The 57,671-nt window shown below is 59.0% G+C and carries 52 protein-coding genes and 1 tRNA gene (2 of these 53 running past the window's edge); 14 read left to right on the forward strand and 39 right to left on the reverse strand.

From position 1 onward, the window contains the following. The 6 genes from RMV17_RS23860 to treP form a co-directional block, all read right to left on the reverse strand. Window positions 1-529 carry the 5' portion of a multicopper oxidase family protein gene (locus tag RMV17_RS23860; RefSeq protein ID WP_311883011.1) on the reverse strand. Its footprint begins 848 nt before the window's first position, so only the first 529 of its 1,377 coding nucleotides appear in the window; the start codon lies at window positions 527-529; the stop codon falls past the left edge of the window. A gap of 116 nt (window positions 530-645) precedes the next feature. Further along, window positions 646-936 (reverse strand): PTS transporter subunit EIIB, encoded by a 291-nt coding sequence (locus RMV17_RS23865; RefSeq protein ID WP_311883013.1) that lies wholly within the window; start codon window positions 934-936, stop codon window positions 646-648. A gap of 2 nt (window positions 937-938) precedes the next feature. Beyond that, complete coding sequence (ptsP, locus tag RMV17_RS23870) at window positions 939-3,467, reverse strand: phosphoenolpyruvate--protein phosphotransferase (protein ID WP_311883015.1); 2,529 nt, start codon at window positions 3,465-3,467, stop codon at window positions 939-941. Between the two features lie 62 nt (window positions 3,468-3,529). Continuing rightward, complete coding sequence (locus RMV17_RS23875; protein WP_034156278.1) at window positions 3,530-4,753, reverse strand: maltoporin; 1,224 nt, start codon at window positions 4,751-4,753, stop codon at window positions 3,530-3,532. 107 nt (window positions 4,754-4,860) lie between these two features. Continuing rightward, the gene (gene treC / locus RMV17_RS23880) at window positions 4,861-6,510 is read right to left on the reverse strand and encodes an alpha,alpha-phosphotrehalase (RefSeq protein WP_311883018.1); all 1,650 of its coding nucleotides are present in this window, start codon (window positions 6,508-6,510) and stop codon (window positions 4,861-4,863) included. 117 nt (window positions 6,511-6,627) lie between these two features. Next, a complete protein-coding gene (gene treP, locus RMV17_RS23885) occupies window positions 6,628-8,070 on the reverse strand; it encodes a PTS system trehalose-specific EIIBC component (protein ID WP_311883020.1) in 1,443 nt (480 codons plus the stop codon). A gap of 235 nt (window positions 8,071-8,305) precedes the next feature. On the opposite strand from treP, the gene treR reads away from it, so the two are divergent. The 3 genes from treR to RMV17_RS23900 all read left to right on the forward strand — a co-directional run bounded on the left by treR (window position 8,306) and on the right by RMV17_RS23900 (window position 15,585). Continuing rightward, window positions 8,306-9,010: a trehalose operon repressor gene (gene treR, locus RMV17_RS23890; RefSeq protein ID WP_034156275.1), complete on the forward strand. Its 705-nt coding sequence runs from the start codon at window positions 8,306-8,308 to the stop codon at window positions 9,008-9,010. A gap of 101 nt (window positions 9,011-9,111) precedes the next feature. Beyond that, window positions 9,112-12,198, forward strand: coding sequence for a membrane-targeted effector domain-containing toxin (locus RMV17_RS23895; RefSeq protein ID WP_311883022.1), 3,087 nt, complete (start codon window positions 9,112-9,114; stop codon window positions 12,196-12,198). Between the two features lie 240 nt (window positions 12,199-12,438). Continuing rightward, a complete protein-coding gene (locus RMV17_RS23900; protein WP_311883024.1) occupies window positions 12,439-15,585 on the forward strand; it encodes a membrane-targeted effector domain-containing toxin in 3,147 nt (1,048 codons plus the stop codon). Window positions 15,586-15,660: 75 nt separating this feature from the next. Here RMV17_RS23900 and guaA read toward each other — a convergent pair whose 3' ends face one another. From guaA to RMV17_RS23920, 4 genes are all read right to left on the reverse strand, one after another. Further along, window positions 15,661-17,238: a glutamine-hydrolyzing GMP synthase gene (guaA, locus tag RMV17_RS23905; protein WP_034156271.1), complete on the reverse strand. Its 1,578-nt coding sequence runs from the start codon at window positions 17,236-17,238 to the stop codon at window positions 15,661-15,663. 99 nt (window positions 17,239-17,337) lie between these two features. Then, window positions 17,338-18,807 (reverse strand): IMP dehydrogenase, encoded by a 1,470-nt coding sequence (guaB, locus tag RMV17_RS23910; protein ID WP_007916845.1) that lies wholly within the window; start codon window positions 18,805-18,807, stop codon window positions 17,338-17,340. A gap of 116 nt (window positions 18,808-18,923) precedes the next feature. Continuing rightward, on the reverse strand, window positions 18,924-19,472 hold the full coding sequence (locus RMV17_RS23915) for a sugar ABC transporter ATPase (protein WP_034156269.1): 549 nt from the start codon (window positions 19,470-19,472) through the stop codon (window positions 18,924-18,926). 184 nt (window positions 19,473-19,656) lie between these two features. After that, window positions 19,657-20,424, reverse strand: coding sequence for a sulfite exporter TauE/SafE family protein (locus RMV17_RS23920; RefSeq protein WP_034156268.1), 768 nt, complete (start codon window positions 20,422-20,424; stop codon window positions 19,657-19,659). Window positions 20,425-20,524: 100 nt separating this feature from the next. Here RMV17_RS23920 and RMV17_RS23925 point away from each other — a divergent pair, with 100 nt between their 5' ends. The 4 genes from RMV17_RS23925 to leuA all read left to right on the forward strand — a co-directional run bounded on the left by RMV17_RS23925 (window position 20,525) and on the right by leuA (window position 25,904). Further along, window positions 20,525-21,469, forward strand: a complete 945-nt coding sequence (locus RMV17_RS23925) for a LysR family transcriptional regulator (protein ID WP_311883029.1) — start codon at window positions 20,525-20,527, stop codon at window positions 21,467-21,469. Between the two features lie 86 nt (window positions 21,470-21,555). After that, the gene (gene xseA / locus RMV17_RS23930) at window positions 21,556-22,935 is read left to right on the forward strand and encodes an exodeoxyribonuclease VII large subunit (protein WP_016984362.1); all 1,380 of its coding nucleotides are present in this window, start codon (window positions 21,556-21,558) and stop codon (window positions 22,933-22,935) included. A gap of 3 nt (window positions 22,936-22,938) precedes the next feature. Further along, a complete protein-coding gene (locus tag RMV17_RS23935; protein WP_311883034.1) occupies window positions 22,939-23,760 on the forward strand; it encodes a peptidoglycan DD-metalloendopeptidase family protein in 822 nt (273 codons plus the stop codon). A gap of 464 nt (window positions 23,761-24,224) precedes the next feature. Further along, window positions 24,225-25,904: a 2-isopropylmalate synthase gene (gene leuA / locus RMV17_RS23940; protein WP_236430759.1), complete on the forward strand. Its 1,680-nt coding sequence runs from the start codon at window positions 24,225-24,227 to the stop codon at window positions 25,902-25,904. A 190-nt stretch (window positions 25,905-26,094) separates the two neighbouring features. Here leuA and RMV17_RS23945 read toward each other — a convergent pair whose 3' ends face one another. The 21 genes from RMV17_RS23945 to trmJ all read right to left on the reverse strand — a co-directional run bounded on the left by RMV17_RS23945 (window position 26,095) and on the right by trmJ (window position 44,949). After that, window positions 26,095-26,886, reverse strand: coding sequence for an amidohydrolase (locus tag RMV17_RS23945; RefSeq protein WP_108226541.1), 792 nt, complete (start codon window positions 26,884-26,886; stop codon window positions 26,095-26,097). Next, window positions 26,874-28,022 carry a pyridoxal phosphate-dependent aminotransferase gene (locus tag RMV17_RS23950; RefSeq protein WP_311883041.1) on the reverse strand — a complete coding sequence of 383 codons (1,149 nt, stop codon included), beginning with the start codon at window positions 28,020-28,022 and terminating at the stop codon, window positions 26,874-26,876. The genes RMV17_RS23945 and RMV17_RS23950 overlap by 13 nt, the downstream gene beginning before the upstream one ends. A 170-nt stretch (window positions 28,023-28,192) precedes the next feature. After that, the gene (gene der / locus RMV17_RS23955) at window positions 28,193-29,662 is read right to left on the reverse strand and encodes a ribosome biogenesis GTPase Der (RefSeq protein WP_034156263.1); all 1,470 of its coding nucleotides are present in this window, start codon (window positions 29,660-29,662) and stop codon (window positions 28,193-28,195) included. A 136-nt stretch (window positions 29,663-29,798) separates the two neighbouring features. Then, on the reverse strand, window positions 29,799-30,950 hold the full coding sequence (gene bamB / locus RMV17_RS23960; RefSeq protein ID WP_311883044.1) for an outer membrane protein assembly factor BamB: 1,152 nt from the start codon (window positions 30,948-30,950) through the stop codon (window positions 29,799-29,801). Next, the gene (locus RMV17_RS23965) at window positions 30,943-31,584 is read right to left on the reverse strand and encodes a YfgM family protein (protein WP_007916865.1); all 642 of its coding nucleotides are present in this window, start codon (window positions 31,582-31,584) and stop codon (window positions 30,943-30,945) included. Before RMV17_RS23965 ends, bamB begins: the two co-directional genes overlap by 8 nt. A 41-nt stretch (window positions 31,585-31,625) precedes the next feature. Continuing rightward, window positions 31,626-32,915 (reverse strand): histidine--tRNA ligase, encoded by a 1,290-nt coding sequence (hisS, locus tag RMV17_RS23970; RefSeq protein ID WP_016984369.1) that lies wholly within the window; start codon window positions 32,913-32,915, stop codon window positions 31,626-31,628. 36 nt (window positions 32,916-32,951) lie between these two features. Then, the gene (ispG, locus tag RMV17_RS23975; RefSeq protein WP_311883047.1) at window positions 32,952-34,061 is read right to left on the reverse strand and encodes a flavodoxin-dependent (E)-4-hydroxy-3-methylbut-2-enyl-diphosphate synthase; all 1,110 of its coding nucleotides are present in this window, start codon (window positions 34,059-34,061) and stop codon (window positions 32,952-32,954) included. A gap of 3 nt (window positions 34,062-34,064) precedes the next feature. Next, window positions 34,065-35,090: a helix-turn-helix domain-containing protein gene (locus RMV17_RS23980; RefSeq protein WP_311883049.1), complete on the reverse strand. Its 1,026-nt coding sequence runs from the start codon at window positions 35,088-35,090 to the stop codon at window positions 34,065-34,067. Then, complete coding sequence (gene pilW, locus RMV17_RS23985; protein ID WP_311883051.1) at window positions 35,090-35,848, reverse strand: type IV pilus biogenesis/stability protein PilW; 759 nt, start codon at window positions 35,846-35,848, stop codon at window positions 35,090-35,092. Before pilW ends, RMV17_RS23980 begins: the two co-directional genes overlap by 1 nt. Before the next feature lie 12 nt (window positions 35,849-35,860). After that, a complete protein-coding gene (rlmN, locus tag RMV17_RS23990) occupies window positions 35,861-37,009 on the reverse strand; it encodes a 23S rRNA (adenine(2503)-C(2))-methyltransferase RlmN (protein WP_016984373.1) in 1,149 nt (382 codons plus the stop codon). A 28-nt stretch (window positions 37,010-37,037) separates the two neighbouring features. Further along, on the reverse strand, window positions 37,038-37,463 hold the full coding sequence (ndk, locus tag RMV17_RS23995; RefSeq protein ID WP_007916882.1) for a nucleoside-diphosphate kinase: 426 nt from the start codon (window positions 37,461-37,463) through the stop codon (window positions 37,038-37,040). Between the two features lie 87 nt (window positions 37,464-37,550). After that, complete coding sequence (iscX, locus tag RMV17_RS24000) at window positions 37,551-37,751, reverse strand: Fe-S cluster assembly protein IscX (RefSeq protein ID WP_194936361.1); 201 nt, start codon at window positions 37,749-37,751, stop codon at window positions 37,551-37,553. Window positions 37,752-37,765: 14 nt separating this feature from the next. Beyond that, a complete protein-coding gene (gene fdx, locus RMV17_RS24005; protein ID WP_007916885.1) occupies window positions 37,766-38,107 on the reverse strand; it encodes an ISC system 2Fe-2S type ferredoxin in 342 nt (113 codons plus the stop codon). After that, a complete protein-coding gene (gene hscA, locus RMV17_RS24010) occupies window positions 38,107-39,972 on the reverse strand; it encodes a Fe-S protein assembly chaperone HscA (RefSeq protein WP_311883057.1) in 1,866 nt (621 codons plus the stop codon). Before hscA ends, fdx begins: the two co-directional genes overlap by 1 nt. Window positions 39,973-40,023: 51 nt before the next feature. Beyond that, the gene (gene hscB, locus RMV17_RS24015; RefSeq protein ID WP_007916889.1) at window positions 40,024-40,545 is read right to left on the reverse strand and encodes a co-chaperone HscB; all 522 of its coding nucleotides are present in this window, start codon (window positions 40,543-40,545) and stop codon (window positions 40,024-40,026) included. An 8-nt stretch (window positions 40,546-40,553) separates the two neighbouring features. Further along, window positions 40,554-40,877, reverse strand: coding sequence for an iron-sulfur cluster assembly protein IscA (gene iscA / locus RMV17_RS24020; RefSeq protein WP_003227904.1), 324 nt, complete (start codon window positions 40,875-40,877; stop codon window positions 40,554-40,556). A 34-nt stretch (window positions 40,878-40,911) separates the two neighbouring features. Continuing rightward, window positions 40,912-41,298 carry a Fe-S cluster assembly scaffold IscU gene (iscU, locus tag RMV17_RS24025; RefSeq protein ID WP_007916892.1) on the reverse strand — a complete coding sequence of 129 codons (387 nt, stop codon included), beginning with the start codon at window positions 41,296-41,298 and terminating at the stop codon, window positions 40,912-40,914. Window positions 41,299-41,399: 101 nt separating this feature from the next. After that, the gene (locus RMV17_RS24030; protein WP_034156255.1) at window positions 41,400-42,614 is read right to left on the reverse strand and encodes an IscS subfamily cysteine desulfurase; all 1,215 of its coding nucleotides are present in this window, start codon (window positions 42,612-42,614) and stop codon (window positions 41,400-41,402) included. 47 nt (window positions 42,615-42,661) lie between these two features. After that, window positions 42,662-43,153 (reverse strand): Fe-S cluster assembly transcriptional regulator IscR, encoded by a 492-nt coding sequence (iscR, locus tag RMV17_RS24035; protein WP_003227911.1) that lies wholly within the window; start codon window positions 43,151-43,153, stop codon window positions 42,662-42,664. A 245-nt stretch (window positions 43,154-43,398) separates the two neighbouring features. Continuing rightward, complete coding sequence (cysE, locus tag RMV17_RS24040; protein ID WP_311883062.1) at window positions 43,399-44,175, reverse strand: serine O-acetyltransferase; 777 nt, start codon at window positions 44,173-44,175, stop codon at window positions 43,399-43,401. Between the two features lie 3 nt (window positions 44,176-44,178). Further along, window positions 44,179-44,949 (reverse strand): tRNA (cytosine(32)/uridine(32)-2'-O)-methyltransferase TrmJ, encoded by a 771-nt coding sequence (trmJ, locus tag RMV17_RS24045; RefSeq protein ID WP_008084663.1) that lies wholly within the window; start codon window positions 44,947-44,949, stop codon window positions 44,179-44,181. A gap of 145 nt (window positions 44,950-45,094) precedes the next feature. Between trmJ and suhB the strand changes: the two genes are divergently transcribed. Further along, window positions 45,095-45,913, forward strand: coding sequence for an inositol-phosphate phosphatase (gene suhB, locus RMV17_RS24050; RefSeq protein WP_034156254.1), 819 nt, complete (start codon window positions 45,095-45,097; stop codon window positions 45,911-45,913). Between the two features lie 238 nt (window positions 45,914-46,151). Here suhB and RMV17_RS24055 read toward each other — a convergent pair whose 3' ends face one another. The 6 genes from RMV17_RS24055 to queA form a co-directional block, all read right to left on the reverse strand. Then, the gene (locus RMV17_RS24055; protein WP_007956693.1) at window positions 46,152-46,700 is read right to left on the reverse strand and encodes a glycine zipper 2TM domain-containing protein; all 549 of its coding nucleotides are present in this window, start codon (window positions 46,698-46,700) and stop codon (window positions 46,152-46,154) included. Window positions 46,701-46,821: 121 nt separating this feature from the next. Continuing rightward, complete coding sequence (gene secF / locus RMV17_RS24060) at window positions 46,822-47,736, reverse strand: protein translocase subunit SecF (RefSeq protein ID WP_034156104.1); 915 nt, start codon at window positions 47,734-47,736, stop codon at window positions 46,822-46,824. A gap of 9 nt (window positions 47,737-47,745) precedes the next feature. Next, on the reverse strand, window positions 47,746-49,614 hold the full coding sequence (gene secD / locus RMV17_RS24065) for a protein translocase subunit SecD (protein ID WP_016984381.1): 1,869 nt from the start codon (window positions 49,612-49,614) through the stop codon (window positions 47,746-47,748). A gap of 64 nt (window positions 49,615-49,678) precedes the next feature. After that, window positions 49,679-50,017, reverse strand: a complete 339-nt coding sequence (gene yajC / locus RMV17_RS24070) for a preprotein translocase subunit YajC (protein ID WP_003227923.1) — start codon at window positions 50,015-50,017, stop codon at window positions 49,679-49,681. Window positions 50,018-50,060: 43 nt separating this feature from the next. Further along, window positions 50,061-51,176 (reverse strand): tRNA guanosine(34) transglycosylase Tgt, encoded by a 1,116-nt coding sequence (tgt, locus tag RMV17_RS24075; RefSeq protein ID WP_163004798.1) that lies wholly within the window; start codon window positions 51,174-51,176, stop codon window positions 50,061-50,063. Between the two features lie 14 nt (window positions 51,177-51,190). Further along, window positions 51,191-52,255: a tRNA preQ1(34) S-adenosylmethionine ribosyltransferase-isomerase QueA gene (queA, locus tag RMV17_RS24080; RefSeq protein ID WP_134177631.1), complete on the reverse strand. Its 1,065-nt coding sequence runs from the start codon at window positions 52,253-52,255 to the stop codon at window positions 51,191-51,193. A gap of 107 nt (window positions 52,256-52,362) precedes the next feature. Between queA and RMV17_RS24085 the strand changes: the two genes are divergently transcribed. Both RMV17_RS24085 and RMV17_RS24090 read left to right on the forward strand, forming a co-directional pair. Continuing rightward, window positions 52,363-52,447: transfer RNA gene (locus RMV17_RS24085), tRNA-Leu, on the forward strand. A gap of 92 nt (window positions 52,448-52,539) precedes the next feature. Beyond that, window positions 52,540-52,869, forward strand: coding sequence for a hypothetical protein (locus RMV17_RS24090; RefSeq protein WP_311883072.1), 330 nt, complete (start codon window positions 52,540-52,542; stop codon window positions 52,867-52,869). Between the two features lie 12 nt (window positions 52,870-52,881). Here the strand turns inward: RMV17_RS24090 and RMV17_RS24095 are convergent, their stop codons facing one another. Further along, window positions 52,882-53,250, reverse strand: a complete 369-nt coding sequence (locus tag RMV17_RS24095) for a PH domain-containing protein (protein ID WP_034156100.1) — start codon at window positions 53,248-53,250, stop codon at window positions 52,882-52,884. Window positions 53,251-53,295: 45 nt separating this feature from the next. Beyond that, a complete protein-coding gene (locus RMV17_RS24100; RefSeq protein ID WP_311883075.1) occupies window positions 53,296-54,042 on the reverse strand; it encodes a hypothetical protein in 747 nt (248 codons plus the stop codon). A gap of 25 nt (window positions 54,043-54,067) precedes the next feature. On the opposite strand from RMV17_RS24100, the gene RMV17_RS24105 reads away from it, so the two are divergent. The 4 genes from RMV17_RS24105 to RMV17_RS24120 form a co-directional block, all read left to right on the forward strand. Continuing rightward, the gene (locus RMV17_RS24105; RefSeq protein WP_311883076.1) at window positions 54,068-54,526 is read left to right on the forward strand and encodes a hypothetical protein; all 459 of its coding nucleotides are present in this window, start codon (window positions 54,068-54,070) and stop codon (window positions 54,524-54,526) included. Between the two features lie 116 nt (window positions 54,527-54,642). Beyond that, on the forward strand, window positions 54,643-55,380 hold the full coding sequence (locus tag RMV17_RS24110; RefSeq protein ID WP_311883078.1) for a hypothetical protein: 738 nt from the start codon (window positions 54,643-54,645) through the stop codon (window positions 55,378-55,380). A 72-nt stretch (window positions 55,381-55,452) separates the two neighbouring features. After that, window positions 55,453-57,372: an alkaline phosphatase D family protein gene (locus RMV17_RS24115; protein ID WP_311883080.1), complete on the forward strand. Its 1,920-nt coding sequence runs from the start codon at window positions 55,453-55,455 to the stop codon at window positions 57,370-57,372. Window positions 57,373-57,601: 229 nt separating this feature from the next. Beyond that, window positions 57,602-57,671: the 5' portion of a type II toxin-antitoxin system prevent-host-death family antitoxin gene (locus tag RMV17_RS24120; RefSeq protein ID WP_086791676.1), read on the forward strand. It continues 185 nt past the right edge of the window; only the first 70 of its 255 coding nucleotides appear in the window; its start codon is at window positions 57,602-57,604; its stop codon lies beyond the right edge, outside the window.

Consider the following 57,671-nt stretch of genomic DNA (forward strand, 5'->3'; position numbering starts at 1 on the left):
GCCAGTTTTTCAGGCTCAAGGTTTTTTCGTACTTGAAACCGGTGGGTTCGCGCTCTTCGATGATCAGCGGCCCGACCAGACCGCGCCCGAGTTCTTCGCTGCTGCTGACGTGCGGGTGATACCAATAGCTGCCGGCATCCGGCACGCGGAATTTGTAATCGAAGTATTCACCCGGCAACACCGGCAGCTGCGACACGTACGGCACGCCGTCCATTTCCAGCGGCAGACGAATGCCGTGCCAGTGAATGGTCGTCGCCACCGGCAAGTGGTTGATAAAGCGCACCCGCAGCCATTCACCCTGACGCACGCGCAACTCGGTGCCCGGCGCCGACGGGCCGAATGCCCAAGCCTCGGTCTTGTGCCCCGGCACCAGTTCGACGTCCAGCGGCGCGGCGATCAGTTCATAGTCGTGGCCCGCCTCGGCGTCGGCCATTTTGCCGAGCCAATAACGCGACGCGCCCCCCGCACCAACGCCAACGACAACAAGACCGGCCAGGCCACCGAGGATTTGGCGACGGGTAAAGGACATGAACTCAACTACCTCACGTATCAGCGACAGGCCCTGAGGCCTGCAAAAGGCGAATACGATACACCTGCGGTTGAGAAACAGTAAGGGCGACCTGAGGCCGCACATCACCTGCCGGCTTAAGGCCGCAGCCCGGTAATCAGGTGCACCACACCGTCCGCCAAGGGCATCACGCCCGCGACTCCGGCGGCGCTCAACGCCCGTTGGTCGATGTGCGACAAATCACGCAACACCACCCGCACCCGCGTCAACGCCAGCGGTTGCTGCGACTTCAGGTTATCCACACCGCCCAGCGCCGCAACGATATCGGCGCGCAATCCGTCGCTCGGCTCGGCCGCAGCTGTCGGTGTGTCCGCGACCAGATCCGGGGTCAGGGCTTTCCAGAATGCCTTCTGCAATTGATCGAACATGTTCAGTTCTCCAGAACCCGCAAAGTTTCGACGGTTGCCTCGTGAAACAGCTGTAACGCCTCGCGCACCTGCCCGGCGCTTTCCAGGCCGAGCACCTGTTGGGCGATGATCTGACAATCGGCCAGTTGCAGTTCGCGCACTGTCGCCTTGACCGGCGCAATCATCGGCACGCTCACCGACAGTTCATCCACCCCCAACCCGAGCAACAGCGGCACCGCCAGACGTTCAGAGGCCACCGCCCCGCACACGCCAACCCATTTGCCATGGGCATGCGCGGCCTTCACAGTCATGGCGATCAAGCGCAAGACCGAGGGATGAAAACTGTCCGCCTGACTGGCCAGGCGCGGATGATCGCGATCCATCGCCAAGGTGTATTGCGTCAGGTCATTGGTGCCGATCGAGAAGAAATCCACCAGCGGCGCAAACAGGTCCGCCATCAGTGCCGCGGCCGGCACTTCGATCATGATCCCCAGTTTCGGCCGTTGCGTTAGCCCCAGCGCGAGGATTTCCTCGTCGAGCATCTGCCGCGCCAGACGCAGCTCCGACAGCTGCGTGACCATCGGCAACATGATGTGCAGACGGGTCAGATCGCAGCAGCCGAGCATGGCACGGAACTGCTCACGCAATAATTGCGGGCGCTCCAGGCACAAGCGAATGCCGCGCACGCCAAGGAACGGGTTGGTTTCGCTGTCCATCGGCACATACGCCAGCGGTTTGTCGCCGCCGACATCAAGGGTGCGCACCACCAAATTGTGCGCAGGCCCGACACAGCGAGCGATGGCGCTGTAGGTGGCAACCTGTTCGTCATGGCTCGGCGCGTGGTTACGGCCCAGGTACAGAAACTCCGAACGCAGCAGGCCGACGCCCGCTCCTCCCAAAGCCATGGCCTGCTCGGTTTCAGACAATGAGGCGACGTTGGCCGACACCTCCACGTGATGGCCGTCACGGGTTCGTGCCGCGAGTGTTGCATTGGCCAGCTCATGCTCATGGCGCTGATGCTGTTGCGCGTGCCGTGCCTGCCATTGCTTGATCGCCGCAGGGTCGGGATGCACGTGTAACTCGCCCTTGTCGGCATCGAGCAGTACCTGAGTGCCGTTGCTCAGCGCGAGCATTTGCACCGGCACCCCGCAGATCGACGGCAAGCCACAGGCACGCGCAAGAATCGCCACGTGGCTGGTCGCACCGCCGCCGACCGTGGCGAAGCCGAGTACTTTGCGGGTATCGATGCTGGCAGTCTGCGACGGAGTCAGTTGATCGGCAATCAGAATGCATCCTTGCGGCAGCTCCAGCGCCTGCTCACCCATCCCGAGAAGCAGCTTGAGCACGCGGCGCCCGACATCGGTCAGATCCGCCGCCCGTTCGGCCAGCAGTGCACTGCCGAGTTGGCGAAACATGATCGCGGTTTCTTCAGTGGCGGCGCGCCAGGCGAACGCCGCGCTTTTGCCCTCGTCGATCAACGCTTGCGCCTGATCGAGCAGGCCCGGATCTTCGAGCAGTTCCTGATGGGCTTTGAATATCTCGGCTTCGGCTTCACCAGCAGCGGTATCACGCAAATGCTGCAAGGCCAGATCGGCTTCGATCAGGGCATTGGCGAGGGCTTCGCGCTCGACGTCCGCTCCGCCGCCGAACTCGCCGACGTCGAAGACCGGTTCGCTGATCTGCAGCACTTGGCCTAATGCCGAACCGGGTGACGCGCAGACGCCCCGCAAAAGCGTCAGTGCTTCCGTGACGACGACCTCGGTAGGCGCCACTGCCGTTACCGTTTCACCGCAGCCCTCAGCCAGGAGCCGGGTCAACACCTCGATCGCAGTTGCAGCGTCTTCGCCCACCGCACTGACCTGCACGCTGTCGCCAAACGCGGTCTGTAACGCCATGATCGCCACCAGGGATTTGGCGTTGGCTTGAGCCTGCTGCTTATGCAGGTAAATCTTTGCCGAGAAGCCCTTCGCCGCTTGCGCGAACACTGCCGCCGGGCGCGCGTGCAGACCATTGGGGTTGGGCAGTTTCAATGATTGCGAGAAAACAGCCTGCCCCTCTGACGCCACTGCTTCCTCGCTGAGTGCCTGCGTGCTGGCTATTTCAAGCAACGGCTGAGCGCTTTCGACCTGTCCGCTCGACGCGACCAGCCAGGTAAACGGCTCACCGCTGACCACCAACATCAACGTCATCAAGCTGCGCGCATGCCGAACAATGTAATCGGCATCGAACTCGATCAGCGCCTGCCCGGCGACAACCCGTTGCCCCTCTTCGATCAGAACAGTGAAACCTTGCCCGGCGAGGTTCACCGTATCCAGGCCGATGTGCATCAGTACCTGCACGCCGTTGTCATCGGTGATGCTCACGGCATGCCCGCTGGCCTGCACGTTGCTGACAATTCCGGCCATGGGAGCACACAGGGTCGACGAGGTCGGATCGATGCACAGACCGTCGCCGATCACGCGCCCGGAAAAAACCGGATCGGGCACTTGCTCGAGCGCCATCAGGACACCGGACAAGGGAGCCAGCAGTTGCAATGGTTGGGGTGTGGCCATGTCGTCACCTGCAGTTTTGTTCTTTGAAGTGCCCACGGAGCGCGACGCTCCATCAGCATCGCTTATTTCCACCAGTATTCGACCTGCAATCCGACATTCGCACCGTGGCGAGCGGTGCCGAATGCACCGGTGTCGGAAAGAGCCGAGCCTTTCGCCAATTGGTTGGCCGCACGTTTCGCCGCCTCGTTCCAGGTAGCGTACGTGTAATACAGACGCACCTCGGGACGCGCCCAGAACTCCGGGCCCTTGGGCGACCAGGTCGGGGCAAACGTGAACTTGCTCAGTTTGCGCGTGCCGCCCGGGGCTTCGACTTGATCGTGGCCCAGTTCGGTGACCAGTTTGAAGTGTTCGCTGAGCGCATAGGCGGGACGCACCCCCAGCGAGATCCAGTTCTGATCGACACCGTCTGGGCGAATGTCTTTCTGATACACCGCCTGCACCTGACCACCGAAGCGCGGCGTCACCTGCCAGTCGAAAAACTCGACGATCCGGTAACTTTTATTGCTGTCGTCCAGTTTGACGTTGCCGGTGTAGCCCAGTCCGGTGCCCGGCCCCTCACCGTATTGCAGGGCCAGTTTGTTCTTGCCGCCGAGAAAATCCTTTTGCACATGCTGCGTGGTGATCGCCCAGCCTCGATGGGCATCGCGGCTGTCGGGCTTGTCGATATAGCTCAGGCCGAACTCCAGCTCACCGCCCGGGTTGGTCTTGAACCCGGCAACGTTGAAGTCATGCCGATTGATGTAGTCCTTCTGGTACAGGTTGTCCTTGCGCGAGAAGGCGTAGCTGTATTTCAGATCGCCAATCAATACGTCTTCGACCCCGCCCCCGGTGGCGCTCTGGTTCCAGTAATAGAAGTCGGAAATATGGATGTCATTGCGCTTGTAGTAACGGCGCCCGGCCCACAGTGAACCGCCATTGAGTGCAGGCATCGCCGACCACTGTGCGTAGGCCTGCGGCAAGCGGATCGAGCCATTGTCATCTTTGAAGGTGGGGCGGCGGTCGTAGCGGTTGTACAGCGAAGCCATGCCATCGACACTCAGTACCGAACCGTCGTCGAGGGTGTACAGATCCTGCCGCAACTCCAGCTCACCATACTGCTCGCACTCGTTACCGAGACGATATTTGGTCTGCGCACCGGGTAACTGGAAGCACGACTGACCGCTGCTGTTGACCGACGTGCCGACACCGCTGCGCAAATAGCCGCCAAACTCCAGCGCTTGTGAACTCGGCGGTAAAGCGAGGCAAAACCCTGCGACTGCAAGGCTGCGATTTATTGTTGTTTTCATAAGCCACCCCATTGTTTTTATTGTCTGGTTGCATGATTTCGGCGCGCAGAAATCCCCCGCGCAGTGCTCTGCGTGTTTTTTTGAAAGCTGGTTTTTCTAGTTAAAGGTCAGGGATCGATCAGGTGCAGAACGAAGGACTCGTAAGGCCGCAACGTCACCTGCCGTTTGCGCAACGGCCCGTCCGGATAATTACTGATCAATAGACGCTGACTCATCGACTCGCTGATGACCGTCGATGGCAACTCCACTTCACAGGTTGTTCCGTAGAAGTTGTTCACCACCAGCAAACGTTCGGCATCACCTTCACGCACATACGCCCAGACCTGCGGATGTTCAGGCAGTAATTGTTGGTACAGCCCGTCGGTGATCAACGATTCGCTGCGGCGCAGCGCGATAAGACGGCGGTAGTGATGCAACACCGAGTCCGGGTCGTCGAGTTGATGGGCGACGTTGATCTGCGCGGCATTGGCCGGCACACCGATCCACGGCTCGACGCTGCTGAAACCGGCGTTCGGCCCAGCGTCCCAGTGCATGGGCGTGCGACCGTTATCGCGGGACTTCTGCATGATCGCCGCCATGTTGTCGGCATCGCTGCTGCCGGCTTCGCGCTTGAGGCGAAAGATGTTCAGCGTCTCGACATCGCGATAATGCTCGATCGATTCGAACCCCGGATTGGTCATGCCCAACTCTTCGCCCTGGTACACAAACGGCGTGCCCTGCAGAAAGTGCAGCGCGGTGCCAAGCATCTTCGCCGAGCGTTCGCGGTACTCGCCGTCATGGCCGAAACGCGAGACCACGCGCGGCTGATCGTGGTTACACCAGAACAGCGCGTTCCAGCCGCCACCGGCCTGCATGCCGGTCTGCCAGTCGGACAGAATCCCCTTGAGCTGAAGGAAATCGAAATCGGCGCGCACCCACTTCTGCAGGTTCGGATAATCGACTTTCAGGTGATGAAAGTTGAAGGTCATCGACAGTTCTTTCGACTGCGGATTCGAATAACGAATGCAGTGTTCGAGGCTGGTCGATGACATCTCGCCGACATTGATCAGCTCGTGCCCCTCGAAGACTTCGCGGTGCATCTGCTGCAAGTACGCGTGGACATTCGGCCCGTCGGTATAAAAGCGGCGGCCATCGCTGTTGTCTTCGGGAAAGTCCTCAGGCTTGGAGATCAGATTGATCACGTCCAGACGAAAACCGCCAACGCCCTTGTCCCGCCAGAACTGCATCATCCGGAACACTTCAGCGCGCACTTTGGGGTTATCCCAATTCAGGTCGGCCTGAGTGTGGTCGAACAGGTGCAGGTAGTACTGACCGGTCTGGGCTTCGTACTCCCATGCGGAACCGCCGAACTTGGATTCCCAGTTGTTCGGCTGATCTCGCCAGATGTAGAAGTCACGGTAAGGGTTGTCGAGGCTGCTGCGCGCCTGTTGGAACCATACGTGTTCGATCGAGGTGTGATTGACCACGATGTCGAGCATCAACTTGATTCCACGCTTGCCCGCTTCGGCAATCAGCAATTCGCAGTCGGCCATACTGCCGTAGCTCGGGTCGATGGCGTAGTAATCGCTGATGTCATAGCCGTTATCGCGTTGCGGCGAACGCAGGAATGGCGTGATCCACAAACAGTCGACACCCAGCCACTGCAGGTAGTCGAGCTTGGCGACGATACCAAGCAGGTCACCCGTCGGGTTGCCGGCGTGGCTATGAAAACTCTTCGGATAGACCTGGTAGATCACCGAACGTTGCCAGTCTTGCATGGCGCATTTTCCTCTTGAATTTTACGAGCCCTGTAGGAGCTGCCGCAGGCTGCGATCTTTTGACTTTGAGAGGCAGGATCAAAAGATCGCAGCCTTCGGCAGCTCCTACAGTTCGATTCAGGCAACCCGGTAACCGGGCCGGACAATCTTCATGCTCAGTGCACAGGTCAGAACAAACGGCACGAGCATGGCGATCAGCATCCCGAGCACAAACATCGGGATGTACTGCGGAATGATCGAGATGAATCCCGGCAGCCCACCGACACCGATGGCCGAGGCCTGGACCTTGTTCAGCGACAGGAACACGCAGCCCAGTGCCGAACCCGTCAGCGCGGCGTAAAACGGAAACTTGTAGCGCAGGTTGACGCCGAACATCGCCGGCTCGGTAATACCAAAGTAGGCGGAAATCGCCGAGGTCGACGCCATGCTCTTGTCCCGCGCGTTGCGCGTCATCCAGAACACCGCCAGGGCCGCACTGCCCTGAGCAAGATTGGACATGACGATCATCGGCCAGATGAAGGTGCCGCCCTGGGTCGAGATCAATTGCAGGTCGACCGCGAGAAACATGTGATGCATGCCGGTGATCACCAGCGGTGCGTACAGCAGACCGAAAATCGCGCCCCCGACCATCGGCGCCAGATCAAACAGCATGACCAGCCCTTCGGTGATGAAGATGCCGATGTGGCGGGTCACCGGGCCGATCACTGCCAGCGCCAGCACGCCGGTGACGACGATGGTGGTGATCGGCACCACGAGCAACTGAATGGCGTTGGGCACGCGCGCGCGCAGCCATTTTTCGATGACGCTCATCACGTAGGCGGCCAGCAGAATCGGCAGGATCTGTCCCTGATAACCAACCTTCTCCACCTGGAACAACCCGAGAATGTCGAAGTACGGCAGACGCTGTCCGTCCAGCCCGGCGACAGCCTTGCCGTAGTTCCAGGCGTTGAGCAGATCCGGGTGGACCAGCATCAGGCCGAGGACGATGCCGAGGATCTCGCTGCCGCCGAAGCGTTTGGCTGCCGACCAGCCCACCAGCGCCGGCAGAAATACGAACGAGGTGTTGGCCATCAGATTGATCAGGCTCCACAACCCGTCGAGTTTCGGGTAGGCATCGAGCAGGGTCTGCCCTTCGATGAACATGCCTTTGGCGCCCAGCAGGTTGTTGATGCCCATCAGCAGGCCGGCAATGATCAGCGCCGGGAGGATGGGCATGAACACGTCGGAAAACACCCGGACCAGACGCTGCATGGCGTTGATCTTTTCAGTGCTTTTCTGTTTGACGTCAGCGATGGTCGCCGCCGCGAGGCCGGTCTGACGACGCAGTTCGGCATAGACCTTTTCCACTTCGCCCGGACCTATCACCACCTGATACAGGCCGCCCGTGAAGAACGAGCCTTTGACCAGGTCGATCTGGTTGAGCGTGGCGCTGTCGACCCGTCCCGGGTCTTTCAGGGCCAGCCGCAACCGCGTGACGCAATGGGCGGCCTGTTCGAGGTTGTCACTGCCGCCGAGGCTTTGCAGCAACTGCCTGGCGATGTTCGGATAGTCGTGGCTCATGCTAGTTCTTCCGCTATGGATTGTTGTTATTGGCAGCACGCCGAAGCGAAAAATACTCGTCTGTACGAGTTAATGCAACAACTCGTACAGACGAGTTTGTTTATGTATATTCCCGCCAGACCGAAGACGAATTTTCCTACCCCGCCTTAGGGTGATTTCCATCGTCCACATGGACAAAGCCCTACCCTGGCCTTAAGGTTCGAAGCTTTGAGCACAGTCGGCACCGAGCCTACCCATGAGCAAATACAACCAGATCTATAGCGATCTGCTGGCCAGCATCACGACTGAGCGCCTGGAGCGCGGCGCCCGCCTGCCCTCCGAAACAGAACTGATGGACAGCTATCAGGCCAGCCGCGGCACCGTGCGCAAGGCTATCGAACTGCTTCAGGAACGCGGTTTTGCGCAGAAAATCCACGGCAAAGGCACCTTCGTGCTTTCGACCAACCCGATCGAGTTTCAGCTCGGCGGCATCGTCAGTTTCCAGGAGACCTACCCGCGCCTGGGCAACGACGTCAGCACCGAAGTGGTCGAGCTGAGCCAGATCCCGCTCGAAGGCGCCCTGCTCGAACACATCCATGCCGAACCCGGCAGCCTCATCACGCGGATCAAGCGCGTACGGCGGATCGACGGCAAACGGGTCATCCTCGACATCAACCACTTCGTCAGCGAAGTGATTCCCGGGCTGTCCCTCGATATCGCCGAGCAATCGATCTATGCGCATATCGAACAGACCCTGCAGTTACAGATTGCCTACGCCCAACGCACCATCGAAGCGGTGCCGCGCAGCAAGGACGATCAACTGCACCTGGACCTCGACGGCCAGAGCCATGTGATCGTGGTCAGCAACCAGACCTTCCTTCAGGACGGTCGTCAGTTCGAGTACACCGAATCGCGGCACACCCTCGACAAGTTCTACTTTTCCGACGTGGCACGGCGCTGACCCCGGCACATTTCCAACGATCATGTGCGGTACATATGTAGTGCACTCCCCTTGAGCAAATCGGCCATGCTCGGCCTTCATTTCTCAAGGATGGAGAAAGCATGTACGCCACCCAACCAAGCCCTCTACCGAACGCGGCAGACAAAGCGGCGCTGAAGCGAATCGCTTATACCGTCGTGCAGAACTGTCCCGGCCTGCAGGACGCCGCCTATCAAGCGGCCCGTGATCTGCTGGAAGCAAAAGGCCTGACGAGCCTCGACCCGGACCAGGTTTATTTCCATCGTTTCAAGACGGCCCAGAGCAGCGCCCGCGCGTTTACCGGCTGGGAGCACATCCGCGAAAAGCCCTACGAATCGATGACCCTGACACAACTGGTGATTCATCGTTTTCGCACCACCGACCAGGACAACGCTGATCTTCTCGATCTGTACGGCGGCTTCTACACCGAAGGTCCGCAGGGCGAGAATTTCGACGAAAAAAATCAGGTACGCCTGCACGGCAATGAAGTCTTGAACGCGTTCTGGAGCCTCGATTTCAGTGGTCACTACACCGCGACTCTGACGGACTTCTGGAACAGCCACGCTGACGACTTCCGCACATTGGCCAAGTGCAACTTCCTCAACAGGGCGGTGCAGGCTCTGGATCTTGGGCAACTCACCGGCAGAGACTTTCAATGGCTGGTGGACTCGGTGGTGGGTCCTGTCAGCTGGCCGGTCACCCTGAGCATGCTGCAAGCGAGCCACACTCCAACGGCGAATGTATGCGCCTTCGACATCGACGGTCATGTCGCCACCCAATTGCTGCGGGTCGCAGCTCCCGGTGGCCGGCAGATAATCTATCTGCCCGGTGATGCCGAAGCGTTCGTGGTCAGGGAAACCGCGGCGGACCTGCACTGGTGGGTGCTTGAGCAAATGAACAACGCGAAACGCCGCACGTCCTTCATGGATCATTTTGCCCTCGCCGATCGTCAGGACATGAGCGAGAACCTCACCGATCTGATGAACAGGTTAGTGGGTAGCTGGGGTCGCGCCGACCATCACCTGATCAACCGCACAAACCTGGCGCTGACCGATGATGCATTCAGTTGGCTGCGCGACTCGACCCGCCAGGCAATGTTCGCAGAGGCCCATCTGTCCCTGACGTCCAATGGCGATCTGCGCAAAAAGTTGTGGATCGGCTATCTGAGCGCGGGCCTCAAGGTGTTCGGTCCGATGGCCACTGTTGGCTGGCCGCTGGCGTTGCCGGTGATTGGCGCCACCATTGCCAACATGGGCCTGAATATCGATCAGGCGCAAAACGGCAAGACCAACGCCGAACGCAAGGCCGGCGTGCTTGGCGCGGTCCTGAGTGGCATCAACATGCTTTTCAACCTTCCCTTGCTCATTGGTACCGGCCCGATGCTGGAAATCGGCCCCGAGGTTGACGCTGTTGAGGCCGCAGAAATGGCCGAGTACAGCGAAGCCTTGAATACCTCCGCCGAAGCTGACAACACAGCGCCAATCATGACGCCGGACGATGTCGGCATCGCCCTGCCTGAGCTTGATGAAACGCTGTTGATATCGGCGCAAAAGGCTGCGCCACCGCCGATACCCGAACGCTATCAATGCAACGAGTTGCTCGATGGCACAGCACTCGGTGAGGAGGCCGGGAAATTTCAGGGCATTTACCGTCTCGACGCTGATCCGCCCTACGCCATCCTGATGAATGACAGTCCCTATTATGTGCGTTACTTCACCGATTCTCGCGGCGGTGGCGATTGGGCAATCGTTGACCCGGAGCGCCCCAATCAACTCGTTCACGCCTTGCCGGTCCGCCTCAATGGCGCTGGTGAGTGGGAGCGGATCCCTGCATTGGGCCTTAAGGGTGGAGGTCAATGCATGGGTAAACAATGTGCCCCCGAGATCGAACTCGATACCTTCGAACCCGCAGTGCCAGAGCCGCCCGCTCAACCGGAAGTGGAGCCGCAACCTTCGGCCTCACGTCCCCCGCGCCCCGTGCACAGCGCCTACGATATCGATCCGATGGTGCGCCGCTCGATAAAAGCCTGGGCGTTGAACCTCAACGAAACCCATGCCCAGATGCAGCCCGACGGTGAAGGCGGTTTCGGCATGGACGACCCGTTCGAGTCGTATGCCGTCGGCAAACGCAAACTGCTGCAGAGTTCCGCCAGAAGTTTTTTCAAGAATCTGCCGTGGATTATCCAGCCTGCGCGTCCGCTTGTACCCGAAGTCAATCGCCTGATGTCACTGGCCGATCTTATCGATGGCATTTTCGAAAGCGCTTCAGGCCTGGTGGTGGGAGAAACCCTTGATCGCATCACCACCCTGCGTTTTCTGATCGAGAACATGCCGGCGCTGGCCCGACACGTGAATACGTTATACATGCGCGGGTTGCTCAGCGACTTCGCTCAGGTTGAACTGAACCGCTATTTCATGAGCGGCAACATGAGCGTGGATCTGCGCACTTACCTGAGCAGCCTCGGCACCGATCCTGGCGGTCGATTCACCCCGCTGGAACTGGTCCGGCTCGCACGCGAAAACGGGGTCCGGGTCCAGGCGATCGATTGCGCCGCAAGTTACAAAATGAAAACACCGCTGCCGCCGGTCGATGAGCAAATGATGAGCACTTACCTGACCAACGACATCATGACCGGCGACCTCTACCTCAACAGTCCGAAGAAATGGATCGTGGTGACCGATGCTCAGAACACCAACACCTTCAAAGGACTGTCCGGCATCAGTGAGTTGAAGGGTGGAATCGGCCTGCGAATCGATGAAGTCGCCGCCGGTGAAGAGCTGGGCGTAGATGTCGACCCTGGAGTGGAAGTACTACGCGGCAGCTCGCCCGGTGGCACGGCCAGACAAGGCCATCCAGACCTTCTTCGCGCCGATTTGCGTTTGAAGATGCAGGCGCCCGAGGTGAACTGGACCGAAGAAACTCTGGAGAATCTTCTGTACCGGCGGGGCATGTATCTATTTGAAAAAGCAGGCGACAGCTACACCCTGATCCACCGCAGCAAACAAGGCATGCTCCAGCGCACACTGATCACTCGATTGAATGACGGCAAGTTTTCCATCCACCGTCCTGCCTGGCAGCGAGTGAACGACATCGCGTTCGCCAACCTGAAAGACATGTCGCAACGGCTGTCCGAGACCGGACTGATCATGCGTAGCCGAATACCTGATTGAAGACAACCCTGCCTCGAATTTTCCAGCCCAGCAACAAAATGCCAGTCAGCAAAACTGACTGGCATTTTTCAACAACCTTCCTGCGCCTCTGAAGCCTGTGCCCGGAAGACGCCGGACAAACTGCCCTCCCCCCCACTCCCACTCTATTATCAACAGGGGCAATATGCAGTAGCCGGCTAGTGCACTGCCCTTGAGCGAATCGGTCATGCTCTGTCTTTGTTTCTCAAGGATGAAGAACGCATGACCTCCCCCGAACGACGTCTGCTGCCAAACGCAGCGGACAAAACTGCCCTCAAAGCCATTGCCACGACGATCGTGCAGACCTGCCCGAGTCTGTTCGACGCAGCCCGGCAAGTCGCCAACGAACTCCTGGCGGACAAAGGCCTGTCCGACCTCGATCCCGACCGGATTTACTTCCACCGTTTCAAAACGGCGCAGAGCAGCGCGCTGACCTTCACGGGCTGGGAACATTTGCTCGAAAAGCCTTACGAAACGCTCACCCTCACGCAGTTGGTGATCCACCGCTTTCGTGCGACCGATCAAGACAACGCAGATCTGCTTGGCCTTTACTGCGGCTTCTACTCGGATGGCCCGGAGGTGGAAAACTTCAATCAGAGCAATGAAGTACGGTTGCTTGGCAGCGATGTGCTGAAAGCGTTCTGGGACGTCGACTTCAGCGCGCGCTACACAGGTCAACTGACGACATTCTGGCAAACCTCGTCGGATAACTTCCGCGCCCTGGCCAAGTGCAACTTTCTCAGCCTGGCGGCGCAGGCGCTGCAACAGGGTGACCTTGACGGAACTGATTTTCAGCGCGTCGTCGGCTCGGTTATCGGGCCCGTCACCTGGCCCGTCACCTTGCAAATGCTGCAAGCGTTACACCCGGTCGGTGCTGAAGTGCGGGCGCTGGATCTCGATGGCCACGTAGCCTCCAATGCGCTGCGCCTGGTGGAAGACAGTGGCAGACAGACCCTTTACTTGCCAGGCGAAGCCCAGGCATTCCTCTTGATGGACCATGAAGCAGATCTGCACTGGTGGATGCTTGAGCAGATGAATTCAGAGGACAAGCGCACGGCGTTTCTCCAGCATTTCCCGCTGGCTGACCGCAATCACATGACCGAAAACCTCACCGATCTGATGAACCGACTGGTGAGCACCTGGGGCCACAGCGATCACCGAATGATCAATCACAGCAACGTCGCGATCACCGGTGACGCATTCACCTGGTTGAGCGAGTCGACACGCACGAGCATGGTTGCCGAGGCGCATCTGGCGCTCACGTCCAACAGTGACCTGCGCAAAAAACTCTGGATCGGTTATTTGAGTGCCGGTCTGAAAGTGTTCGGCCCGATGGCAGCTGTGGGCTGGCCTTTGGCGTTGCCTTTGATTGGCGCGAGCATCGCGAACATGGGCTTGAACATCGATCAGGCCATCAACGGCACTACGCCAACCGAACGCAAAGCCGGCGTTACCGGCGCAGTGCTCAACGCGATCGACATTGTGTTCAACATCCCGTTTCTGATCAGCACTGGCCCACACCTGGAAGTGGGCCCGCAGGTGGAGTTTGCTGAAGCGGAAGAAATGCGCGGGTTGATCGAGCTCACTTCGGCCGAAACACCCTTCTTGCCACCTCTGGCTCCACCGACGGTTACGGCGGTCACGGCGGTTGAGCCAGAGGCGGCCGTCGAGCTGACAAACGAAATCCCCATCGAGACGACCATCGCATCCACCCGGGAGCTGGCCACGGCTGCTGCGCGCCAAGGTTCGTCTTTTCCAAAGATTCCTGCCAGTTATCGATGCAACGAGTTACTGGCACAGCGTTCTGTAGAGGCAGCTCCAGGCAAATATGAGGGTATTTACCGCCTGGACAAGGAGCCGGCCTTTGCCATCGAACTGGATGGCGACGCGTACTACGTGCGCTACTTTGGCGACTCCGAAGACACCGGCAACTGGGCCATCGTCAATCCTGAGCGACCCAATCAGTTCGTGTACTCATTGCCAGTACGCTTGGGCAGTAGCGGCAAGTGGGAACGCATGCCCGCGTCGCGTCTCAGGGGCGGCGGCCAATGCATGGGCAAGGCGTGTTTCCTGGACACTGACCTGGCCTCGTCCTCGGCCCCGGCATCAGCAACGCCGTCAGCGGAACTTCCCGTCGTCGAAACGGTTCCACCCGCTGCGCGACCGCTGCGTCTGGTTTCTCCCCTCTCCAACATCGTGGGAATAGACATGGCGAAAATGAAAAGATGGGCAATGAACTTGCCCGAGACTGTCGCCGGGCGCTCCGGTGCAATTCGCGCTAATCCATCAACTATCGATGCGTATGAGGTCTATTGCCGCGACAGGCGCACGTCCATGCTGAACGAGGCCAAAGAGTATTACTCAGAGCTGGACTGGACCAACCTGCCCGTAAGGCCAGTCATCCCGCAAATCGATCCCGAGATGCAGACGGATGAATTGTTTGATCGCATCTTTGCCAATACCGATGGACTGGTCGTCGGCGAAACCCTTGATCGCATCGCCAGCATGCGTTTCATGATCGAAAACATGCCGGCGCTCTCACGGCATATCGACACACTGTACGTACGCGGTTTGCTGGGTGATTTCGCCCAGGCAGACCTCAACGACTTTTACCTGTCGGGAGAGATGTCAGAGGATCTTCGGGGCTACTTGTCCAGCCTGGGTACCGACCCTGACGGCCGATTCAACATGCTAGAACTGATCAAGGCTGCCCGGGCCAATGGCATCCGGACCCATGGTCTTGACGCCGCGTACAGTTACAAGTTGAAGATACCGCTGACTTCGATCGAAGAGCAGATGATCCGCGCCCGGCTCACCACTCAGATCATGTGGGGTGACGGGCTCCTCAACCGACCAGGCAAATGGGCTGCCCTGGTCGATGCAACGAACACCAATACCTTCAGAAATCTGCCAGGCATAAGCGAACTCAGAGGCGGGATTGGTTTACGGATTGAAGAAGTGACGTCCACCGAAGTGGCCGGCGGCAGTATCGACGCGGGACTGGAAATCACTCGGGGCCCGTTCAGTAACGGAGCATCGGCGCGCGACTCATTCGACATTCTATTTGCTGATTTGCGCTGGAAGATCGCGACACCTGTGCCGCAATGGACTGACGCAACGGTGAATACACTGCTGAATCGCAACGGCATGTTCATGTTAGAAAAAACGCAAAATGTATACACGCTCGTGCGTCGCAACAGCTCCGGCAATATTGTTCGAACAACAGTGTATCGCCGAAGGGATGGTCAGGTTTACATCTGGACACTGTCGATGCCCCGGATCAGTGCCATCATGTTCCGTGACATCGCCGCGTTATCCCAGCGCCTGATAGAGATCGGCTTTACCCTGCAAAGTCGCATACCCGCCTGACTCTTTTCAGACCATGAAACGAAAAAACCCTTGGCTTCAGGCCAAGGGTTTTTCGTTAATCAACTTGCAGCGGGATCACTCCCACTCAATGGTCGCCGGCGGCTTGCTCGACACGTCGTAAGTGACGCGAGAGATACCTTCGATTTCATTGATGATGCGGCCGGAGACGGTTTCCAGCAGTTCGTAAGGCAGGTGAGCCCAACGCGCAGTCATGAAGTCGATGGTTTCCACGGCACGCAGGGCCACGACCCAGGCGTAACGACGGCCATCGCCCACCACGCCAACCGATTTCACCGGTTGGAACACGACGAAGGCCTGGCTGACTTTGTGGTACCAGTCGGCTTTGCGCAGTTCTTCGATGAAGATGTGGTCGGCACGTCGCAGCAGGTCGGCGTATTCCTTTTTCACTTCACCGAGGATGCGCACGCCCAGACCCGGGCCCGGGAACGGGTGACGGTAGACCATGTCGTACGGCAGACCCAGTTCCAGGCCCAGACGACGGACTTCGTCCTTGAACAGTTCGCGCAGTGGCTCGACCAGTTTCAGGTTCATCTCTTCCGGCAGGCCGCCCACGTTGTGGTGCGACTTGATCACGTGAGCCTTGCCGCTTTTTGCGCCAGCCGACTCGATCACGTCCGGGTAGATGGTGCCCTGAGCGAGGTACTTGATGTTTTCCAGTTTGTTCGACTGGGCATCGAAGACGTCGATGAAGGTGCGACCGATGATCTTGCGCTTCTTCTCCGGATCGGCTTCGCCGGCCAGGTTGTCGAGGAACTGATCTTCAGCGTTGGCGCGAATGACTTTGACGCCCATGTTCTCGGCGAACATGGCCATCACTTGCTCGCCTTCGTGCAGACGCAGCAGGCCGTTGTCGACGAAGACGCAGGTCAGTTGGTCGCCGATGGCCTTGTGCAGCAGCGCGGCAACCACCGAGGAGTCAACACCGCCGGACAGGCCCAGCAGCACGTTGTCGGTGCCGACCTGTGCGCGGATGTTGGCGATGGCGTCTTCAGCGATCTTCGACGGCGTCCACAGGGCTTCACAGCCGCAGATGTCGAGAACGAAGCGCGAGAGGATGCGGCCGCCCTGCTTGGTGTGGGTCACTTCCGGGTGGAACTGCACGCCGTAGTAGCCACGGTCATCGTTGAACATACCGGCGATCGGGCAGCTCGGGGTGCTGGCCAGAATGTGGAAGTCTTCCGGCATCCTGGTGACCTTGTCACCGTGGCTCATCCATACGTCGAGGCCGAACAGGCCGTCAGCGTCGATGTGGTCTTCGATGCCGTCGAGCAGGCGGCTCTTGCCGACCACGTCAACGCGGGCGTAACCGAACTCACGCAGTTCGGAACCTTCAACCTTGCCGCCCAGTTGCTCGGCCATGGTCTGCATGCCGTAGCAGATACCGAAGACCGGTACGCCCAGATCGAACACTGCCTGTGGGCAGCGCGGGCTGTCGGCGACGTGCACGGACTCGGGGCCGCCGGCGAGGATGACGCCTTTAGGAGCGAATTCGCGGATCGCATCTTCGTCCATGTCGAACGGGTGCAGTTCGCAGTACACACCGATCTCGCGCACGCGGCGGGCGATCAATTGGGTGTATTGCGAGCCGAAGTCGAGGATCAGGATGCGGTGAGCGTGAATATCGAGGGCCATGATTCAGTCTCGTCTAAGTCGTTCAGAAACAGTCGTGATTCAGAAACAACTCGGGGCTGAATCAAACAGCCCCGGTTGCTTACTTTATTGCTTGAAGGCTCAACCTACGCGGTAGTTTGGCGCTTCTTTGGTGATCTGCACGTCGTGAACGTGGGATTCGGCCATGCCAGCGCCGGTGATCCGCACGAACTCAGGCTTGGTGCGCATTTCTTCGATGTTGGCGCTACCGGTGTAGCCCATCGAGGAACGCAGACCGCCCATCAACTGGTGAATGATCGCGCTCAGGGTGCCTTTGTACGGCACACGGCCTTCGATGCCTTCCGGAACGAGTTTCTCGGCGCCTGCCGAGGAGTCCTGGAAGTAACGGTCGGAGGAACCTTGAGCCTGGGACATGGCGCCCAGCGAACCCATGCCGCGATAAGCCTTGTACGAACGGCCCTGGAACAGTTCGATTTCGCCCGGCGCTTCTTCAGTACCGGCGAACATCGAGCCCATCATCACGCAGGAAGCACCGGCTACGATGGCCTTGGACAGGTCACCGGAGAAACGGATGCCGCCGTCGGCGATCAACGGAACGCCGGTGCCTTCAAGGGCAGCGGCAACGTTGGCGATGGCACTGATTTGCGGGACGCCGACACCGGCGACGATACGGGTGGTGCAGATCGAGCCAGGGCCGATACCGACCTTGACTGCGTCAGCGCCTGCTTCGGCCAGGGCCTTGGCAGCGGCGCCGGTGGCGATGTTGCCGCCGATCACCTGCACTTCAGGGAAATTCTCTTTGACCCACCGAACGCGGTCGATCACGCCTTTGGAGTGACCGTGCGCGGTATCGACTACCACGACGTCCACACCGGCGTTGACCAGAGCGGCTACACGGTCACCGGTGTCTTTACCGGTACCGACAGCAGCGCCCACGCGCAGACGACCTTGATCGTCCTTGCTGGCCAGCGGGTAGGCTTTGGCTTTTTCGATATCGTTGACGGTCATCATGCCTTTGAGGGCGAATTTGTCGTCAACGATCAGCACACGCTCGATGCGGTGCTTGTGCAGCAGTTCGCGTGCTTCGTCTTTGCTCGCGCCTTCCTTGATCGTGACCAGACGCTCTTTGGGCGTCATCACTTCACGGACGGTGGCTTCCAGACGGCTTTCGAAACGCACGTCACGGGAAGTGACGATGCCGACCAGGTCGCCATCGTGCAGCACCGGAACGCCGGAAATGTTGTGCATGCGAGTCAATTCGAACAGGTCACGTACCGTGGCATCAGCCTCGATGGTGATCGGATCCTTGACGACGCCGGCTTCGAACTTCTTGACCTTACGCACTTCGGCAGCTTGCTGCTCGATGGTCATGTTCTTGTGGATAATGCCGATGCCACCTTCCTGAGCCATGGCGATTGCCAGACGGGCTTCAGTAACGGTGTCCATGGCGGCAGAAACCAGAGGAATGTTCAGCTCGATGCCACGGGTAAGGCGGGTCTTGAGACTGACTTCGTTAGGAAGTACCTCGGAATAACCGGGCACTAAGAGAATGTCGTCGAATGTCAGAGCTTCTTGGCTGATACGCAGCATCGCGGGGGCTCCCGAGCGGGAAAATGGAAGCGCGCCATTATAGTCAGACACCCCCTGCTGTTCAATGTAAAACTCAGCTTAATATCAATGTTGCTGATGTACGGGAACCGCCGGCCCTACAGCTCCACCTTGACCCAAGAGACAGGTTGATCGAGCCAATCGGCGAACTCATCGATAAAGCTTTGCTTGAAGCCCGCCTCCAGCCAGTTGTTGAAGATGAAACCAAGATTGGAAAACCCGCACTCCTGCAGGTACAGGAAGCCGTTGATGTCGTCTTCGTGACCGCATTCCGGGCAGGTGAAGTTGTCGGTGCGGCCCGGCATCCAGTCTTCGAGACTTTCAAACAGCGCTTCGCCGATCTCGCGACGACACTCGGCACACCCGGCCTCTTCGAGAAAGCCCTTGGCCGGCGTGTAGATGCAGCGTTTGGTGACGATCTCCAAGCCGTTGATCGGCTCACCGAACGGCAAAGCCTGCGGGTGCAGGACCACGGCACGCGCGCCATCGGCAATCGCGTAAGCCATGCGATTGCCGGTGCGACCGCAGGTGCTCAGCTCTTCCTTGATGATGTTCTTGCGCACCAGCCAGCGCACGATCGCCCGGGCCCGGGGTTCGTGGACCGGCAGGGTGGATATTTTCGGGACGATGATGCTTTGCGAATTCATGGTGCAGCCTGCGACGTCAAATGGAAGTTCTGCGGTGCTCACTCCGCCGCCATCACGGGCAAGCCCGCTCCCACAGGGATCTCGGTCGATCACAAATATTGTGTACACCAGAGAAACCTGTGGGAGCGGGCTTGCCCGCGATGGCGTCAGTGCGGCCGGCAGCTTAATCCCTGACAAAATCCGGTCAAGTGCTGAGGTAGCGCCCGATCAACGCAAGCCCGCTCGCCAGCACCAGCCACGTCACCAGCCGCACAAACGCCTCGCGCGACAACTTCATGGTCAAGCGCCGCCCGATCCACAACCCCAGCGCCATGGCCGGCAACAGACACAGCGCCAGCATCAACAAGGGTAGCTCGGCATATACACCGGCGATAGCAAACAGGCTCAAACGCACCACCGTGCTGCAACTGATCAACGCACTTTGCGTGGCCCGCGCTGCGTCTTTCGGCAGCCTGCTGTTGAGATAAATCGCATAGAGAAAGCCGCCACTGCCAAACAGCGCCCCGAACAACCCGCCCACCGTCCCCATCGGCACCGCCCACGCCGCTGACAATTGCGTCGGCCGCGCTTTCACCCACAAGCTGTAAATCGCATAGGCACTGATAAACAGCCCCATCAACAGCAGCAACACATCGGACTTGAGGTTGAGCAGGAAAATCACCCCCAACGTGCAGCCGACCGCCATGCACGGCAAGAGCCGTAACAACTCGGGCTTGGCCACGTCCCGCCGCGACGGCAGCAAATTGCCGAACGCTGCGACAAAATCCAGCAACACCAGCAACGGCACGATCTTCGACAATGGCATGAACAAAATCAGGATCGGCCCCGCCACCAGCGCCGTACCAAACCCGGCAATGCCAAACACGATGTAAGCCAGCGCGATGCCCAACCCGATCACAGCCCAACCACCGGCACCCCAAGACCACTCACTCAACAGCCCCGCCACGCTCATCGATGCGCTTCCTTTAATAAACCCGAGATGACTTTAGCCAGCGTCGAGGCTTGCTACTAATATCTTCAAAGCCACCCACTCATCTCAAAAAGGCATTGCTGTGCTTTCGACCCGTCAATTGCGCTACTTCGTGGAAATCGCCGAATGCGGCAGCTTCAGTGCGGCGGCTGAACGCTTGTTCGTGGCGCAATCGGCGCTGAGCCGGCAGATCAAGGACATGGAAATGCGCCTGCAAACCCCATTGTTCGAACGCACCGCGCGCCAGCCCAGACTCACGGCGGCGGGCGAAGCATTTCTGCCCCGGGCAAGGAACTTGCTCAACGAGCTGAGTAAAGCCAGCGCCATGGCCACCGAAGTCGGCAACGGCCAGCTCGGCACGTTGCGCCTCAGTCATTCCAGCACCGTGTCGATCAGCGGCCGTTTGCTCAGCGACATTAGCGCTTATCTGCAGCAACAACCTGGCGTGTCGCTGGACATCGGCAAGTTGTCTTCCGAGGCGCAACTGGAAGATCTGGCCGAAGGCCGCCTCGACATCGGCCTGCTGCGCCTGCCGGTGTTGCGCCAGCGTGAAGGGATTCAGATTGTGCCGCTGTTTACTGAACGCTTGCTGCTGGCGGTTCCGATGGATCATCGGTTGGCCGCAGCTGTGCGTGTCGATCTGGCCCAACTGAAGGATGAAGCGTTCGTCTCGATTCCGCATCCGCAACGCGGCGGCTTGAGCTATCTGTGTGCCGATCTGTGCATGCGTCAGGGTTTCTTCCCGAAAGCGGCGCGGGTGATGTCGCGCAAAACAACGCAATTGCAGCTGATTCAGGCCGGTTTCGGCATCGCCCTGCTGCCGGAATCGATGCAGGACATCGCCCCGAGCGGCGTACGATTTCTACCGTTGGCCGACGCCGACTGCCAAAGCACCGTCGCCCTCGCCTACCGGCAGAACCCCACCCCGTTGATCCAGCACTTCATCCAGACCTTCACCAATCCCCCTTGTGGGAGCGAGCCTGCTCGCGAAAGCGGACTGTCAGCCACTGAAGATGTCGAAGGATAAGAAGCTTTCGCGAGCAGGCTCGCTCCCACAGGGGTTTTGTGTTGTGTCATGGTGATTGGCAGCCAAATGCCTTTAAACTGCGCCCCATGATTAAAGATCCCTTTGCAAGACTTGGCCTGGACCGTGAAGTCCTGACCGTCAGCCAGCTCAACGGCCGCGCGCGGGTGTTGCTTGAAGACGTGTTCAGCAACATCTGGGTCGAAGGCGAAATCTCCAACCTCGCCCGCCCGGCGTCCGGTCACATCTACTTCACCCTCAAGGACAGCGGCGCGCAGGTGCGTTGCGCGCTGTTCCGGCAGAACGCTGCGCGAGTGCGTCAGGCGTTGAAGGACGGCCTGGCGGTGAAAGTGCGTGGCAAGGTTTCGCTGTTCGAGGGCCGTGGCGACTATCAACTGATTCTCGATACTGTCGAGCCTGCCGGTGACGGCGCGCTGCGCCTGGCCTTCGATGCACTGAAAGAAAAGCTCAGCGCCGAAGGCCTGTTCAGTGCCGAACGCAAAGTGCCGTTGCCGGCGCATCCGCAGCGCATCGGTATCATCAGTTCGCCAACCGGCGCGGTGATTCGCGACATCATCAGTGTGTTCCGCCGCCGGGCGCCGCAAGTGCAACTGACGCTGATTCCGACCGCCGTACAAGGTCGCGAAGCCACCGCGCAAATCGTCCGCGCGCTGAAAATGGCCGATGCCCGTGGCTTCGACGCGTTGATCCTCGCCCGAGGCGGCGGTTCGCTGGAGGACCTCTGGTGCTTCAACGAAGAAGCCGTGGCCCGCGCCGTCGATGCCTGTGTGACGCCGATTGTCAGCGCCGTTGGCCATGAAACCGATGTGTCGATCAGTGACTTTGTCGCTGACGTTCGCGCTCCAACGCCGTCCGCTGCCGCTGAATTGCTCGCCCCGGATTCCAGCCATCTGATCCGTCAGGTCGAAAGCCTGCATCGCCGCTTGGTGATGCGCATGCGCGACCGCTTGATGCGTGATCGTCTGCGCCTGGAAGGCATGGCACGTCGTCTGCGTCATCCCGGCGAACGTCTGCGCCAGCAGGCTCAGCGTCTGGACGATCTGGACATGCGCATGCGCCGGGCGTTCGAGCGTCATCTCAACACTCGCCGCGAACGCTTGATCCGCCTGGAAACCCGCCTCGCCGGGCAACATCCGGGACGGCAACTGGCGATGTTGCGCCAGCGCCTCGACAGCCTCGCCGAACGCTTGCCGCGGGCCATGCGCGAAGGTCTGAAGAATCGTCGACTGCAACTGCACAGCCAGATGCAGACGCTGCATGTGGTCAGCCCGTTGGCAACACTCGGGCGTGGTTACAGCATTCTGCTCGATGAGCGCGGCCATGCGATCCGAAATGCCGCGCAGACCCACACTGGCCAGCGCCTGAAGGCCAAACTCGGCGAAGGCGAACTGCAAGTGCGTGTTGAGGACAATCACCTGACGCCCGTCACCCTCTCTTTACTGGACTGATCCATGCCGCGTTTTCTCGCTCCACTGTTTCTGCTGTGCCTGACCTTCAATGCCCACGCCGACAGTTACATCACCCGACTGCTGAACAAACCGGTGCCGGGCGGCGTCGCGGTGGTTGATCTGGGCGCAGCCGCGCAGGCACCGAAAGCCACGTATCAAGGCAAACCGGTGCTGGTGGTAAAAGAGCAGAACAACTGGCTGGCGATCGTCGGTGTGCCGCTGACGATCAAACCCGGCGCGCAGCAGATCAGCAGTGGCGGGCGTAATCTGCCATTCACAGTGGGCAACAAAAAATACCCGGAACAGCGCATCACCCTGAAGAACAAGCAACAGGTCAATCCGGATCAATCGAACCTTAAACGCATCGAAGGCGAACTGGCCGAACAGATCAAGGCGTATCGCAGCTTCAGCCAGAACACGCCGAGCAATCTGTTGCTGGATAAACCGGTCAACGGGCCGCTGTCGAGCAAGTTTGGTGTGCGTCGTTTCTTCAATGGTGAAGAGCGCAATCCGCACGCCGGCCTCGACTTCGCGGTGCCGGCGGGCACGCCGATCAAGACCCCGGCGGCGGGCAAGGTGATCCTGACCGGCAATTACTTCTTCAATGGCAACACGGTGTTTGTCGACCATGGGCAGGGTTTTATCAGCATGTTCTGCCATATGTCGAAGATTGATGTGAAGGTCGGCGATCAACTGGCGCGGGGCGCGGTGGTCGGCAAGGTTGGCATGACCGGCCGCGCGACCGGCCCGCACATGCACTGGAATGTCAGCCTGAATGATGCGCGGGTGGATCCGGCGATTTTCATTGGTGCGTTTCAACCTTAAATATGTGTTGAGGCGACCGGCCTCTTCGCGAGCAGGCTCGCTCCCACACTGGATCTTATTCACAACAAAGATCCCCTGTGGGAGCGAGCTTGCTCGCGAAGGCGGCCTGTAAAGCACATCAACACTTACTGAATTGCTATAAACCTCAATTGCGCCCCAATCAAACCTCGCGCAAATATCACAACGATCAGCGACCTCCAGCGCAATAAAATCCCGCAAAAACCCGCTTTCCGAGTATTCCTCTCAATTTTTTTCGACTGCTTGCCATCCTCTCCCCTCGCGGTTAGGGTTGAAGGCATGAAAACCTCTCACACCCTCATTCAGCTTCGCCAGCACCGCAGCCTGTGCCTTGTCAGCGCACGACTGCCAGGCTGAATCGCGGCACCTCGTCCCACGCTTTTCCAAGAACATTCGTTCCACCGGCAGGCCGCCTCTTTTCGGCCCAGACAATAAGGAATTTCCCGATGAGCATGCTCAAAGATCCGTCTTCGAAATACCGCGCGTTTCCCGTCATCAACCTGCCGGATCGCACCTGGCCGTCGAAAACCATCGACACCGCGCCGATCTGGTGCAGCTCCGACCTGCGTGACGGCAACCAGTCGCTGATCGAACCGATGGACGCGGTGAAGAAGCTGCGCTTCTGGAAAACCCTGGTGCAGGTCGGTGTGAAAGAAATCGAGGCCTCCTTCCCGGCCGCTTCGCAAACCGACTTCGACTTCGTGCGTACCCTGATCGAAGAAGGCCACATCCCGGACGACACCACCATTCAGGTGCTGACCCAGGGCCGTGAAGACTTGATCGAGCGCACCTTCGAATCCCTCCGTGGTGCGAAGAAAGCCATCGTTCACCTGTACAACGCCACTTCGCCTTCTTTCCGTCGCATTGTCTTCAACCAGGACAAGGACGGCATCAAGGCTATCGCCGTCAACGCGGCCAAGCTGTTCGTCAAATATGCGGCGATGCAGCCGGACACCGAGTGGACTTTCGAATACTCGCCGGAAACCTTCAGCGCCACCGAGCTGGAATTCGCCAAGGAAGTCTGTGACGCGGTGATCGAGGTGTGGAACCCGACGCCTGAGCACAAGATGATTCTCAACCTGCCAGCCACCGTTGAGTGCGCGACCCCGAACATCTACGCCGACCAGATCGAGTGGTTCGGCCGCAATATCAACCGTCGTGACAGCGTGATCATCAGCCTGCACACCCACAACGACCGTGGCACTGGCGTCGCGGCCACCGAGCTGGGCCTGATGGCCGGCGCCGATCGCGTCGAAGGCTGCCTGTTCGGCAACGGCGAACGTACCGGTAACGTCGACCTCGTCACCGTCGCGCTGAACATGTACACCCAGGGTCTCGACCCGCAGCTGGACTTCTCCGACATCGACGGCGTGCGCAAAGTCGTCGAAGAATGCAACCAGATTCAGGTTCACCCGCGTCACCCGTACGTTGGCGACCTGGTCCACACCGCGTTCTCCGGCTCGCACCAGGATGCGATTCGCAAAGGCTTCTCCCAGCAGAAATCAGATGCACTGTGGGAGGTGCCGTACTTGCCGATCGACCCGGCCGACATCGGCCGTAGCTACGAGGCGGTGATTCGCGTCAACAGCCAGTCGGGCAAGGGCGGCATCGCTTACTTGCTGGAGCAGGAATACGGCATCAGCCTGCCACGTCGCATGCAGATCGAGTTCAGCCAGGTGGTGCAGCGTGAAACCGACCGTCTCGGCCTGGAGATGACTGCCAAGCAGATCCACTCGCTGTTGATCAGCGAATACCTGCAAGCCAACACCCCGTACGCGCTGGTAAGCCATCGCCTGCAGGAAGAAAACGGCAACAGCAATGTTGAAGTGGAAGTGGCGAGCAAGGGTCAGGGCGAAACCAATCTGCACTGGCGCGGCAAGGGCAACGGTGCGCTGGAAGCACTGGTCGCCGGCCTGCCGGTTCCGGTGGAGATCATGGACTACAACGAACACGCGATCGGCGCGGGCACCAACGCCAAAGCAGCGGCGTACATCGAGCTGCGTGTGAATGGCGAGCGTGCGGTGCACGGCGTGGGTATCGACGAAAACATCACCACGGCCAGCTTCAAGGCCCTGTTCAGCGCGCTGAACCGCTCGCTGAGCCAGCCTGAGGCGAAAGCGGCGTAAGCCATCGCTGAAATGCAAAAGGCCCCGGAGTGTGAACTCCGGGGCCTTTTTTTGCCTGATGTTTTTTGGCTGACTTTTGGCGATCGTTCCCACGCTCCGCGTGGGAATGAATCAGGGGACGCTCCGCGTCCAGTGACGCGGAGCGTCACGGGCTGCATTCCCACGCAGAGCGTGGGAACGATCAGTTACCTCAGGTGAACTCGAAGGTGTCGGCATCCAGATTCGCCGGGAAACGCTCGCGATACGCCGCGAGCGGAGCCGCTTCCAGCACAGCCTTGAACACACCATCCGCCTCCCCCGCCGCCAGCAAGGTTTCCCCCTGGAAATCCAGCACCTGACTGTCACCGGTATACGCAAAACCTTTACCGTCAGTGCCGACGCGATTCACCGCCGCCACATAACAAAGGTTTTCGATGGCTCGCGCCGGCAACAGACGATTCCAGTGCAAACGCCGCGCACCCGGCCAGTTGGCGGTGTATAGCAGCAGATCAGTGTCCTGCGCATCGCGGCTCCACACCGGAAAACGCAGGTCGTAGCAAATCAGCGGACGCACACGCCAGCCCTTGAGTTCGAACTGCACTTGCCGTTCGCCGGGCGTGTAATGGTTGTGCTCGCCGGCCATGCGGAACAGATGACGCTTGTCGTAATGCAGCACCTCGCCGTCCGGCCGCGCCCACAGCAGGCGGTTGCGATGGCTGCCGTCAGACGCCTGAATAATCACACTGCCGGTGATCACTGCATTGAGTTTGGCCGCCTGAACCCGCAGCCATTTACTGCTCGGGCCGTTCTCGGCTTCGGCGAGGGTCTCCGATTCCATGGAGAACCCGGTAGTGAACATTTCCGGCAGGATGATCAGATCCGCCCCGCGCGCCTGTTCCAGCAACTGCTCGAAATGCTCGAAGTTGGCCTGACGGTCGTGCCAGACCAGACTGGTCTGGATCAGCGCCAGGTTGAGATCGGGTAACGCACTCAGATCACGCATAGTTTTGCCGCCGCTTCACGCAGCGTCTCCTCGCGTTTGGCAAAGCACAGACGCACCAGGCGCTGGCCTTGCGGTGGATTCTGGTAAAACACCGACACCGGGATACTCGCCACACCGTGTTCGCGGGTCATCCACATGGCCATCTCGACGTCATTCAGGTCAGGACGGATCTGCGAGTAATCGACCAGTTGGAAGTAGGTGCCAGTGACTCGGGTAAAGGTGAAGCGCGACGACGCCAGCAGATCGCAGAACAGATCACGTTTGGCCTGATAGAAACCCGGCAGCTCTTCGACGTGTTCCGGGTGCTCGGCCATGTAATCGGCCAGAGCATATTGCAGCGGAGTGACACCGCAGAAACTGACGTACTGGTGCACCTTGCGCAACTCGGCGGTCAGCGCCGGCGGTGCGACGACGTAGCCGGTTTTCCAGCCGGTAACGTGGTAAGTCTTGCCGAACGAGCTGACCACGAATGCGCGCTGATACAGCTCTTCATGAGCGAGCACGCTGACGTGTGGAACGCCGTCGAATACCAGGTGTTCGTAGACTTCGTCGCTGATCAGGTAGATGTCGCGATCACGGATCAGCGCAGCCAGTTGATCCAGTTCGGCACGACTGATCAGGGCACCGCTCGGGTTGTGCGGGGTGTTGATGACGATCATTTTCGTGCGCGGACTCAGGGCCTCGGCGAGCTTGTCGAAATCGATCGAGAAATCGTCCGGGTTCAGCTGCACATGCACGCAACGACCGCCCGCCAGCTCTGTCGCCGGTTCGTAGCTGTCGTAGCACGGATCGAACACGATGACTTCGTCGCCGCTGTGGATAACCGCCTGAATCGCACAGAAGATCGCCTGGGTCGCGCCCGGCGTCACGGTCACTTCGCTGTCGGCATTGACCTGCACGCCATAGCTGCGAGCGATTTTCGCCGCAATCTGCTCGCGCAAGGCCGGCAAGCCGGTCATCGGCGAATACTGATTATGGCCACTGGCGATGTGTCGACCGACTGCATCACGCAGTGACTGCGGGCCGTCAAAATCAGGAAAACCCTGTGACAGGTTGATCGCGCCGGTTTGCGCCGCGAGCTGAGACATCTGCGTGAAAATCGTGATGCCGACATTCGGCAGCTTACTGGTGATCATCGGTAGCCCCTTGCAGGTGAGCTGCAAGTTTCAAGCGCCAAGCCATAAATCTCAAGCGGCAAGTTACTACCTGCAAGCTGCAAGCTAAATCCACCGCCCACAAAAAAGGGCTCTAACTGAGCCCTTTTTGCTTTGACTTGAAGCTTGCAGCTCGAAACTCGCAGCTGCCTTTATTTCTTGTCGCGGCGCTTCTTGTCGGCTTTCTTGTGGTGCGACATCAAGCGACGCTTCTTGTTGACCTGGCGGTCGGTCAGCGTGGTCTTGTTGCCTTCGTACGGGTTCTCGCCGCCCTTGAACTCGATACGGATCGGCGTACCGACCAGCTTGAGTACACGACGGTAGGTGTTTTCGAGATAACGCACATACGACTTCGGCACTTTCTCGATCTGGTTACCGTGGATCACGATGATCGGCGGGTTCGCACCACCCAAGTGGGCATAACGCAGCTTGATCCGGCGGTTGTTGACCATCGGTGGCGCGTGCTCGCCAACCGCGTCTTCCAGAATCTGGGTCAGACGGTTGGTCGGCCAGCGGGTGACCGCCGACTTGAACGAGTTCTGTACGGATGCGTAGAGGTTGCCCACGCCAGTACCGTGCAGTGCCGAGATGAAGTGGATGTCGGCGTAATCAACGAAGAACAGACGACGTTGCAGCTCGACTTTGACGTAGTCGCGCTCGCTCGGCGTCATGCCGTCCCACTTGTTGATCGCGATCACCAGCGCACGACCGGACTCGATGGCGAAGCCGAGCAGGTTGAGGTCGTGATCGACCACGCCTTCGCGGGCGTCCATCACGAAGATCACTACGTTGGCGTCTTTGATCGCCTGCAGGGTTTTCACCACGGAGAATTTTTCTACTTCTTCGTGGATCTTGCCGCGCTTGCGCACACCAGCGGTGTCGATCAGCGTGTACTTCTCTTCATTGCGTTCGAACGGAATGTAGATACTGTCGCGAGTCGTACCGGGCTGGTCATAGACGATTACCCGGTCTTCACCGAGCATGCGGTTGACCAGAGTCGATTTACCGACGTTCGGACGACCGATGATGGCGATCTTGATGCCGTCTTTTTCGCTTGGGCCAGGAATGCGCTTGGCTTCCTCGCCTTCGGCAACGATCTCTTCTTCGCCTTCTTCCGGCTCTTCTGCGTCTTTGGGGAAATCACCCAGGGCGATTTCCAGCATCTGGGTGATGCCACGGCCGTGAGCACCGGCGATCGGGATCGCGTGGCCCATGCCCAGCGGCGCGAATTCAGCGCGGGCCATTTCCGGGTCGATGTTGTCGACCTTGTTGGCAACCACGTAGGAACGCTTGTTACGTTTGCGCAGGTGTTCGGCGATCATCTGGTCGGCGGCGGTAAAACCGGCCTTGGCATCTACCAGGAACAGCACAACATCTGCTTCTTCAATGGCCAGCAGCGACTGCTCGGCCATTTTTTCGTCCATACCGTGCTCGTCACCTGAGATACCACCGGTGTCGACCAGAATGTAGGAACGCCCTTGCCACTTGGCCTCACCGTACTGGCGATCACGGGTCAGACCGGACAAGTCGCCGACGATGGCGTCGCGAGTCCTGGTCAGGCGGTTGAACAAGGTGGACTTGCCGACGTTCGGTCGGCCCACCAGGGCGATTACGGGAACCATGCGGCTCTCCACTTCGTTATTTCAGAAAATACAAAAGCCGCTGCGAGGCAGCGGCTGGTGCTCGGGGCAACGCCTGTTAGCGCTGCAAGCCCCATGAATCCGGGGCCGCCTGGGGGTTTAACCCCAAGCATAGTTGTTACTTGATGGTCAGGGCTTCCAGTTTGCCGCTGTTGCCATATACATAAATCGTGTCACCCACCACCAGCGGACGGGCACGCAGGCCGTCGCTGTCGATGCGCTCACGGCCGACGAAACGACCGTCAACCTGACTCAGCAGGTGCAGATAACCTTCCAGGTCACCCACTGCAACATAGCTGGAGAACACTTCCGGAGCCGACAGTTGACGGCGAGCCAGCGAATCGTTGCTCCACAATGCTGTGGTGGAACGTTCGTCGACGCCTTCAACGGTGCCCGAAGACAGGCTCACGTAAACGCTGCCGAAACCCTGAGCAATACCTGCGTAGCTCGACGCATCGCGCTGCCAGAGTTGACGACCGCTTTCCAGATCCAGTGCCGCAACGCGACCCTGGTAGCTGGCAACGTACAAAGTACCGCCGGACAACAGCAGACCGCCGTCGATGTCGACCACGCGCTCCAGTTCCGAACGACCCTGTGGAATCGCGATCCGTTGTTCCCACACCGGCACGCCGTTGGAAATGTCCAGAGCGACCACTTTACCGGTCGACAGGCCAGCCACCGCGAGGCGGTTGGTGACCAGCGGGGCACTGGTGCCACGCAGGGTCAATACGGCCGGCGTGCTGTCATATACCCAGCGCTGAGTACCGGTAGACGCATCCAGACCGATCAGACGATCGTCCTGAGTCTGCACCACTACGACGTCACCGTTGTTGGCCGGTGGCGCAAGCACTTCGCTGTTGACGCGTGCACGCCACTTTTCTTCACCGTTGCTGGTGTCGAGACCAACGACTTCACCGCGCAGGGTGCCGATCAGAACCAGACCGTAGCCAACGCCGACAGCGCCGGAGACAGGCAGATCAAGATCCTGCTTCCATTTCACGTCGCCGTTGCCGCGATCCATGGCCATCACCACGCCGGTCACATCGGCGGCGTAGATGGTGTCACCGTCGATCGCCGGCACCAGCATGTTGTAGGTTTCGCCCTGACCGTCACCGATCGAACGACTCCACTGCTTGTGCAGAACCACTTCTTCTTTGAAGTCGGTCAGTTCGGCCGGTGGCAATTCTTTCTTGCTGTTGCTGCTGCAACCCGCGGCCAGAAGGGCCAGAGCCAGCAATGCTGCATGCTTCCAACGGATCACGTCACGCATCCCCTTTGGCCAGGTCGTCGAGCTTGATTTGAAGGCCACCGACCGCCGCTTCATCCGACAGTGCCGCCTTGGCTTTTTGATACGCCTTGTTCGCGTCATCGGTACGGCCCAGCTGCACCAGCAGGTCGCCCTTGAGTTCTTCGCGAGTGGCCAGGAACGCCTTGTCGGCGTCGCCGTCGAGCAGTTTCAGGCCGTCTTCAGCCTTGTTCTGCGCACCCAGCACCTGCGCCAGACGCTGACGGGCGATCTCGCCCAGCGCCGGATTGGCCGGTTTGTCGACGATGGCTTTCAGCTCGGTGGCGGCGTCGTCCAGCTTGCCGCTGTCGACCGCTACTTTGGCCACGAACAGGCTGCCGTACTGCGCGTAGGCAGAACCGCCGAATTCGCTGTTGAGCTTGCCGGCCAAGTCCGCAACGCGGGCAGCATCAGGCTTGCCATCAGGCGTCAGCGTGGTTTCCAGCAATTGCTGATAGAGCACCGAGGCGCCTTGCGACTGGTTGCTCTGATACTTGTGATAAGCCTGCCAGCCGAACACGATGACCAGCGCCAACAGGCCGCCGGTGACCAGAGGTTTGCCGTTGCGTGTCCACCAGTCCTTCAAATCCGCCAACTGTTCGTCTTCGGTACTCGACACCCCAATACTCCTTAATCGCTAAATCGGCTGTTTGGACAGCTTCAACCCTGCACGACGCAGGTGGCCAGGTGAGCGGCGAGCGCATCCCAGGCAATGCTTTGTTGTTCGCCCTGGCCACGCAGGGGTTTGAAACCTACCACTTGCTGGGCCATTTCGTCGTCACCGAGGATCAGTGCGTACAGCGCACCGCTCTTGTCGGCCTTCTTGAACTGGCTTTTGAAGCTGCCGGCGCCGGCATTGACTTGCAGGCGCAGGTTTGGAAGTTGATCGCGAACACGTTCAGCCAGGGCCAGACCGGCCAGCTCGGCTTCTTCACCGAAGGCGCAGAGGTAGACATCGACCTGACGGGAGATTTCTTCCGGGATCTGCTCAAGGGTTTCGAGCATCAACACCAGACGCTCGATGCCCATGGCGAAACCAACGCCCGTGGTCGGCTTGCCGCCCATCTGCTCGACCAGACCGTCGTAACGGCCGCCGGCGCAGACAGTGCCTTGGGCGCCGAGCTTGTCGGTGACCCATTCGAAAACGGTTTTGCTGTAGTAATCGAGGCCGCGCACCAGTTTCGGGTTGAGCACGTAAGGAATGCCGACGGCATCCAGACGCGCTTTCAAACCTTCGAAGTGTGCACGCGACTCGTCATCGAGGTAGTCGGCCATCTTCGGCGCATCAACCAGCACCGCTTGAGTGTCGGCATTTTTCGTGTCGAGCACGCGCAACGGGTTGGTTTTCAGGCGACGCTGGCTGTCTTCGTCGAGCTTGTCGTGGTGCGCCGAGAGGTACTCGACCAGCGCTTCACGATAGCGACCACGGGACTCGCTGGTGCCGAGGCTGTTGAGTTCGAGTTTGACCGCATCACGAATGCCCAGCTCGCCCCACAGGCGCCAGGTCATGGTAATCAGCTCGGCGTCGATGTCCGGACCGTCGAGGTTGAACACTTCCAGACCGATCTGGTGGAACTGGCGATAACGGCCTTTCTGCGGACGCTCGTGACGGAACATCGGGCCTATGTACCAGAGTTTCTGCACCTGGCCACCGCCGGTGATGCCGTGCTCGAGCACAGCACGCACACACGCCGCAGTGCCTTCCGGACGCAAGGTCAGGGAGTCGCCGTTGCGGTCTTCGAAGGTGTACATCTCTTTTTCGACGATATCGGTCACTTCACCGATCGAGCGCTTGAACAGCTCGGTGAACTCGACGATCGGCATGCGGATCTGCTTGTAACCGTAGTTATCCAGCAGACGCGCAACAGTGCCCTCGAAATAACGCCACAGGGGGGTCTGTTCGGGCAGGATGTCGTTCATGCCACGAATGGCTTGCAGAGACTTGCTCACTTTAAATCCTTAAATTCGTTCGGCGTTCAGTCAGGCTCAGCCGCGCGCGATAACCGCAGCGTCAGCTTCGACCTTTTCGGCCGCTTTCTGGCGGATCAGCTTTTCCAGCTCGTCCACCAGATTGTCATTCGTCAGTTTCTGCGACGGCTTGCCGTCGATGTAAATCAGGTTTGGCGTGCCGCCGGTCAAGCCGATATGGGCTTCCTTGGCTTCGCCGGGGCCGTTGACCACGCAACCGATCACCGCGACATCCAGCGGCACCAGCAGGTCTTCAAGACGCCCTTCCAGCTCGTTCATGGTTTTCACCACATCGAAGTTCTGCCGCGAGCAGCTCGGGCAGGCGATGAAGTTGATGCCACGGGAACGCAGATGCAAAGACTTGAGAATGTCGTAACCGACCTTCACTTCCTCGACCGGGTCGGCCGCCAGCGAGATGCGGATGGTATCGCCAATCCCCTCGGCGAGCAGCATACCTAGGCCCACGGCGGATTTCACTGTGCCCGAACGCAATCCACCGGCTTCGGTGATGCCCAGGTGCAGCGGCTGAATGATTTCTTTCGCCAGCAAGCGGTAGGCTTCGACGGCCATGAACACGTCCGAGGCCTTAACGCTGACCTTGAAGTTCTGGAAATTCAGGCGTTCGAGGTGTTCAACGTGGCGCAGAGCGGACTCGACCAGCGCGGCTGGGGTTGGCTCGCCGTATTTCTTTTGCAGGTCTTTTTCCAGGGAACCGGCGTTGACGCCGATGCGGATCGGAATCCCGCGATCACGGGCGGCATCGACCACCGCACGAACACGATCTTCGCGACCGATGTTGCCCGGGTTGATACGCAGGCAGTCCACGCCCAGTTCGGCCACGCGCAGAGCGATCTTGTAGTCGAAGTGGATGTCGGCAACCAGCGGCACCTTGACCAGTTGCTTGATCTTGCCGAACGCCTCGGCGGCGTCCATGTCCGGCACCGAAACGCGAACGATGTCGACGCCAGCGGCTTCCAGACGATTGATTTGCGCAACGGTGGCGGCAACGTCATTGGTGTCGCTGTTGGTCATGCTTTGCACAGCGATCGGCGCATCGCCGCCCACCGGTACGTTGCCGACCCAGATCTTGCGCGAAACGCGACGTTTGATTGGAGATTCGCCGTGCATGACTTATTGACCCAACTTCAGGCGAGCAGTCTCGCCACTGGTGAACGGAGCGATATCGACCGGTTGGCCGTTGTAGCTGACCTGCGCGGCGCGGGCAACGCCCAGACGTACGTTAAGCGGCGGCTTGCCGGAAACGGTGACGCTATCGCCTTTATGCTTCAGACCACTGAAAATCACTTTGCCACGGCCATCGGTCACTTGTGCCCAGCAATCGGCACTGAACTGCAGTTGTACCTGACCATCGCCAGCCACCGGAGCGGTTGCTTCTGCGGTCGCTGCCGGTGCAGCAGGAACGACCGGAGCGGTGACGGTCGGCGCTGGAGTGGTTGGCGCGGGGCTAGCCGGGGTAGCGACAACCGGCGCCGGTGTATGAACCGGCGCGGTCGGCGTTGCAGCCGGTGCTGCTGGAGCAGTTGCCGGAGCAGCGCCTTCTGCACCAGTCGATTCAGCCGTGGTTTCCGACTGAGGCAGTGCCAGCGCTGTAGAAGTATCGGCCTGATTTTCTTCGACAGCCTGATCTTCCGGCTCGTCAATCGGGTGAATCTGCGTCGTACCGTCAGCACCTTCGACTTCAACGTGCTCAGGGGCTAGGGACGTCAGGTCCTTGGTGCGCTGGGAGGTCTGATCCTGCCACCAGACGAAACCGCCGCCGATGACCGCGATCAGCAACAGCAGGCTGACAATACGCAAAATGGTGTGGGATACCCGCACAGGCTCTTCGATACGGCCAAGGGCATGCACGTTGCTGCCCTGGGAGTCGGTACCGGTGGACTGGTCGAACTGCTGAACCAGAACGGTCTGGTCCATGCCGAGCAATTTGGCATAAGCGCGAATGTAACCGCGAGCGAAGGTATGCCCCGGCAGCTTGTCGAAAGCGCCGGCTTCAAGATTGCTCAGGGAAGTCACGGTGAGGTTGAGCTTGAGGGCCACTTCGGCCAGCGACCAGCCATTGCTTTCGCGGGCCTGGCGCAGGGTCTCACCGGGGTTAACGCGATTCGCTGCTACAACTTCGGGATGCGCCGCTTTCATCATTGCTCCGACAGGTATTGCTGATATTCCGGCGTACCGGGATAGAGTCGTTTTAATTGCAGGCCATAACTGGCGGCCTTGTCGCGATCTTCAAACACTTTTGCCAGCCGAACGCCGAGCAATAGACTACGTGCATTTTGTTCGGTCAACTGGCTGAAACGGTCGTAATAGTCTCGCGCGGGCACATAATGCCTGTCTTCGAAAGACAACTCAGCCATTTCCAGCAATGCGCGCGGTTGTTGACGATTCAAACGCAGTGCCTTTTCCAGCTGTTGCTGCGCCAGATCACGCTGACCAAGCTTTGCTGCCGTCATGCCGAGATTTTCGAACACACGCGAACGCTCAGGATACAGGGTATCGGCGGCGGCCTGTTCAAAACGCTCGTAGGCTTCTTTAAAACGCTGTTGTTCGTAGAGAAAACTGCCGTAGTTGTTGAGAATGCGCGCATCGGCGGGACGGGAGGACAAAGCCTTGCGGAAGTGTTCGTCGGCCAGCTCAGGCTCCATTTCGGACTGGAACACCAAGCCGAGGGCAGCGTTGGCGTCAGGATCGGAACCGTCGATTTCCAGCGCCTTCTTCAGCGGCACCTTGGCCCGCTCGGTCATGCCTTGCTGCAAGTATCCCAGCCCCAGCTGCACGTAGGCAGCCCGCGCTTCATCGCGGCCCTTGCTGGTCTTCATCGGGTTGTAGTCACCCGACAGGACACAACCAGCACACAGGCTGGCCAACAGCAACAGCAGCGCAAAGCGCAGGGACATAGAGATCCTCTCTTAATTTGTGTTCGCGGCGTTCTGTGCCAGATCGCTGTCGGCGCTCAACTCACGCACGGCGATGTAACGTTCGCTGCGACGGGTGCGATCCAGCACCTGCCCTACCAATTGACCACATGCAGCGTCGATGTCTTCACCACGGGTGGTGCGGACAGTGACGTTGAAACCGGCCTGATGCAACTGATCCTGGAAACGACGGATCGCGTTGTTGCTCGGGCGCTCGTAACCGGAATGCGGGAACGGGTTGAACGGAATCAGGTTGATCTTGCACGGAATGTTCTTCAGCAGCTCGATCATCTCAACGGCGTGTTCAACCTTGTCGTTGATGTCCTTGAGCAAGGTGTACTCGATGGTCAGCACACGTTTCTCGCCAAGGGCGGACATGTAGCGCTGGCACGACTCGAGCAGCATCTTAAGCGGATATTTCTTGTTGATCGGCACCAATTGGTTACGCAATGCGTCATTCGGTGCGTGCAGCGACAACGCCAGGGACACGTCGATGTGCTTGGCCAGCTCATCGATCATCGGCACCACACCCGAGGTGGACAGGGTCACGCGGCGCTTGGAGATCCCGTAGCCGAGGTCATCCATCATCAGATGCATGGCGGCGACGACGTTGTCGAAGTTCAGCAGCGGCTCACCCATGCCCATCATCACCACGTTGGTGATGGCACGGTCGACGGTTGCCGGGACACTGCCGAAAGATTTGTTGGCAATCCACACCTGACCGATGACTTCGGCGGCGGTGAGGTTGCTATTGAAGCCTTGCTTGCCGGTGGAGCAGAAACTGCAATCCAGGGCACAGCCTGCCTGGGACGAAACGCACAGAGTGCCGCGTTTGCCCTGGGGAATGTATACGGTCTCGACGCAGCTGCCGGACGCCACGCGCACCACCCACTTACGGGTGCCGTCGCTGGAGATGTCCTCGCTGACCACTTCCGGACCACGGACCTCAGCAATAGCCTTGAGCTTGTCGCGCAAGGCCTTGCTGACGTTCGTCATGGCGTCGAAATCATCGACACCAAAGTGGTGAATCCATTTCATTACCTGACCGGCACGGAAACGCTTCTCCCCGATTGAGTCGAAGAATTTTTCCATTTCCTGTTGAGTCAGACCCAGCAGGTTGGTTTTTACAGTCGATGTAGTCATGGATTCACCTTCACTCTTAAGCCAATGCTTAGCGAGTGGTTACTTCAGTAGCTGCGAAGAAGTACGAGATTTCACGAGCAGCTGCGGCTTCGGAGTCCGAACCGTGAACAGCGTTGGCGTCGATGGAATCAGCGAAGTCAGCGCGGATGGTGCCGGCAGCAGCTTCTTTAGGGTTGGTAGCGCCCATCAGCTCACGGTTCAGAGCGATAGCGTTTTCGCCTTCCAGAACCTGAACAACAACAGGGCCGGAGATCATGAAAGCAACCAGGTCGCCGAAGAAACCACGAGCGCTGTGCTCAGCGTAGAAGCCTTCAGCTTCAGCTTTGGACAGTTGCTTCAGTTTCGAAGCTACAACGCGCAGGCCGGCTTTTTCGAAACGAGTGGTGATTTCGCCGATGACGTTTTTTGCAACAGCGTCAGGCTTGATGATGGAGAAAGTGCGTTGAACAGCCATGGTGTAACTCCAGAAACAGTAATTTGCGAAAAATTAAACCCGCGAATTATACGCGGGTTCTTGGGTATTGCCTAACCTGCGAGACGATCAGTCCAATTCTTTGGCCCAGAGCTCCTGAACCGCCTCCAGCACCTTCTCGCCGACACGGCCAGAAGTGCTATCGAAGTCAGGCAGTTCCAGGATCATCTGCTGCAAACGGACAAAACCTACAGAATATGGATCGATCCCGTCATGGGCCTCGGCCAGTTCTTCTGCAATACGTTGAACATCATTCCAACCGTAGCTCATGACAGTCTTACCAGTCAGTGCGGCGCTTCGGCCGCATGGTTAAGCGAATATTTCGGAATTTCGACGGTGATGTCTTCTTCACCGACGATCGCCTGGCAAGCCAGACGCGATTGCGCTTCCAGGCCCCAGGCGCGATCGAGGAAGTCTTCTTCCAGCTCATCAGCCTCTTCCATCGAGTCGAAACCCTCGCGGATGATGCAGTGGCAGGTGGTGCAAGCGCAGACGCCGCCGCAGGCGCTTTCCATCTCGATGTGGTGTTCGTGGGCCAGTTCGAGAATCGAGGTGCCGGGCGCAGCCTCGACCACCATGCCTTCAGGGCAGAACTTCTCGTGGGGCAGAAAAATGACCTGCGGCATCAGATATCCTCGATTTCATTCAGATTGCGCCCCGACAGAGCGGCTTTCACCGTCAGATCCATGCGGCGGGCAGCAAAAGCATCGGTCACTTGCGACAGACGCTTGGTCTGCTGCTCGATGGCGTAACCATCGGTACCTTTCATCAGTTCGGCCAGTTCCTGCAGTTGCAGGTCGATAACCATGCGCTCTTCGGCGTCGAGCAGACGCTCGCCATCCACCTCCAGAGCGCCCTGCACCGCTTCGATCAGGCGCTGGGCATCGACTTGCTGCTCGCGAAGAACGCGGGCGACCTTGTCGTCGTTGGCGTGCTGGAACGAATCTTTCAGCATCTTGGCGATTTCGCCGTCGGTCAGACCGTAGGACGGCTTGACCTGAATGCTCGCCTCAACGCCCGAACCCAGTTCACGCGCGGAAACACTGAGCAGACCGTCGGCATCGACCTGGAAGGTCACGCGAATCTTCGCTGCACCGGCCACCATCGCTGGGATGCCACGCAATTCGAAGCGCGCCAGGGAACGGCAGTCGCTGATCAGCTCGCGCTCGCCCTGCAATACGTGGATCGCCATGGCCGACTGGCCATCTTTGTACGTAGTGAAATCCTGCGCGCGAGCGACGGGGATAGTGGTGTTGCGCGGAATCACCTTCTCCATCAGCCCGCCCATGGTTTCCAGCCCCAGGGACAGCGGAATCACGTCGAGCAGCAGCAGTTCACCGCCATCGCGCTTGTTGCCAGCCAGGGTATCGGCCTGGATCGCAGCACCGATGGCCACCACTTGATCCGGGTCGATTTCAGTCAGAGGCTGACGACCGAAGGCTTCAGCAACGGCTTCGCGAACACGCGGAACGCGGGTCGAACCGCCGACCATGACCACGGCGTGCACGTCTTCCAGCTCGACACCGGAATCGCGAACGGCGCGGCGGCAGGCTTTCAGGCTGCGCGCGACCATTGGCTCGATCAGCGCATCGAAAGCTTCGCGGGTCAGCGGCGCTTTCCAGTCGCCGTAGGCCACTTCAACGCTCGCCGCATCGGTCAGGGCTTCTTTGGCCGCGCAAGCGGTTTGCAGCAGATTGCGTTGTGCACCTGGATCGAGATCGGCGGACAGGCCCGCGTTCTCGATGATCCAGCCAGCAATCGCGTGGTCAAAGTCGTCGCCGCCCAGCGCGCTGTCGCCGCCCGTGGCCAGAACTTCGAAAACACCGCCAGTCAGACGCAGAATCGAAATATCGAAAGTACCGCCGCCCAGATCATAAATAGCGACCAGGCCTTCAGCATGCTGATCCAGACCGTACGCCACAGCGGCGGCAGTCGGCTCATTGAGCAGGCGCAGCACGTTCAGTCCGGCCAATTTGGCCGCATCTTTGGTGGCTTGACGCTGAGCATCGTCGAAATACGCCGGAACGGTGATCACCGCACCCACCAGTTCGCCACCCAACGTCGCTTCAGCGCGCTGACGCAGGACCTTGAGGATATCGGCGGAGACTTCGACCGGGCTTTTCGGGCCTTGCACGGTGTCGATGAACGGCATGTGCGACTCGCCACCGACAAAGCGGTATGGCAGTTGCTCGCCCAATTGCTTGACGTCGGACAGACCGCGTCCCATCAAGCGCTTGACCGACAGCACGGTGTTCAACGGATCGGAAGCAGCAGCCAGCTTGGCCGACTCGCCGACTTCAACGCGATCGGCGTGATAACGCACGGCGGACGGCAGGATGACCTGCCCGTTTGCGTCAGCCAACGGCTCGGAAAGACCACTGCGCAACGCAGCGACCAGCGAATTGGTAGTGCCCAAGTCGATCCCCACAGCCAGACGACGCTGGTGCGGTTGAGGACTTTGGCCGGGTTCGGCGATCTGCAGTAGGGCCATCGTGATCAGGACTTATCTGTATATCAGGCGTGCGACCGGAGCGGCACTGGGTTAATCGTCGAGGCGCTCTTCTAACTGGCGCACTTCGTAGGTGAGCTTGTCGAGGAACTGCATGCGCCGCATCAGGCGTTCGGCCTGTTCGCGTTGCGCTGCGTCATCCCAACAGGCTGCGAAGCTTTCATTGAGTTCTTCCTGAGCCACTTTCAAGCGTCGCTTGAACACCGCGACACCGTCGAGGTCGGCACTGTCCTGGAGGTCTTCGAGCTCTTCGCGCCATTGCATCTGCTGCAGAAGAAACTCGGGATCATGGACCGTGACTTCCATCGGCACTTCATGCCCGCTGATGGTCAGCAGGTAGCGTGCGCGCTGGGCCGGACTCTTGAGCGTCTGATAGGCGTCGTTGAGCCGTGCAGACTGCTCGAGTGCCGACCGCTGCTCACGCTCGGAAGCGTCGGCAAAGCGGTCAGGATGAACGCCGCGCGCCAACTCACGATAGCGCGTGGCCAACTGCTCGAGATCCAGACGGAAACCCGGTTGCAGCTCGAATAAAGCGAAATGACAAGGAATACCCACGACAAGCCTCAGATGTTGAAGCTTTCGCCGCAGCCACATTCACCGCGTACGTTGGGGTTGTTGAACTTGAAGCCTTCGTTCAACCCTTCCTTGACGAAATCGAGCTCGGTGCCGTCCAGGTAGGCGAGGCTTTTCGGGTCGATGATCACTTTTTCGCCGTGACTCTCGAACACCTGATCCTCTGCAACCACCTCGTCGACAAACTCCAGCACGTAGGCAAGGCCGGAACAGCCTGTGGTGCGAACACCCAGACGAATCCCTTCACCTTTGCCGCGCCCGTCGAGGGAGCGCCGCACGTGTCGAGCAGCCGCTTCTGTCATGCTGATAGCCATCGGTGACTCCTTACTCGTCGCCAAATCCAGAAAGTCAGATCAAGCCTTTCTTCTGCTTGTAATCGCGAACAGCCGCCTTGATAGCGTCTTCAGCCAGTACCGAGCAGTGAATTTTCACTGGCGGCAGGGCCAGTTCTTCGGCCAACTGAGTGTTCTTGATGGTTTCTGCTTCGTCCAGGGTCTTGCCCTTCATCCACTCGGTGGCGAGGGAGCTGGAAGCGATAGCCGAACCGCAGCCGTAGGTCTTGAACTTGGCATCTTCGATGATGCCAGCGTCGTTGACCTTGATTTGCAGACGCATCACGTCGCCGCACGCCGGTGCGCCGACCATACCGGTGCCGACATCAGGATCTTCCGCGTTCATCTTGCCGACGTTGCGCGGGTTTTCGTAGTGGTCGATGACCTTTTCGCTGTAAGCCATGATTCTCAATCCTCACTCATCAGGGCCGCTCTTGAGACCCTGCAACTGCGCTGCGTAAACCGCCGCGTCGCTACAGGATCTGTATCTGGCGGCTTCTATATTTAGTGTGCCGCCCACTCGATTTTCGAGATATCGACGCCGTCTTTGTACATGTCCCACAGCGGCGACAGAGCGCGCAGCTTGGTAACGGCCTCGCAGACTTTCTGCGCGGCGTAGTCGATTTCTTCTTCGGTGGTGAAACGGCCGAAGGTGAAGCGGATCGAACTGTGTGCCAGTTCGTCGTTGCGGCCCAGGGCGCGCAGTACGTACGAAGGCTCCAGCGACGCCGAGGTGCACGCCGAACCGGACGATACCGCCAGATCCTTGAGCGCCATGATCAGCGACTCGCCTTCAACGTAGTTGAAGCTCAGGTTCAGGTTGTGCGGAACGCGGGCGGTCAGGCTGCCGTTGACGTACAGCTCTTCCAGATGCTCGACCTGCTTGTAGAAACGGTCGCTCAAGGCTTTGATACGGACGTTTTCGGCAGCCATGTCTTCTTTGGCTACACGGAACGCTTCGCCCATGCCGACGATCTGGTGGGTCGCCAGAGTGCCGGAACGCATGCCGCGCTCGTGACCGCCGCCGTGCATGGTCGCTTCGATGCGCACACGCGGCTTGCGGCTGACGTACAGCGCGCCGATGCCTTTAGGGCCGTAGGTTTTGTGGGCGGAGAACGACATCATGTCGACTTTCAGCTTCTGCAGGTCGATGTCGACCTTGCCAGTGGACTGAGCAGCGTCGACGTGGAACAGAACGCCCTTGGCGCGGAGCATTTCGCCAATAGCGGCGATGTCGTTGACGGTGCCGATTTCGTTGTTCACGTGCATCACGGAGACCAGGATGGTGTCTTCGCGCAGTGCAGCTTCAATCATGGCCGGGGTGATCAGACCGTCTTCGGTCGGCTCGAGGTAGGTGACCTCAAAACCTTCACGCTCCAGTTGGCGCATGGTGTCGAGGACAGCCTTGTGCTCAATCTTCGAGGTGATCAGGTGCTTGCCCTTGGAGCCGTAGAAATGCGCCGCACCCTTGATTGCCAGGTTGTCGGATTCGGTAGCGCCTGAGGTCCAGACGATTTCGCGCGGGTCGGCATTGACCAAATCGGCCACCTGACGACGGGCGTTTTCGACGGACTCTTCAGCTTTCCAGCCGAACACGTGGGAACGGGACGCCGGGTTACCGAAGTTTCCGTCAACCAGCAGGCATTCACTCATTTTTTGCGCAACACGCGGATCAACCGGGGTGGTCGCAGAGTAATCAAGGTAAATCGGCAATTTCATGGACTATCTCCTAAATCAGGGCTGGCGTGCCGCTAGCTCTCTGGCTGTCATTCGACGGCGGACGCTTCAATCTTGTCCAGGCGTGGCGCCTTGCTATTGCAACGGCGCTGGTCCTGACGCTGGGCTACTTCTTGCACCTCACGGCGAGTCACAAGATCAGCCAAGCTGATACCACTTAGAAATTCGTGAATCTGCAGGCTCAAATCGCACCACAGATGATGGGTCAGGCAGGTGTCGCCGGAATGGCAATCGCCCTGGCCCTGGCATTTGGTGGCATCAACCGATTCGTTTACCGCATCGATCACCTGAGCAACCTGGATGCCCTGCATGTCGCGGGACAACTGGTAGCCACCACCCGGGCCGCGAACACTGGAAACCAGGTTGCTGCGACGCAGCTTGGCGAACAGCTGTTCGAGGTAGGACAGGGAGATGCCTTGGCGCTCGGAGATATCGGCCAGGGACACGGGCCCGTGCTGCGCGTGCAACGCCAGGTCAAGCATGGCGGTCACGGCGTATCGGCCTTTTGTAGTCAGTCGCATGGACAGTTACCACGGAGTTCAGAATGGGGCGAGTATGCAATTCCCGAGTATTTAAGTCAACTTTAAGACCTAGTACTTTAGTCAGGATTACCCGCAAAAGAGCGCGCGAATGATAGCAGGGTCTGCGGCGTAATGGCACACCGGCCGGCGCAAGCCTCTGTAGGAGCTGCCGAAGGCTGCGATCTTTTGACGTTGCCTTCCATAAGATCAAAAGATCGCAGCCTTCGGCAGCTCCTACAGGGGCGCTAGCTGGCTTTGGATTCGTCTTTGCCTTTGACGCAGGCGAAGTCTTCTTCGCGCAGTTCAGGCAGATCTTTCGCACAATAATTGCTGCCCAGATCCTTCAGCGCGCCGCACATCCCCTCCAGACGCCCGTCCACCGCTTGCAGGTGATCGAGCAACTGACCAATGGCGCGCGCCACCGGGTCGGGCATGTCTTCGCTGACACCGTAGGCGTCGAAACCGATTTTCTCGGCCATAGCCTTGCGCTTGGCGTCCTGCTCCTCATCGGACTTGACGATGATTCGCCCGGGAATACCGACAACAGTGGCGCCCGGTGGCACCTCTTTGGTCACCACGGCGTTGGAACCGATCTTGGCACCGGCGCCGACCGTGAACGGGCCAAGCACCTTGGCGCCCGCACCAACAACCACGCCATCACCCAACGTCGGGTGACGCTTGCCTTTGTTCCAGCTGGTGCCACCCAGGGTCACGCCCTGATAAATGGTCACGTCATCGCCAATCTCGGCGGTTTCACCAATGACGATGCCCATTCCATGGTCAATAAAGAAGCGTCGACCAACCTTGGCGCCCGGATGAATTTCGATCCCGGTCAACCAGCGACCGAAGTTCGACACCAGCCGCGCCAGCCATTTCAGCTCATTGCGCCACAGCATGCCGGCCAATCGATGGATCCAGATCGCATGCATGCCGGGGTAGCAGGTCAGGACTTCAAAAGCGTTACGTGCCGCCGGGTCTCGATGGAACACGCTCTGGATATCTTCACGCAAACGCTCAAACATCATTTAGTCCTTCCGCTTAAGAAGCTCACCACGGGCCGCTTTCTGGGTTTCCGTGAGGATGCCACGCAAAATATTCATTTCCGCCCGGCTGACCGAGCTGCGTCCGTACAACCGGCGCAGGCGCGCCATCAAATGCCGTGGTTTTTCCGGATCGAGGAATTCGATGGCAACCAGCGTCTGCTCCAGATGCTCATAAAAGCGCTCCAGCTCATCCATGGTCGCCAGCTCGGCACTTTTCACCGAGGCCACTTCTTCTTTCTCGATCTTGCTCGGCTGACCTTGGGCGGCCAGCCAGGCCATGCGCACTTCATAGCTCAACACCTGCACCGCCGCGCCTAGGTTCAGCGAGCTGAACTCAGGGTCGGAAGGGATGTGCACATGAAAGTGACATCGCTGCAGTTCGTCATTGGTCAGACCGGAATCTTCACGGCCGAACACCAGCGCTATTTCGGCGCCCTGCCCGGCTTCCTCGACCACTTTGGTACCGCATTCGCGCGGATCCAGCAGCGGCCAAGGGATACGGCGGTCACGGGCGCTGGTGCCGAGCACCAGATTGCAGCCGACCAAGGCATCTTCCAAGGTGGCGACGACCTGGGCGTTTTCAAGGATGTCACCGGCACCGGAGGCGCGAGCATCGGCCTCGTGATGCGGAAACAGGCGCGGTTCGACTAGCACCAGTCGCGACAGACCCATGTTTTTCATGGCGCGCGCGGCCCCGCCGATGTTGCCGGGGTGGCTGGTATTGACCAGGACGACACGAATGTTCTGCAGCAAGGGAGGCGCTCTCGGACACAGGAAAGGGGTGCAAATCTTACAGAACAGCCTACCGTTAAGCTATGAAAGCGAACAGCGTCCTTCACCTGAAGAAAAGTTCTGATAGAATGCGCGGCTTTCTTTAACAACCTTAGGTGACACATCCATGCAGCCCATGCTGAATATCGCGCTGCGCGCCGCCCGCAGCGCCAGTGAACTGATCTTCCGCTCCATCGAGCGCCTGGATACCATCAAGGTCGACGAAAAAGACGCCAAGGATTATGTATCCGAGGTCGATCGCGCCGCCGAACAGAAAATCATCGACGCGTTGCGCAAGGCTTACCCTAACCACTCCATCCGCGGTGAAGAGACAGGCCTGCACGCCGGCACCGGCATCGAAGGCGAAGAGTACCTGTGGATCATCGATCCACTGGACGGCACCACCAACTTCCTGCGCGGCATTCCGCACTTCGCTGTCAGCATCGCCTGCAAATATCGCGGTCGCCTGGAACACGCAGTGGTTCTGGACCCGGTTCGCCAGGAAGAATTCACCGCCAGCCGTGGTCGCGGCGCTCAACTGAACGGTCGTCGCCTGCGCGTCAGCGGTCGCACCAGCCTCGACGGCGCTCTGCTCGGCACTGGCTTCCCGTTCCGTGACGATCAAATGGACAACCTGGAGAACTATCTGGGCATGTTCCGCGCTCTGGTTGGCCAGACTGCCGGCATCCGCCGCGCCGGTTCGGCAAGCCTGGACCTGGCTTACGTAGCTGCCGGTCGTTTCGATGCGTTCTGGGAATCAGGCCTGTCCGAGTGGGACATGGCTGCAGGCGCCCTGCTGATTCAAGAAGCCGGCGGCCTGGTGAGCGACTTCACCGGCGGTCACGACTTCCTTGAAAAAGGCCACATCGTTGCCGGCAACACCAAATGCTTCAAGGCAGTCCTGACGGCGATCCAGCCGCATCTGCCGGCTTCGCTGAAGCGCTAAGCTTCACGCGAAACAAAAAAGCACCCTTAGGGTGCTTTTTTTATGCTTGCATTCAGACCAACACAAATCCTTGTGGGAGCGAGCTTGCTCGCGAAAGCGGTGGATCAGGCTGCATAGATGTTGAATGCCAGACCGCATTCGCGAGCAAGCTCGCTCCCACAGGAGATCCGGGGTTAGCCGAAAATTCCGGGCACAAAAAAGCACCCCGCAGGGTGCTTCTTTTTAAAACAGTCGGTAATTACTGACCCGGCTCATTCTGCGACAGAATCAGCTTGCCTTCCTTGTCGACCGGAATCTGGTTGCCCGGATCGCGATCCATCCGCACTTTGCCTTCCTTGCCATCGAGCGAGTAACGCACGTCGTAACCGACGACCTTGTCACTGATGTCATTGACCGTGTTGCAGCGGGTTTGCGTGGTGGTGTAGGTGTCACGCTCCTGCATGCCTTCCTGCACCTTGTTACCCGCATAACCGCCACCGACCGCACCGGCTACCGTGGCAATTTTCTTGCCGGTGCCGCCGCCAATCTGATTACCCAGCAAACCACCTGCCAGTGCACCGACCACCGTACCGGCAATTTGATGCTGATCCTTTACCGGTGCCTGACGCGTCACTGTCACGTCCTTGCACACTTCACGTGGAGTCTTGATCTGTGTTTTAACCGGTTCGACGGCCAACACTTGCGCATACTCAGGGCCGCTTTTAACCAGGCTGTAGGTGGCAACAGCGCCCCCGGCAGTCACACCGACAGCACCCAATACCGCACCAACCAGCAACGACTTGTTCACATGAACCTCCTGACCATCACATGCGGGACACGCCCGCGCTTCTCCCAGCCTTGGAGCATAAAAAAAGGCGCGAGTTCAAATCGCGCCTTTCTTGGGCTGACAGCCGGGAAAACGATGGCCGTTATGGACGGTCGTCGACTTCCTTCTCGGTGTTTGCCGGAGGAATCAGATCCTCAGTGCTCAGGTTCAGCCAGATCAGCACCACGTTAGCGATGTAGATCGACGAGTAAGTACCCGCCAGAACACCGATGAACAGGGCAATCGAGAAGCCGAACAGGTTGTCGCCACCGAAGAACAGCAGTGCCGCGATCGCGAGCAAAGTGGAGATCGACGTCGCCATGGTCCGCAGCAGGGTCTGGGTGGTCGAGATGTTGATGTTCTCGATCAGCGAAGCCTTGCGCAGGACACGGAAGTTCTCACGAACCCGGTCGAATACCACGATGGTGTCGTTCAGCGAGTAACCGATGATCGCCAGTACCGCCGCCAGCACCGTCAGGTCGAAGGTGATCTGGAAGAACGACAGGATACCGATGGTCACGATCACGTCGTGAATCAGCGAAACGATGGCGCCAACCGCGAACTTCCACTGAAAGCGGAATGCCAGGTAGATCAGGATACCGCCGAGCGCCAGCAGCATGCCGAGGCCGCCCTGGTCACGCAGCTCTTCACCGACCTGCGGGCCAACGAATTCGACACGTTTGACCGTCGCCGGGTTGTCGCCGCCGAGCTTCTGCAACGCTTCCGCGACCTGATGACCCAGCTGCGGGTCTTCACCCGGCATGCGCACCAGCAGATCGGTGGTGGCACCGAAACTCTGCACGATGGCTTCGTGGTAACCGGAAGTTACCAGCTCTTCACGCACCTTGGTGACGTCAGCCGGACGCTCGTAGGTCAGCTCGATGAGCGTACCGCCGGTGAAGTCCAGGCCCCAGTTCATGCCCTTGTGGACAACGCTGAATATAGCCAGCAACGTGAGAAACACTGTGACGCCGAACGCGAAGTTGCGAACGCCCATGAAGTTGATTGTACGTAACATGGCAGCCCCTTAAATCCACAACTTCTTGAAGTCACGTCCGCCAAAGATCAGGTTGACCATTGCGCGGGTCACCATGATGGCCGTGAACATCGAGGTAAAGATCCCGAGGGACATGGTCACTGCGAAACCTTTGACCGGGCCGGTGCCCATGGCAAAGAGAATCCCGCCGACCAACAAGGTAGTCAGGTTGGCGTCGAGAATCGCGGTGAATGCCCGGCCGAAGCCTTCGTTGATTGCACGCTGCACGGTCATGCCGGCGGCGATCTCCTCACGGATCCGCGAGAAGATCAGCACGTTGGCGTCGACCGCCATACCCATGGTCAGCACGATACCGGCGATACCCGGCAGGGTCAGCGTTGCACCCAGCAGCGACATCAAGGCCAGCAGCAACACCATGTTCACCGCCAGCGCGACGGTGGCAATGATGCCGAAGAAGCGGTAGATGGCGATGATGAACAGCGACACGAACAGCATGCCCCACAGCGACGCATCGATACCTTTGGTGATGTTGTCAGCACCCAGGCTCGGGCCGATTGTGCGCTCTTCAGCGAAGTACATCGGTGCGGCCAGACCACCGGCACGCAGCAGCAGCGCCAGCTCGGACGACTCACCCTGACCGTTCAGGCCAGTGATGCGGAACTGAGCACCCAGCGGCGACTGAATGGTCGCCAGGCTGATGATCTTCTTCTCTTCTTTGAACGTTTGAACGGCAACGTCTTTCTCGACGCCATCGACCACTTGCTTGGTGTAAGTGGTGATCGGACGCTGTTCGATGAAGATCACCGCCATGCTGCGACCGACGTTCGAACGGGTTGCGCGGCTCATCAGTTCACCACCGTGACCATCCAGACGGATGTTCACTTCAGGCGTACCGTGTTCGCCGAAACCGGCCTTGGCGTCGGTGACCTGGTCACCGGTGATGATCAGACCACGCTCGATCTGTGCTGGCGGACGCTTGCCTTCACGGAACTCGAAAGTTTCCGAAGTGGCTTTCGAAGCGCCCGGCTCTGCGGCCAGACGGAATTCAAGGTTGGCCGTCTTGCCGAGAATACGCTTGGCTTCGGCAGTGTCCTGCACGCCCGGCAGCTCAACCACGATGCGGTTGGCGCCTTGACGCTGAACGATCGGTTCGGCAACACCCAGCTCGTTGACGCGGTTACGTACCGTGGTCAAGTTCTGCTTGATGGAGTATTCACGGATTTCCGCCAGCTTGGCCGGGGTCATCGCCAGACGCAGCACCGGTTGACCATTGAGGTCGGCCGGAACAATGTCGAAATCGTTGAAGTTCTTGCGGATCAGTGCACGGGCCTGTTCGCGGGAATCTTCATCGCTGAAGCCCAGCTGAATGGCACCGCCCAGTTGCGGCAGGCTGCGATAGCGCAGCTTCTCTTTGCGCAGCAGGCTCTTGACGTCACCTTCGTAGACTTTCAGGCGTGCATCGAGGGCTTTGTCCATGTCCACTTCCAGCAGGAAGTGCACACCACCGGACAAGTCCAGACCCAGCTTCATCGGGTGCGCGCCCAGATTGCGCAGCCATTGCGGGGTGGTCTGTGCCAGGTTCAGCGCGACGACGTAGTCATCACCCAACGCCTTGCGCACAACGTCTTTGGCCGGCAGCTGGTCTTCAGCCTTGCTCAGACGGATCAGACCGCCCTTGCCGTTGGCTGCCAGCGTGGCGGCCTTGACGTTGATCCCGGACTCCTTGAGCGCAGTGCTCACACGATCCAGATCAGCCTGATTGACTTGCAGCGCAGTGCTTGCACCGCTGACCTGAATGGCCGGGTCATCGGGGTATAGATTCGGAGCGGAATAAATCAGACCGATCGCCAGCACCGCCAGGATCAGAATGTATTTCCACAGAGGATATTTGTTCAGCATCACGCCGCCCGTTATGAACGCGGGGCGCCTTGCGCGCCCCGTCGATTGAGTAGAAGTTGTTGCTTCAGATCGCTTTCAGCGTGCCTTTTGGCAGCGTGGCGGCGATGGCGCCTTTCTGGAACTTCATTTCCACGGTGTCCGAAACTTCCAGAACCACGAAGTCATCGGCCACTTTGGTGATCTTGCCGGCGATGCCGCCAGTGGTCACAACTTCGTCGCCTTTCGCAAGGCTGCTCAGCAGGTTCTTCTGCTCTTTGGCGCGCTTGGCCTGTGGACGCCAGATCATCAGGTAGAAGATGACCAGGAAGCCGACCAGGAAAATCCACTCGAAACCGCCGCCCATTGGGCCGGCAGCAGCCGGTGCAGCCGCGTCAGCCATGGCGTTAGAGATAAAAAAGCTCATTTAGCACTCCAGTTGCAAATGTTGAATCTTGGGGTCAGAAAACTCAGTCCAAAGGCGGAACGGGGAGCCCGCGTTTGGCGTAGAAGGCATCGACAAAGGCGGCCAATGTACCCTGTTGAATAGCCTCGCGCAAACCAGCCATCAGCACCTGATAATGGCGCAAGTTATGGATGGTATTGAGCATGCTTCCCAGCATTTCGCCGCACTTGTCCAGGTGATGCAGATAAGCGCGGGAGAAGTTCTGGCAGGTATAGCAATCGCAGGTCGGATCCAGCGGCGATTCATCATGGCGATGGAACGCGTTACGGATCTTCAGCACGCCGGTATCAATGAACAGATGCCCATTGCGGGCATTACGGGTTGGCATCACGCAATCGAACATGTCCACACCGCGGCGCACACCCTCAACCAGATCTTCCGGTTTGCCAACGCCCATAAGGTAACGAGGTTTGTCAGCCGGCATCATGCCCGGCAGATAATCCAGCACTTTGATCATTTCGTGCTTCGGCTCGCCCACCGACAGACCGCCAATGGCCAGGCCATCGAAGCCGATCTTGTCGAGGCCTTCCAGCGAGCGCATGCGCAGATCCTGGTGCATGCCGCCCTGAACGATGCCGAACAATGCGGCGGTGTTTTCACCATGGGCATTTTTCGAACGCTGAGCCCAGCGCAGCGACAATTCCATCGATACGCGGGCGACGTCTTCGTCAGCCGGGTACGGTGTGCATTCGTCGAAGATCATCACGATGTCGGAGCCGAGATCGCGCTGCACCTGCATCGATTCTTCCGGGCCCATGAACACTTTGGCGCCGTCGACCGGGGAGGCGAAGGTCACGCCCTCCTCCTTGATCTTGCGCATCGCGCCGAGGCTGAACACCTGAAAACCGCCGGAGTCAGTGAGGATCGGGCCTTTCCACTGCATGAAATCGTGCAGGTCGCCGTGTTCCTTGATCACTTGGGTGCCAGGGCGCAGCCACAGGTGGAAGGTGTTGCCCAGAATGATTTCTGCGCCGGTGGCAACGATGTCACGCGGCAACATGCCCTTGACCGTGCCGTAAGTGCCCACCGGCATGAACGCCGGGGTCTCGACGGTGCCACGCGGGAAGGTCAGGCGACCACGACGGGCCTTGCCATCGGTGGCCAGAAGTTCAAAGGACATGCGACATTCGCGACTCATTCTGTTTCCTCTGGGCCGGTTTCTTTAGGGGCAGTAGGTGCGGGATTACGGGTGATGAACATCGCATCACCGTAGCTGAAAAAGCGGTAACCGTTGTCGACGGCAGCCTTGTAGGCAGCCATGGTCTCGGGATAACCGGCAAATGCCGAAACCAGCATCAACAGCGTGGATTCCGGCAAATGGAAATTGGTCACCAGGGCATCGACCACATGGAACGGTCGGCCCGGGAAGATAAAGATATCGGTGTCGCCACTGAACGGCTTGAGCACGCCATCACGCGCGGCACTTTCCAGCGAACGCACGCTGGTGGTGCCGACAGCAATCACCCGACCACCGCGCGCACGGCACGCTGCGACCGCATCGACCACATCCTGGCCGACTTCCAGCCACTCAGTGTGCATGTGGTGATCTTCAAGCTTCTCGACGCGCACCGGCTGGAACGTCCCCGCGCCCACGTGCAAGGTGACGAAAGTAGTCTCGACGCCCTTGGCGGCAATCGCTTCCATCAGCGACTGATCGAAATGCAGCCCCGCCGTCGGCGCCGCCACCGCACCGAGTTTCTCGGCGTACACGGTCTGATAACGCTCGCGATCCGAGCCTTCGTCCGGGCGGTCTATATAAGGAGGCAACGGCATGTGCCCGACGCGATCAAGCAGCGGCAACACTTCTTCCGCGAAGCCCAGCTCGAACAACGCATCGTGACGCGCAAGCATTTCTGCCTCGCCACCGCCGTCGATCAGGATCCTCGAACCCGGCTTCGGCGACTTGCTGGAACGCACATGGGCCAGCACGCGATGCGTATCGAGCACCCGCTCAACGAGGATTTCCAGCTTGCCGCCCGAGGCTTTCTGCCCGAACAGCCGCGCCGGAATCACCCGGGTATTGTTGAACACCATCAAATCGCCCGGGCGCAAATGCTCAAGCAAATCAGTGAATTGACGGTGTGCGAGGGCGCCGCTCGGCCCGTCAAGGGTCAGCAGGCGACTACCGCGACGCTCGGCCAAAGGGTGGCGGGCGATCAGCGAATCAGGGAGCTCGAAAGTAAAGTCAGCAACGCGCATGATGGGGTTCGTCTAGCAGGGCCGGAAAGTCTAGCGGAAATATCGAAAATTCTCTATGTACCTGATTGACCGACGGTAATCTCATCTCTATACTTCGCCGCCATTGAGCCCTGATGGCGGAATTGGTAGACGCGGCGGATTCAAAATCCGTTTTCGAAAGGAGTGGGAGTTCGAGTCTCCCTCGGGGCACCAAAATTAAGAAAGGTCTTGCTTAGCAAGGCCTTTTTTTTCGTCTGCCGGAAAGTGCCGCTGGCCGTCCGGCGAGATCCCACAAAGGTCACCCCATGGAAACGTCACTGGAAACAGTCGCCCTTTTCTCCCTCAAACTCGCTTACGAGGAAGAAGGCCTGAGCCCGATTTTGCGGGACGACATGGTCATGGGTGACTATCAGAAAGACATTTTCGAACTATTGGTGCGGCGCGGGGATGTCGAGACCATTCAGTTCAAGATGAATGAATGCCTTGGGCTGGCGATGAATGCCTTGGGCGGTGTCGAGAAACCGCTGGGACGCGAGTTGCAGAAGTTGTGCGCTGAGTTCAGCGAGGCGCGTTCGCTGGAGCAACTGGATCAGCCGCTCCTGGCGCTCAAGGGTTACTTGAAAGACATCTTGTAATGGGCTTTGCCGTTACAGCAGATGCTTCGAAATGTACTTGGAAATCTCCACCATCGACGTCTTCCCGGTGAATTCGAACTTCACCTTCCCCAATGACGAAAAGTAGATCTCCAGCTCCGAATCCAGATCGAAGGTGCCCGAGGTTTCCACGGAGTACGCGACGATGTTCTTGTACGGCAGGGAAGTGAAATCCTTCTTGCTGCCGGTAATGCCCTGAACGTTGACCGCGATGATGCGTTTGTTGGTAAACACCACGCCATCACGCATGGCCTTGTAAGAGTCGATCACTTCCTCGCCGTCCAGCAACAGTGCGCTTACGCGTTCGGCGTATTCATCGTTCTGCTTGAGTTTGAAGAAGCCTTTATTGTTGAAGTCGATCATCTGTCCATCCTCATCTTCAAGAAAACATCCCGGTATTTCTTTGGTTCAACGACGGGCTTTCAGCACACGGATATCGGTCGGAAACCCATCAGCGCCAACAAGCTTTTTCCAGCCCAGATACTGAAACTCGCCCTTCTCATCAATGTAGTCGCCCTTCTCCACCGATCGGCCGCCAACCACCGCCACGCGTTTCACTTCGCCACAGCCGCCGTCAGAAGGCCGAACCGTATAGATCACATACGGCTTCACGTATTGCGTGGCGCGGAAGTACTGGCCACAGATTTCATCGACGGTGATCAGCATGGTTTTCAGGCGTGCTTCGCCGTCGGTGTCTTCGTGCAGTTTCAGGAAAGAGATATCACCGACGTCGCTGTAGCCTAGAGAGCGGGCGCGTTGGTATTCGGGGGAGTTCTGGTGGGCGATGCGGCCTTCCTCCGCAGCACCTTGCATTTTCGCGGCGAACTCGGCTTTGCCTTGGGCAATCATCGCTTCGGCCTGGCCTGCGACGTTTTCGCATTCGGCGAACTCTCGCGAGCCCAGGTGATTGGGCGTCAGGTTCGAGCGGTGTTCATTCATGGTCCGCAGGTTGCTTTCCAATGCAAACATCATGTCGTAGGCCGTGGTTCGACCACTTTGCACGTCGGCCATTTTCTCCAGCACGCGCTGGCAGTTGCCGGCGTAATACTTCCAGCTGTTTTCAGGGTGTTCTTGCACGGCGGCGAATGCCGGGGTCAGTGCAGCGGCGAGTGTGATTGCGCAGAGCAGGCGCAAACAATGGGTACTGACTGGCATGGGTAGTCCGTTACAGAGATGGGCAGTGGCGCGACGCTACTATTTTGCTATCTTGCCGTCCACTGCCAGTAACGAGGTCGCCAACGCCTCGATGGAATCAATTTTCAGAGGGAGAAACACCTTGATGGCCGTGTTGTACTTTTTCGTCTGGGCTGCCGTTTGGGCTTGGGTCGTGCAGACCCGTGGTGCCTGGAACCTGCTCCTCGCCAACCTGGCGGGTGCCGCCAGCGGCTTCATCGTGGCAATGATTTTTTCAGTGGTCTGTGCAGGACTTTTCCCGGCGCACGTGCCTCCTGCAACTGAGAACCTGGCCAGTAGCGTGTTGCAAATAATCACCACGTTCGGCGTGCTGGCGGGCGTCTGGATGTGGCTGGTCAGGCGTCCTCAGCCAGAGCATCCGTTGGCCCGGCAACTTTTCGCCGGCATCTGTGGGCTGGCTGCTGGTGTGACGACGCTGGCGTTTTTCGCGCTTAATTTTCACTAAGCGCCGCTATCGTCACTGGCATTACACGTCTGTTTTGTTATCTTGCCGCCCATCGTCAGCGTTCACTGTGGGCGTGCGTTGATTTCAGGGTTTTGAAGGTTTAAGGAAAGGATCAAATGGAGTTTCTGCGTTTTCTGGCGATTGTTGCGGTTTGGGGGTTCATGTGGCGCTGGGTGGTGCAGAACCGTGGCAGCTGGAATATTTTCTACGGCAACATCGTTGGCGCAGCGGGCGGTTTCATAGTGGCGATGGTGGTGCTATCGATCACGTTGTCGTTGTTTCCTTCGTCGCATGACTACGAAGCGCCGCAGGCTGAAAACACGCAAGTCACCGAGCCGACCTCTTTATTGCCTGAAGCCGAGGCAGTCACACCCGCCGCTGAGCTGAAGGATGCGCCGGCTTTTGCTGCCATCGAGCCGGACGACAAGCCCTCTCCCGCCGACTCCGCACTGTTGCCGAACTACGCCGGCCGGGCGCCGAAATCAATCGGACTACAGACCGTGCTGGATCAAAGCGACTATGACGGTCGCATGGCCCTGGCAGCGCTGAACAAGAAACTGCGCGGCGACGCCCAGGCCGACAAGTCGATGATCGCCTATGTCATGTGCAGCCCGTTTGTGACCAGCACGTTGCGCTTTCCCGCTTCGGCGCGTTTCGCTGACAGCAAAGCGCTGGTCAGCCACCGCTACAAGGATCAGGTCTACACCTTCAACAACACCGTCACCGCGCGCAACATGAACGGCGACGATGTCACTTACCGTTTCGATTGCTCCGTGCAAGAGCAGCCGCGAGTTGACGCGATGCCTGCGCAATGGCGTTTGTTGGCGCTGAAACTGCAAAAAGCCGACTCTTAAGGCTGATTTAAGGGTTCAAGGCGCCGGCTGCGCTATCATCGCCGGCCTGTGCGCCTTGAGCTTTGCCCTTCGATGTTCCGACACTTCGTTGATCTCTCTTTGTTGCCTGCCGTGTTGGCCGGCCCACTGCTGCGCCGGCTGGAGCCGACGCGCGTGGTGATGTGGCTTGTCGGCACGCGGCCACTGGCGCTGACTCTGCGCCTGCAAGGTGTAGGAGACATTCCTCTCGACGCGGAGAAATGCACGGTCATTCCCGTAGGTCGTCAGGCGTTTGTTCATCTCATCGATGTTTCTCTCGACAGCGCCCTGCCCTGCGATACGCGGATCGACTATGACCTGCTGATCGATAGCACATCCGGTATCGCCAATTGGGCGGCGCATTTGCTGTACGGCGATGCAAGCAGTCCGAACTTCGTCCTGCGCTCGCGGATCGATCAACTGCTGCACGGCTCCTGCCGCAAACCGCATCACCCGGCGACGGATGGTTTGCTGTGCGTCGACCAATTGCTGGCGACGGAAACCGATCCACAACAACGCCCCGCCCTGTTGATGATGAGCGGTGATCAGGTCTACGCCGACGATGTGGCTGGCCCGATGCTGCGGGCGATTCATGCCTTGATCGAACGACTCGGCCTGTTCGACGAACACCTCGAAGGCGCCGTGGTCAGCGACAGCGCCAAGCTCTACGAACACCCGGCCAGTTACTACCATCGTGCGGATTTGTTACCGGCGCTCGAGAGCAACGAGACATTGCGCGAGCGATTTTTCGGCGGCGCGCGTAAGCCGATTTTCACCAGCAGCAGCGCCGATAATCACTTGGTGACGTTCGCCGAAGTCATGGCGATGTACCTGCTGGTGTGGTCGCCAACGGCCTGGTCGCTGATCGATCCGCAAGCACCCGAACTGACGCCGGAACGCCTCAAGCGCTACGCCCTCGAACAGACTCGCATCAATGCCTTCAAGACTGGATTGGGCAAGGTCGCCCGCGCGCTGGCGCATCTGCCGAGCCTGATGATTTTCGACGATCACGACATCACCGATGACTGGAACCTGTCTGCGCAATGGGAGGAAACGGCCTACGGCCATCCGTTCTCCAAACGCATTATCGGCAACGCGCTGATCGCCTATATGCTGTGTCAGGGCTGGGGCAACAATCCCGATGCGTTCAAGGATGTGCTGGCAAAAACCCTGGGGCTGAGCGCCAGTGGCAATGACCAGTATCTCGACAGCCCGGTGCAGGACGACCTGATCGATGACTTGCTGCGCTTTCAGCATTGGCATTTTGTACTACCAACCAGCCCGGCGCTGGTGGTCATCGACACCCGTACCCGTCGCTGGCGCAGTGAAATGGCGCTCAAGCAGCCCTCGGGCCTGCTCGATTGGGAGGCGCTGAGCGAACTGCAACAGGAACTGCTCGATCATCCGTCAGCGATCATCGTTTCTCCGGCGCCGATCTTCGGCGTGAAGCTTATTGAAACGGTGCAGAAAGTCTTCAGTTGGTGTGGTTACCCGCTGCTGGTCGACGCGGAAAACTGGATGGCCCATCGCGGTGCTGCGCAGGTGATCCTGAACATTTTCCGCCACTCGCGAACACCGGGTAACTACGTGGTTCTGTCGGGCGACGTGCATTATTCCTTCGTCTACGAAGTACTTATCCGACACCGCAAGGCCGGTCCACGAATCTGGCAGATCACCAGCAGCGGCATTAAAAACGAGTTTCCGAAAACCCTGCTGGAATGGTTCGACCGCCTCAACCGCTGGCTCTACTCGCCACGCTCCCCGCTGAACTGGTTCACCAAACGCCGACGCATGCGCATCGTGCCGTATACGCCAGAACATGCTGAGGCAGGTGAACGCTTATGGAATTCGGCGGGGATCGGTCAGGTGTTTTTCAATGAACAGGGGCAGCCGCGCGAGATCATTCAGCACAATTCGAATGGCAAGGCGAAGACACGGATGCTGGCGCCGGATCTGGCGGATTATCCGGACTAACCATAGTTTTTTCCTACACCGGGAATGCCGGATGCCGACAACGCAGCGGTTTCTCACTGCCCGAGCCAGTGGACAAGGATTACAACCTTCTCAGAAACGTCTCCAGCGTTCTCAAGTGATACTGAAGGTGCTCGCAGTACCCCCTTCTGCGAAATAACCACTGATAGGTATCACCTTGTCATCATGTACTCATTTCTGTACGTTCTTTGCTAATAGCGAGGACTACTTCATGCAAACCATCAACTACACCACCGCCCGGGCGCATTTGGCCGAAACGATGGATCGCGTTAACGAAGACC

It is taken from the genome of Pseudomonas sp. VD-NE ins (genome assembly GCF_031882575.1).
Classification (GTDB): domain Bacteria; phylum Pseudomonadota; class Gammaproteobacteria; order Pseudomonadales; family Pseudomonadaceae; genus Aquipseudomonas; species Aquipseudomonas fluorescens_BZ.

Excerpts from the sequence above, each read along its gene's own strand:
- RMV17_RS24030 (WP_034156255.1), bottom strand. The coding sequence starts at position 42,614 with ATGAAATTGCCGATTTACCTTGATTACTCTGCGACCACCCCGGTTGAT.
- leuA (WP_236430759.1), top strand. The coding sequence starts at position 24,225 with ATGAGCATGCTCAAAGATCCGTCTTCGAAATACCGCGCGTTTCCCGTC.
- ptsP (WP_311883015.1), bottom strand. The coding sequence starts at position 3,467 with ATGGCCACACCCCAACCATTGCAACTGCTGGCTCCCTTGTCCGGTGTC.
- RMV17_RS24100 (WP_311883075.1), bottom strand. The coding sequence starts at position 54,042 with ATGCCAGTCAGTACCCATTGTTTGCGCCTGCTCTGCGCAATCACACTC.
- RMV17_RS23920 (WP_034156268.1), bottom strand. The coding sequence starts at position 20,424 with ATGAGCGTGGCGGGGCTGTTGAGTGAGTGGTCTTGGGGTGCCGGTGGT.
- iscA (WP_003227904.1), bottom strand. The coding sequence starts at position 40,877 with ATGGCTATCAGCATGACAGAAGCGGCTGCTCGACACGTGCGGCGCTCC.
- rlmN (WP_016984373.1), bottom strand. The coding sequence starts at position 37,009 with ATGACTACATCGACTGTAAAAACCAACCTGCTGGGTCTGACTCAACAG.
- secF (WP_034156104.1), bottom strand. The coding sequence starts at position 47,736 with ATGTTACGTACAATCAACTTCATGGGCGTTCGCAACTTCGCGTTCGGC.
- RMV17_RS23895 (WP_311883022.1), top strand. The coding sequence starts at position 9,112 with ATGTACGCCACCCAACCAAGCCCTCTACCGAACGCGGCAGACAAAGCG.
- der (WP_034156263.1), bottom strand. The coding sequence starts at position 29,662 with ATGGTTCCCGTAATCGCCCTGGTGGGCCGACCGAACGTCGGCAAGTCC.
- fdx (WP_007916885.1), bottom strand. The coding sequence starts at position 38,107 with ATGCCGCAGGTCATTTTTCTGCCCCACGAGAAGTTCTGCCCTGAAGGC.
- yajC (WP_003227923.1), bottom strand. The coding sequence starts at position 50,017 with ATGAGCTTTTTTATCTCTAACGCCATGGCTGACGCGGCTGCACCGGCT.
- RMV17_RS24115 (WP_311883080.1), top strand. The coding sequence starts at position 55,453 with ATGTTCCGACACTTCGTTGATCTCTCTTTGTTGCCTGCCGTGTTGGCC.
- guaB (WP_007916845.1), bottom strand. The coding sequence starts at position 18,807 with ATGCTGCGTATCAGCCAAGAAGCTCTGACATTCGACGACATTCTCTTA.
- ndk (WP_007916882.1), bottom strand. The coding sequence starts at position 37,463 with ATGGCTGTTCAACGCACTTTCTCCATCATCAAGCCTGACGCTGTTGCA.
- iscX (WP_194936361.1), bottom strand. The coding sequence starts at position 37,751 with ATGAGCTACGGTTGGAATGATGTTCAACGTATTGCAGAAGAACTGGCC.
- treC (WP_311883018.1), bottom strand. The coding sequence starts at position 6,510 with ATGCAAGACTGGCAACGTTCGGTGATCTACCAGGTCTATCCGAAGAGT.
- ispG (WP_311883047.1), bottom strand. The coding sequence starts at position 34,061 with ATGCACGGCGAATCTCCAATCAAACGTCGCGTTTCGCGCAAGATCTGG.
- RMV17_RS23875 (WP_034156278.1), bottom strand. The coding sequence starts at position 4,753 with ATGAAAACAACAATAAATCGCAGCCTTGCAGTCGCAGGGTTTTGCCTC.
- RMV17_RS24090 (WP_311883072.1), top strand. The coding sequence starts at position 52,540 with ATGGAAACGTCACTGGAAACAGTCGCCCTTTTCTCCCTCAAACTCGCT.
- RMV17_RS23900 (WP_311883024.1), top strand. The coding sequence starts at position 12,439 with ATGACCTCCCCCGAACGACGTCTGCTGCCAAACGCAGCGGACAAAACT.
- RMV17_RS23945 (WP_108226541.1), bottom strand. The coding sequence starts at position 26,886 with ATGCGTGATCTGAGTGCGTTACCCGATCTCAACCTGGCGCTGATCCAG.
- RMV17_RS23915 (WP_034156269.1), bottom strand. The coding sequence starts at position 19,472 with ATGAATTCGCAAAGCATCATCGTCCCGAAAATATCCACCCTGCCGGTC.
- RMV17_RS23950 (WP_311883041.1), bottom strand. The coding sequence starts at position 28,022 with ATGATCACCAGTAAGCTGCCGAATGTCGGCATCACGATTTTCACGCAG.
- treP (WP_311883020.1), bottom strand. The coding sequence starts at position 8,070 with ATGAGCCACGACTATCCGAACATCGCCAGGCAGTTGCTGCAAAGCCTC.
- cysE (WP_311883062.1), bottom strand. The coding sequence starts at position 44,175 with ATGTTTGAGCGTTTGCGTGAAGATATCCAGAGCGTGTTCCATCGAGAC.
- guaA (WP_034156271.1), bottom strand. The coding sequence starts at position 17,238 with ATGGCCCTCGATATTCACGCTCACCGCATCCTGATCCTCGACTTCGGC.
- queA (WP_134177631.1), bottom strand. The coding sequence starts at position 52,255 with ATGCGCGTTGCTGACTTTACTTTCGAGCTCCCTGATTCGCTGATCGCC.
- iscR (WP_003227911.1), bottom strand. The coding sequence starts at position 43,153 with ATGCGACTGACTACAAAAGGCCGATACGCCGTGACCGCCATGCTTGAC.
- bamB (WP_311883044.1), bottom strand. The coding sequence starts at position 30,950 with ATGCGTGACGTGATCCGTTGGAAGCATGCAGCATTGCTGGCTCTGGCC.
- RMV17_RS24110 (WP_311883078.1), top strand. The coding sequence starts at position 54,643 with ATGGAGTTTCTGCGTTTTCTGGCGATTGTTGCGGTTTGGGGGTTCATG.
- tgt (WP_163004798.1), bottom strand. The coding sequence starts at position 51,176 with ATGTCCTTTGAACTTCTGGCCACCGATGGCAAGGCCCGTCGTGGTCGC.
- RMV17_RS23865 (WP_311883013.1), bottom strand. The coding sequence starts at position 936 with ATGTTCGATCAATTGCAGAAGGCATTCTGGAAAGCCCTGACCCCGGAT.
- RMV17_RS23980 (WP_311883049.1), bottom strand. The coding sequence starts at position 35,090 with ATGAAAGCGGCGCATCCCGAAGTTGTAGCAGCGAATCGCGTTAACCCC.
- suhB (WP_034156254.1), top strand. The coding sequence starts at position 45,095 with ATGCAGCCCATGCTGAATATCGCGCTGCGCGCCGCCCGCAGCGCCAGT.
- RMV17_RS24095 (WP_034156100.1), bottom strand. The coding sequence starts at position 53,250 with ATGATCGACTTCAACAATAAAGGCTTCTTCAAACTCAAGCAGAACGAT.
- treR (WP_034156275.1), top strand. The coding sequence starts at position 8,306 with ATGAGCAAATACAACCAGATCTATAGCGATCTGCTGGCCAGCATCACG.
- hscA (WP_311883057.1), bottom strand. The coding sequence starts at position 39,972 with ATGGCCCTACTGCAGATCGCCGAACCCGGCCAAAGTCCTCAACCGCAC.
- xseA (WP_016984362.1), top strand. The coding sequence starts at position 21,556 with ATGATTAAAGATCCCTTTGCAAGACTTGGCCTGGACCGTGAAGTCCTG.
- secD (WP_016984381.1), bottom strand. The coding sequence starts at position 49,614 with ATGCTGAACAAATATCCTCTGTGGAAATACATTCTGATCCTGGCGGTG.
- pilW (WP_311883051.1), bottom strand. The coding sequence starts at position 35,848 with ATGTCCCTGCGCTTTGCGCTGCTGTTGCTGTTGGCCAGCCTGTGTGCT.
- iscU (WP_007916892.1), bottom strand. The coding sequence starts at position 41,298 with ATGGCTTACAGCGAAAAGGTCATCGACCACTACGAAAACCCGCGCAAC.
- RMV17_RS23935 (WP_311883034.1), top strand. The coding sequence starts at position 22,939 with ATGCCGCGTTTTCTCGCTCCACTGTTTCTGCTGTGCCTGACCTTCAAT.